Source organism: Paenibacillus sp. J23TS9 (assembly GCF_018403225.1).
GTDB lineage: Bacteria > Bacillota > Bacilli > Paenibacillales > Paenibacillaceae > Paenibacillus_AQ.
The window spans coordinates 402000-459670 of record NZ_BOSG01000002.1 but is presented as its reverse complement, the minus strand read 5'-3'; the positions used below and the strand labels follow the sequence as shown (position 1 = coordinate 459670).

Genomic DNA, 57671 nt, shown 5'->3' with positions numbered 1-57671 from the left:
CTGGGCAGGGCGGTTTCATTCAGGAAATCATATATAATTCCGTCATTTATGCATTAGCTGTCGTTTCTTTAAAGAACTGCGGCAAATATTCCTTGTTCGCTTCCAGCATTTCATCCAGCATCCGGATCGCCACTTCCACGGACGGAACCAGTGGATGATGGGCCAATGCCTGGATTGCCAGACCGCGATCACCGGTTACAGCGGCATCAATGGCGAGACGCTCATAGGTTTTAACCGCATGGATCAGACCTACAGCCATCGGAGGGACCTTGGTCAATGGAAGCGGCAGCGGGCCGGTTTTGGTGACTACACAGTTGACTTCAATGCTCGCATCATCCGGCAGGAAGTCAATAATGCCTTGGTTGGCGACGTTCAGGGTTTGGATGTCATTCGAACCATTGTACAGTGAGCGCATCAGATTCACGGCTGCTTCAGAATAGAAGGCTCCGCCGCGTTGTTCCAGCTGCTTTGGCTTATCCTTCAGTTCCGGATCGTTATACAGCTCGAACAGCTCTTCCTCAACACGCTTCACCACTTCCGCGCGATTGCCGCCTTTTTGGAAGGATTCCAGCTGCTCTTCGAGCATGGCATCGGTCATATAGAAGTATTTCAGGTAGTAGGAGGGAAGAGCGTGCAGGGACTGAAGGAATTCCGGATTCCATTCCCGTGCAGGCACGTTCTTCGCGCTGTAGCCAGCGGTATCAGCGAGCATTTCATCCAGCTTGTCTTCACCATTCACATCAATGCGTGTAATCCAGTGCAGATGGTTCAGGCCAACGAATTCAGCATAAATGCGGTCCGCTTCTACATCGTATTTGGCTGATGTTTGTTTAATCAAGCCGATGGGCGCATTGCAAAGGCCGATGCTTTTTACATTGGAATATTTCAGGATGGCTTCCGTAACCATGCCCGCAGGATTCGTGAAGTTCAGCAGCCAGGCGTTTGGGGCAAGCTCTTCAATATCGCGGCAGATGTCGAGCAGGACCGGGATCGTCCGAAGTGCTTTCATCATGCCCCCGGGACCGGTGGTTTCCTGGCCGATCACACCATATTTCAGAGGAATGGATTCGTCGCGGCCGCGCGCATCCAGCATACCTACCCGCATTTGGGTGCTGACAAAGTCTGCATCTTTAATCGCCTCGCGGCGATCCAAGGTCAGATGGACTTCAATGGGAAGACCGGATTTCTCGACCATACGCTTGGCCAAGTTGCCGACAATATTCAATTTGCGCTGCCCTGGCTCAATATCCACCAGCCACAGCTCACGTACCGGGAGCTCGGCATAGTGAAGGATGAATCCCTCAACGAGTTCCGGAGTATAGGAAGATCCGCCGCCGATTACTGCTATTTTGAGTCCTTGTTCATTTGTCATTTCTGCACGCTCCAGTCTTGAAAGAATTGAATTTATATATATGGGATTATCTTGTTGTTTGTTTAATATGTTCAAAGTCACGGAAGGTCCGCATTTTGTCATACACTTCCCGGCTTATTGAATGTCCGTCTGCTTCCATGGCTGACCATACGGCGCCGACAACCGGCTCTGTAGACAGCGTGACGACGGCTGCATTCGGAGCGGCTGCAGCAACTGCCTGTTCAACCTTGCTTCGGATCCAGCCGCGGTCTCCCCGTGTTAGCAGACTTCCTGCCAGCACGACGTCGAACGTATCCTTCTCCATGCCAAGCCTATGGATAACTGCCACCGCTGATTTGCCGAGCTCTACACCTTGACGGGTCAGAATCTCAAGGGCTACGGTATCATTTTCCGCCGCCGCTTCAAACAGCAGCTTCGCCGCATGTACGGGCACATGCTTCCCGTGATCCTGAAAGTCTTCAAACATATCGCTGACGTTGTCATATCCGAGGAAGGTAAGCAGAAGCGGCGTCAGTAGCGTCGTTTGCTCACGGCCATCCCATGAGCGGATGACGGAGCGGAACACCTCAATATTGAGGGAACCGCCTCCGCCAAAATCACCGTACATGTAATCAAATCCGCCTACCTGGACATGCTCCCCCGCAGGATTTCGTCCAGCGGAGTTGGTTCCTGTTCCGCAGATCAGAGCGACACCATAAGGGTGGTTGGTGCCTGCACGCAGGCCAATCATCGTATCGCAATTGATCGAATAATTCTGGGTGAAACCGATTCTCTGGACCAAAGGATGCAGGATACGGTAATCTGCTTCCCGATCTGCGCCAGCCAGCCCGAAATAGGTATGCGAGATGTCATGAACCCGCAGGCCTGCTTCGTTCAGCGCGCCTTCCGCAGCTTCCCGGATGCTTTGCTCAGCCATGGAACGGTCAATCTGGTGATTGCCGTTGCCACTTACGCCTTTGCCAAGCACGTTGCCTCGGTCGTCGGTCAGCAGGGCGTATGTTTTTGTTCCTCCCCCATCGATTCCCAAGTAGTAAGTCAATGGTCGTCACTCCTATATATACGGATATATTTTTTAAGTTATCCTTCTGTTTTCGGTACAGTAGACTCTCTTACGATGAGTTCAGGGTCAATCCGCACATTTGCCCCGCGTTTCATCGTACCGTCCATCCGTTTGAGCAGCATATCCGCAGCGGCAAGGCCAATCCGGTCAGCAGGCTGACGGACCGTTGTCAGATGCGGGCGCAGCTTCGAGGAGATGTGCTGATCGTCATAGCCCACGATGGCTACCTGATCAGGCACGCGGATTCCAGCTTCCATCAGAGCGTTCGCAACACCAAGCGCAATATTGTCATCGCCTGCAAATACAGCGGAAGGAAGACGGCCTTCACGCAGCCATTTCCGGCAGATATCATATCCAAAATCGATTTCAAATTCGCCTGTCACCATCTCAAACGGAGCGAGGTTCTTTTCCTCCAGTGCCTGAAGGAAGCCGCTGCGGCGTTCCCGTGTACTGCGGAACATGTTATGCCCGCTCAGATGAGCAATGGAGGTATGGCCTTGATCCAGCAAATGCTTTGTTGCGGCATAGCCGCCTTTATAGTTGTCAATGGTTACAGAGAAAGCGTCATTTTCCGGTTTCTGGTTATCGATCAGGACATAAGGGATATTACGCCGCTTCAATTCCACGATGTAGTTGTCCTCTTCCATCGGTGAGAGCAGGATGAGGCCATCCACACGGTCCTCCTGGATCAGATAATGGGCTTCATCGGATCCAATACCGGTAGAGACCGATACAGCGAGAAAATAGCCATGGAGTGCAAGCACCTCATTCAGCTCCTTGACGACAGCGTCAAAAAAGGAGTCCTGCAGGGTGGTTACAATCAAACCGACGATCCCGGTTTTGCCGCGAGCCAAACTGCGGGCAGCCGCGTTGGGACGGTAATCGAGCTCCTTGATGGCATCCAGCACCTTTTGTCTGTTTTTCTCGCGCACCGATTCGGCGCCGTTTAATACCCGTGATACTGTCACGACGGACAGTCCTGATTTTTTTGCTACATCAAATATACTAACCTTCATCGTTTATTCTCCTTGCGGCAGATTTTCCGTACGTTTACATCAACTTAACACTAGTATACATGTACGGAGGGCTGGCCGCGAAGCTAATTTAAGACATGCACCGCCCCTTTCGGGACGGTACATGATCAGCATTAACGTTTGATAATTTCCATGACCTTCTTCTGAATGGTCGGCATGACTTCTTCGACGGTTTTATGTCCGGTATCTATCGGCTGCATTTCGTTAATAAACATGTCATTGATTTGCGAATAGTTGGTAATCAGATGGTTATAGGATTCAAAGCCGTATTTCACAGCGCCTTCGTAAACCTTTTTCACATCATCAGGATCAATGCCTTCAAAATGCTTGTAGTAAGCCTCGGCTGCCTTCGTGTTGACTGGAGGGTTACCGCCGCTCAGATCAATCGATTTTTCCTGTACTTCGTCACTGACGAGGTATTTAATCCATTCAAAAGCTTCCTTCGGATGCTTGGAGCCTTTCAGGATCAGCAGCGGATCGACGAACAGCACGCTGCGGACCTTATCATTGCCGCCGGCTGGAACTGCAGCTACACCGACTTTGAACGGGAAGTCATTGGAGCCCGCGAGGCTCCAGGAACCGCTGACCGTCATGCCGAGCTTGCCGGTTACGAAGGCATCGCCGTTTTGTCCGGCTACGCTCTTGCTCCATTCCGTTGTCGGGGAAACCTTATCTTTTAAGATCAGATTGAACAGCTTGTTATACGTTGCCATCACGTCCGGAGAATCGAAGTGGGTCTCGGACGGTACGCCGCCGTTGGTCCAGGTATCCTGTGAGTACGGCTCAACACCGAAATAAAGTGGGCGCATATCGCGCTCGGACCATGTGAAGTCAACGCCATACTGCGTTTTGGCAATATCTTCGGATACATGCGTCATTTTTTTCGCGTCTTCAACCATTTTGTCAAACGTCCAGCTCTTGTCCTCGTAATCACTTGGAGGATAAGGGACATTGGCAGCATCGAACATGTCTTTGTTGTAGAGCATCAGCGTGACATACATATTGACCGGAACGCCGTACACATGATCTTTTACCGTGTAAATTTTCATCAGATCATCCGGAATGCTGTAGTCGGATGCTTTGAATCCGTCTTCCTTAATAATGTCGTTCATGTCGAGCAGCATATCTTTGTTGTAATATTCCGCAAAACCGCCATAACCGTAGTGGCTTGTTACGTCAGGTGATTTGCCGCCGGCAATCAGCGTTTGCAGCTTGCTGTCGAACTGCTCGTAAGGCGCCTTTTCCACTTTGACCTTAATGTTCGGATGCTTGGCTTCAAAATCCGGAATCAGCTTTTCGATAAAGGTACGGTCTTCGGAATCGATGGTGTAGTGCGTAATGGTTACTTGCTCGCCGGATTTACCGGATTTGCCGGTATCGCTATCGCCTGCAGGAGCCACGTCACCTGCTGATTTGCCGCCGCTGCAGCCGGATAATGCCAGGACAACCAGCATGCTGGTCGCAAGCAGAAGTGCAAAAGTCTTTTTCATCCTTTTCCTTTTCATGAACGATATCCCCCATATATTCAAGTTTTTTTGCCGCCGCTGCGGCGGGGCCTTTACTTGATGCCTGTAAGTACAATTCCTTCCACAAACCGCTTTTGGGCTATCGCAAACAGGGTGACGATCGGCAGCATGGCCAGCACGGAGGCGACCATGAGCAAATGCCAAGGCGGAATGCGGAACCGCGACGAAGTAAAGGAAGACATGCCGACCGGAAGCGTGAACTTATCCGATGAGCTTAAGTAGAGCACAGGTGTTAAAAGGTCGTTCCAGCTGTAGATGAAGGCAAAGATGGCAACCGTCGCAAGCGCCGGTCCTGAAAGCGGAAGGGCGATCTGCCGCCACATCCGGAATTCACTGCAGCCGTCGATGCGTCCGGCGTCAAACAGCTCATCCGGCAGCGTGGAAAAGAACTGGCGGAGCAAAAAGATATTGTACGCTGAGCCGAAAAATGCAGGCACGATCAGCGGCAGGAACGTATCGATCCAGTTCAGCTTGGAAAAGAGAATGAACTGCGGAATCATGATCGCCGGATACGGAAGCATCATGGTACTGAGCATCAGCATAAACCACAGATTGCTGCCTTTGCCCCGGTATCTTGCGAAACCGTAGGCCGCCAGGGCTGACGAGAGCAGGGTGCCGACAACCGTCAAAATACCGATAATTAAACTGTTGGCGTACATCTGACCGAAATTTAGCGTTTCAAAAATATCCTTATAGTTGCTCCACTGCCATGTCTCCGGCAAAAAGGTCGGAGGGAACTTGAGCAGTTCCTTTTTTGATTTCAATGAAGTTGAGACCATGAAGAACAGAGGCAGCAGCATGAGAAAGGTGGTAACCACCAGAGCGATGAAGCTGGCGATGCTTACGGCATCGATTTTGCGCCGGGGCTTGGTCAGGGAAGACGAAGCGTTCGGACCGGCAGCCGGAATCGTACTCATTTGCGTCCGCCTCCTTCATAGTGGACATAACGGTTCGAGAATTTCATGATGAGCCCCGTGAAGAGCATAACCACGATCAGCAGTACCCATGCCAGTGCGGAAGAGTAACCTGCGCGGTATTCCTTGAATGCGCTCGTATACAGGTTGTAAACGTAGAACCAGGTCGAGTAGTTCGGACCGCCTTGGGTCATAACATACGCTTGGGTAAATACCTGGAACGAGTCGATGACACCCATAATCAGCTGGAACAGCAGCACGGGTGAAATCATAGGAAGCGTCACATTCAGGAAGATCCGGAAACGTCCTGCGCCATCGAGCTTGGCAGCTTCAACAAGGCTTGAAGGAACACCCTGCAGTCCGGCAAGGAATAGAATCATACCTGAGCCCGCTGTCCAGAAGGACATAATCATAAGGGCGTAGAGCGCATAGTCCGGACTCATCAGCCAAGATGGACCACTGATGCCGAACCAGGATAGTACGTAGTTGAACAGTCCGATGGATGGATTGAATATCCAGTACCACAGCAGTGACATGGCAACGCCGGATACCATGCTCGGAAAATACATGGCGGTTCGGAAAAAGCCGCGGAACGGTATTTTCTGATTGAGCAGGAGCGCAAACCCGAGTGCCAGCAGCAGCTGGATCGGCACACTGATAAACGTGTACCGCAGTGTCACTACGACGGATTTCCAGAACAAATCGTTATGAAACATTTCCTGGTAATTCGCGAGTCCGACATATTTGGGCGGGTGAATAATGTCATAATCCGTGAAGCTGTAATAGAGCGATGACAGAATAGGATATAGGGCAAATACCAGGAAGCCGATTAGCCATGGAGCGATGAAAAGATACATATATAGTGTCTGCCGCCGGCTTTCGCGATGGGTCACGGAAACACCAACCTTTCTATTAGTTTAAAAATTATAACGCTTTAACTTTTAGAGTATGTATTCCCCTTGTATAAAGGTTTCATAGGATGTTAGTTGTTATAAAGTTAAAGTGCTTTAATTTTCATATCCGGCCTGATGACAATATCATAGAGGATGATTTCTCAATTATCAACTCTTTTTTTATAAAGATGTAAGCGCTGCCTCGATGAGCTGATTTGAGTCGTGCATAGGATCCGTGCCAAACGCTTCTGCAGAACGGTTAAAGGCGCAAGGACAAGCTGTAATATTTTTCATGAATTTCTATGGAGGAATTTTCGCGAAAAGACTGTAATTTCAAGCAAAGTGTGCTAACATACCTTTGTTTTAAAGTTAATTTTTAATGGAAGTAAGGTGATTTCTGACTCATGACCGCACTTGTTAATGATTCGTCCGAACGGTCAGAAGCGGGACGTCTCAGCCTGGTGAGTTTGACTTGGCCGATCTTTCTTGAACTGTTCCTTTTTATGCTGATGGGCAGCGTGGATACGTTCATGATCAGCTCGGTGTCAGATGACGCTGTGTCCGGGGTAGGCGCAGCCAACCAGATTATATCGATAGCGATTCTATTGCTTGAAGTCATTGGAAGCGGGGCTGCTATCGTTGTTGCCCAGTATCTGGGCTCGAAGAAAAGGCTGGAGGCCGCCAAAGTGACAGGCAACGCATTGACGCTGAATTTGGCTGTCGGCTTGATCCTGAGTATCATTTTTCTCGGACTAGGCGGATATATGCTGCGGCTGCTGAACGTGCATGGGGAAATTTTTGACTATGCACAGTCGTATATGCGGATTGTCGGAGGCGGCATTTTCCTGCAGGCTCTCATCAATGCACTGGCTGCAACTATACGTACTCACGGGTTCACCAAGGAAACTATGGTGGTATCCCTTTTTATGAATATACTGCATGTGGTCGGCAATTATTTGCTGATTTTCGGTCACCTGGGCTTTCCCGCCATGGGTGTGGAGGGCGCAGCCATTTCAACGGTGTTCAGCCGCCTGGTATGCCTGCTCGTTTTCTTCTGGCTGATGTACCGTGTTATGGAAGTGAGAGTGGAATGGAAATATTACATTCATCTGTCCAAAGAGTATGTCCGCAAAATACTCAGCATTGGCATTCCCTCGGCTTTTGAAAATATCGTCTATCAGATCTGCCAGCTGACCTTTACGCTGTATGTGACCTATCTCGGCTCAGAGGCGATGGCCACCCGGCAGTATGCCAGTAATATCTCGATGTATATTTACTTGTTCAGCATGGCGATCGGTATGAGCACCGCAATCATGGTCGGCCATTATGTCGGCTCGCGCCGCAACCAGGACGCTTACACCCGGGTATTTCAAAGTGTAAAATGGGCTCTGGCCGCTACCGTCGTCATCGATATCATCATTATTGCATTCCGTGTGCCTTTGATGAGCCTCTTCACCGATAATATGACGATTATCCGTATGGGTGCGCAGGTGATTCTGCTGAGCATTATCTTGGAAACGGGCCGAACGGTGAACATCGTCATCATCAACTCCCTCCGTGCTTCGGGCGATGCCCGGTTCCCGGTATATATGGGGCTGATTTCGATGGTTTGCATGTCGCTGCCGCTTGGATATTTTCTCATCTTCCATCTTCATCTGGGTCTGGTCGGAGTCTGGCTCGCCATAGCCGCTGATGAATGGACGCGTGCCGTAATCATGTATTTCCGCTGGAAAAGCCGGGCCTGGGAACGGCATGCGCTCGTTGAGCCTATGGAGCCGGAGCCGGTTCCTGCAGCAGCTCCGACCGTGGGCTAGTCGTTCCAGACCGAGCGGTATTTCCATTCAAGTTGCACAAAAGTAGTACTCATTATATAATGTATATAAAGAAGTTACAGTTAGTTGGCGGGTAATCCTGCCTTTCTTTTTAATCTATACTGTGTATAAAAAAGTATCAGTTAGCATAACATAACATTCCATACCTTTAGGAGGATTTTAAAAATGAAAATTGAAGTTTGGTCCGACTTTGCTTGTCCATTCTGCTACATCGGCAAGCGTCGCTTTGAAGCGGCACTGGAACGTTTTGAGCATAAAAATGAAGTTGAAGTGGTTTTCCGCAGCTTCGAGCTGGCTCCGGATGCGCCTCGCGATAATGAAGAAAGCATGCACAGCATTCTGGCTTCCAAGTACGGGATGACGATCGAAAAAGCCAAAGCGATGAATGCCAATATGACCGAGCAGGCCAAGGCAGTGGGGCTGACCTACCACTTTGATACCATGAAGCCCACGAATACATTTGATGCCCACCGCTTAACGCATTGGGCAGGTGAATCCGGCAAGCGTTATGACATGACCGAGCGTTTGTTCAAGGCCTATTTTACCGACTCGGAGCATTTGGGAAACCGCGATACATTGGCGCGTCTTGCCGGAGAGATTGGTCTTGATGCCAAGGCTGCCGCTGATATGCTCGCAAGTGATGCTTATACAGCGGATGTACGTGAGGATGAGAGCCAATCGTCCAAGCTCGGCATTTCGGGTGTGCCATTTTTCGTTGTGAACCAGAAATATGGTATTTCCGGCGCTCAGCCGGAGGATGTGTTTGTGGATGCGCTCGAGAACATCTGGAAGGAAGATCATCCGCTGACCATGGTCGGCGGCTCGGATGACTTGGCTTGCCAGGACGGTTCCTGCGCTTTGCCAACGGATAAGGCGTAAATATATCATTTGGACGAAAAAAAGAGACTGTCCCCGAAAGGTTCTATATTGAACCTGACGGAGTTCAGTCTCTTTTTTTATTCAACGGAATATGCAATTTACCCGGAACCAGCTTACTTATTCAATGGCTGGATCGGATCGTTAAAAAAAGGCTTGGCTTCTACTAATGGAATATGCACCTGCGTATATCCTGGTGCAGCGTCATCCTTCAAGAAGTAAAAGACAATATCCGCATCTGTAAAGAAAACACCCATGTCATTCCCGAATGCTTTCGCGTCTTTGCCGGCATAGGAGGAGAACAGCTTGCTGAAAGCCGCCAGGGATTCCTTGTCATGCTTCAAAAGATTTTCAGAGACGACTCTGGAATTCGTTCTGGCATCATAGTTCAGTGTATCCAGCACAGGAAAGGATTCGCCTGTTACGCCGTTTGGCATGCCTTGGGTCAAGGTGCCATGGAAGACAAACGAATAGAAGTCTCCGCTGCTGCTGGCTACCTCATAACTCAGGTTCAGTTTGTCGCTTGTCGTCATGTCCTCGCTATATTTACGGATGATATTTTCCAGATCCTGATTGATATTTTCCTCGGCGAGTACGCCTGTCAGACCTTTAATCTGCGGGTAATCAGCGGTGAAGTGGGCTCTGTGTACCGTTAGATTTGTCACTTCAAAGTCTGCCTTGGAGGTTTTCCGGGAAGTGCCTGATTCTCCATCCGGGCCGGAGTGCTGAAGAACTTGTCCGGCAGGAGCGGTGAGGGGCGGAGGCTGCTGCATTTTGGCACACACAGCGCCTGCACCACCCAGCAATAAAATGCTGAATATTCCAAAAGCGATCCATTTTTGCATGATGGCCCTCCTTATATCCAGAGATTCAATTCCCTTTCAATAACCATACATGCAATATAGAGATGGAAAAACCGCATTTCGGTAACAGAAAAATGAAAGTTTACTCATTAATCGATCGTTTTGGTCATGGATCTGAGCAGCTCAAGCCCAATTTCATCGACATGTCTTTTCTGGGCACGGAGCCTGGAAAAGGGCCTGAGCGCAAAGCTGCCGTTGTTGGAGAGAACAATGACCGCCATATTCTTCTCCCTGTGAAAACCGATAAAGCTGCTTGAGCCGTAGGTGCCGCCGTTATGCCAGTGCATCCGGTCGTGATAGACACCGGTCCGGATCATCCATCCCATTCCAACTTCGTCATACCGGCGGATACGATGCCTCGGCAGTTGGGTCGCTTTCATGGCCGACGTCACGGATGCAGCCCCCATGCCCGCGTTCGCCTTGGCGAACTGCAGCAGGTCCCTGGCAGTGGTGCGCAGGCCCCCGGCCCCTGCCAGAACGCCAAAATCCCAGTAAGGCATCTCTTTACCATTCGCAGTATACACGGGAAGCTGTCTTTGCTGCTGAGATGGGCTCAATCCGAACACCGTATCCTCCATAAAGAGTGGTCCGCATACCATTTCCCGCACCAGCTCCTCCAGATTATGGCCGGTGCAGCGTGTCAGGATATAGCCGAGCAGGCCTGCACCAAGATTGGAGTATTCGAAGTTTCCAGGTGCAGCTGGCCGGCATTTAAGCAGATCCTTGAGCAGATGCTCCTCTGTGTAATGCTGGTAGGGATTAAGCTTGTCCGTCATGACGGATTTCAGTCCGGCAGGAAGACGGGGTAGCCCGGATGTATGCTCTCCGAGCTGTTCGAGGGTTATCGAGCTGATTTTACGATTGGAAGCACATTCAGGTATGTATTTGCCGATGGTGTCAGTCAGCTTCAGATTGCCCTGCTGTTCGAGAATGTAAAGCAGTGTTGTCATGAAAACCTTAGTAATCGAGGCCGCTTCATAAATGGCTGATGAATAATCGAAGCCCTGCGGCTGACCATGGCCCCAGTAATACTGGTTCCCATTTTCCAGAATGCCGATCGTGAGAGTTAACGGGAATTTGCTGCCAAAATGCTCCCGTATCAGTGCGTCGGCTCTGCCCGTTATCGGGTGGTCTGTTGTGATCATGGGTAGGCACCTCCATATATATAATAGACGTGCAATCGGAAGGATAGTTGTTCTAAGGTGGAACTTACCAACCACTGTATTACCCTGTAAACGGATGTTTGACGCAATCGACAAAATAACTCAATTTCGTGAAAAAAACCCGAAAAACATGCAAAAAAGCTAATAATCATCGCCCGTTTGACCGATATGTGAGGTATGATGTGTTTATCAAAATAGGAATTGGAGGGAATTTACATTGCATAAGAAGCTTCAAAAGATGCTTGTCATGTCGCTGGTTATGGTGCTGTGCATGGCATATTCCGGAGTCACTTGGGCGGCTACAACGGCCGATTTGTCCAAGCTGGTTCTCTCAAAATCCCGGGTTACACTGGAGATTGGCGATACGGCATCTGTGACGGCGACGGGCGTTTATAAAGATAACTCAACTGAAAATGTGACGATAAAAGCAAGCTGGAGCAGCAAAAACGAAGCTGTGGCCACCGTATATAACGGTACCATTACCGCAGTAGGGGAAGGCAGCTCGACCATTTCGGTCGTTTATGGCAGTGAAACCGAATCGGTTCAAGTCAACGTAACGAAGAAGGTCAAGGCACTTACAGTAGCGGACCCTCAGAAGAAGCTTGAACTGAAGCTGAGCGACAACCCGACCATTCATCTGACTGCAACCTATACGGATAACTCTACAGATACGGATGCTTCGAACAAGGCTGAATGGACTGTGGACGACAGCAGCGTGGTCTCGGTTGTGAATGGCGAGGTAAAACCGATTGGTTCCGGTACGGCAACCATCACGGCTACCTATGGCAAGCAAACGGTATCCATTCCGGTGAGCGTGGAACTGGTGAAACGCCTGGATCCAAGCGAGACGAAAGTGTCTATGCTGGTCAGTGAAAAGAAAACCGTACAAATTACCCTGAAGGCAACCTATCCTGACGGGGAGGTAAAGGATGATGTAGCCGCACAAGCCGAATGGTCTACGAGCAATGCGGAAGTAGCGGATGTGATTAAAGGTGAAATTACGGCTTATGGACCGGGATCGGCAACGATTACGGCCAAATACGGCACTCAAACAGCAACTGTACAGGTGGATGTTGATAAGACCATCCGTTTGCAGGCAAGCGAACAAAATATTTTCCTGCATACCAATGAAACGCTTAAAAATCCGATCAAGCTGGAAGCTGTTTATCCCGATAAAGATCCGGTAGATATTACAAAAGACGCAGTGTGGACGTCCAACAACGAGAAAGTGGCCTTCGTTAAGCAGGGCGCAGTTACTGCAAACGCTCCTGGCGCTGCAGTCATTACAGCCAAATACGGGGATAAGAGCGTAACGATCAACGTGGATGTTGACGTTCCGCGCCATCTCGATATGTTAGAGGAAGTAGCACTCAGTCTTACAGGCACGAAAACCCAGCAGCTTGAATTGACTGCTACCTATGCGAACGGCCAAACCGAGAAAGTACAGAATAAAGCGGAATGGAAATCCAGCAAGGATGATATTGTCTATGTTTCGAATGGACTGTTGACCGCCTACAAAAAAGGCCAAGCGGACATTACTGCCACTTACGGTGGTGTAACCGTGACAACACATGTAGCGGTGGACATCCCGCTGAAGGTCGAGCTTTCTTCGAAAAAGGTTTCTTTGAAAGTGAACGGAACATACGCAGCAAGCCTTGTGCTCGATTACGGAGCGGACAAGCCTTCGGAGCAGCTGACAGATAAAGTCGACTGGAGCTCCAATAAGGAAGAAATCGCGAAAGTGGACGACAAGGGCATCGTCACAGGTGTTAGCTCAGGAACCGCCACGATTACAGCCAAGTATGAGAGCAAGACGTATACGATGACGGTTGAAGTGGGCTTGGTCAGTGAGCTGACTTCCCCGCAAAGTCTGATCATTATGTCCACCGGGGATAAAAAGACCATTGATTTATCGGCTGTGAACGATCCCGAGTCGGCGGAAGGCCTTAACAAAAGAGCAACCTGGAAGTCCAGCAGCCCTGCAGTGGCGAGTGTGGACGGCGAGGGTGTAGTTACGGGTATGAAGAGCGGTAAGGCAACCATTACGGCGGAATACGGCGGCAAGAAGGTCACGGTTACTGTCGAGGTTGATGTGATTTCAAAGATTGATGCAGATGTAGATTTCGTTGCGCTAAAAACGGCTGGCAAAGCCAAAGAAAAAACAGCGAATGTTACCGTAACCGTAACCTTCAGTGACGGTTCTACCAAGGACGTCAGCGACAAAGCGGAATGGAGCACTTCGAATTACAAGATCGCTTCCGTACTAAAAGGTAAAATTACGGCTATCTCCAGCGGGAAAACGTCGATCAGTGCCAAGTATGGTAACAAAACCGTACGGATTCCGGTGGAAGTGGATATTCTGAAATATCTGCAAACGAATGAAGTCAGCTTAAATATGAGCGTTGGTCAAACGGTCAACCTGGTAGCAACCGCCACGTATAATGACGGAAGCGAATCAGATGTCTCCACACCTGCGCTGTGGAAATCCTCGCGCATCCTGTCCGCAACCGTGAAAGACGGTGTGGTCAAAGCGACAGGCAAAGGTAAAGCAACGATTACAGTCAGCTTCGGTGGCAAATCCACGCGCGTGATCGTAACGGTGAAATAAAGGTTCTTTAACAGTATGCTATCAATAGAAAAAACGGGCAGCCCGAGAATGATATTCTTGAGCTGCCCGTTTGTTTTTATGTCAGACAAGTGGCAAATGGAGCGGAGGGGGCGGAATCGTACTGAAGAAGCGTAGCGGTCGCCTTTGTCTCCGGATTTTCACCATTATAAAAGGAGAAAATCAAGAAATTTGGAGACAACAGCGATCGGAAGAACGATCCGTCACCGCAGCCGTCCCCTTTGTCCCCGAATTCCCACCGCTATTTTCAAGTTCAAGAAATTCGGGAACAACAGCGATGGGAGGAATGATTCGTTCGCGAAGCGTCTCTTTAATCGAACAAGAGTAATCAAACCACGGCTCACGACCCCTTACTCCATATTCTCCACATCAACCACAGGCACGCTGATCAGCTCGCCCAGCTGGTCACCGCCTGGGTATACATCCTCAAACTGGCTGAACAGGCCGGTCACGGTCACATTCATGCCATCATAGAAGCTATAGTTCCCGTGCAGCTTCACGTATGAGTCACCCATTTGCGCAAGCGCGTCGCCTTCGCCACCGTAAACGATATAGCAGGTAAAACGGATCTTTTCGTTAGAATGACTGAGCAAATCATTAACATTGATATCCGTGTAATCCTTTTGATAGCCCATGAATTGATAGCTGTCTCCCTGACGCATGTAGATAGCATTCTGGGAAGTGCCGCCATCGCCCTCTACACCATTCGGATGGGCAACGAGCAGCGATCTGTCTGCTTGCACTTCATAACTATCTGCATCAAAAAGGAAAAGCTGGGTCATGCCGCCATCATGTACCTCATAAGCTGCATAGAGCGCATTTCGGGAATTGGAATCACCTTCGACGAGAATCACCGGCGCAGCCTTCGTGCTGAGCGACTTCTCTACAGAAATCTGCCGGATATTTATGTTAGAAGGAAAATCATGCGTGCTCAGGATTTGCACGGATTCATCATCATTCATTTTTGCGAAGTAAACCGTGTTGCTGTCATCTGAACCAATTGCATAGGCGCTGCCGCCGAACCGGTTGCCTCCGCCGCTGACATGGCTGTAATTCTTCGTCTGGTCGGTTTGCTGCAGGAGGCGCAGCGGATCATGCACGGTCCAGGCCAGCTTGGCTTTTTTGATTTCATTTGTCGTGTCCTGATAGGACGACAACGCCTCATAGATGGCGATGGCTCCTTCAAAATCGTTGTTTTTCACTTTCCGCTGCGCAGCCGTGATCCATTTCCGGATCTGCCGGTCAATCTCGCTCAGCAAGCTTGATTTGATCCCTGCACTCTTGGCATATGCTTCATAGGCTTTGGCATGGAGAGCATAGTTCGCAGGCTGATTTCCTTCGACATCCTTTTTCAGAATGATCCGTGCAAGCTCTTCCGCTTTGGTTTTGACCCATGGTGCCGTCAGCTTTCGTCCTTGATACTGGCTCATCATCGACTGCGATACATCCAGAAGCTCAGGGAATTTGCCCTCTCCGGCCAGCTTGGACATCAGCTTTTCATCAAAGTCCTTGAACTTGGCGGTAAGCTGCTTGGTTTTCTCGTTTGCTCCGCCGTAAAATACATCGGGGATGGCCTGCAGATTCCACTTAGGAGTCGCTTCATCCGTTTGCCCCTGGCTCAACCGGTCATCCAGCTGGCTATAAAACAAAGCCTTGAACTGCTGGAAGTATCGCGTAATATCATCCGATATGCCAAAGCCTGCAGAAATCTTCGGATAGTAAGCCGCGAACCGATCCCCTGTATTCATGTATTTGCTCTGCGCGCTTTGGAGCTCGTTGTACACTTGAAGGAAGCCGGTAAAATCCTGTCCGGAGCCTGTGCGCTCCGCACGCTGGTCAAGCTGGGAGAGCGTCTGTTTCATCAGGGTAATCGGCTGAAGCTCAAGCAGACGCTTCGCGATCAGATCCTCTTTATAATGAATGGAGTTATTATTGGATGCTTTTTGATACCATTCTTCAGCGGCGATAAGGTCCTTTTGATCATAATATCGACCGGCCTCATCGACCCAAGCCATTTTGCGGTTGATATCGATTCCCTTCAGTCCGATCAGGACCAGCATGGCGATACAGAACAAAATGAGAAGATTACGCAGGGTTAGCGTATGTTTTATCGTCATATATTTATGGCCTCTTTAATAGAATTTGGACACATGGCTTATTCCCATTTTTGAAACTCGGGATCCCAGCGGTATTTTTCGTTATAAATGGCTGAGACTTCATCGCGCAGGCCGTTCCAGGATTGGTTTGGATTGCGCCGCACCAGCTGGTATAACCGGAGAAATCTTTCCTGGGGAAGCTGGCGGGCATATCGGAGAATGAAATCCGGGTACGAGTCCACATATTTTTTCATTCGCACGGCAGCGCCCGCCACCGTCGTCATGATTCCGGCGCCATTCTTCATGCGCAGTATTTCCCGTTCATGCAAAAGTACGTAGCGGATGGCTCTGTTTTTAACAAGCTCGCGTTTGATTTTGGCAAGCTCGCCGATATATTCCGCAAGGGCAGGTTCGAAGCCGTCCAGCATCAGCGGATCAAGCTCCAGCTCCATATCTTTGCGCAGCACGAACGTCTGAAGCAGCATGATTTGCTGCAGACGGATTCGGTCATTATGCACAATCGTGGCGATTTCCCGCAAAATTTCGTAACCGAGCTGTTCGTCGTCTTTGATGGCCGCAGAAGCGGTCGTGAGGTTCAAATATATTCCTTCGATAATGCGCCGCTCGCTGCTGCGAAGCAGCTTATCAAGCTGCCTTTTTGTTTCGGTCTCAAGCATTTTACGCTGAAACCACCAGAGCAGTGCTGTCAACGCGATTCCGCCTAAGAGACAGAGTATGATCTGCAGGAAGGTTTGGCTGAACAGAACGGCTGCAAGCGTGATGAGGAGGGCGATGAGCCGCTCGCTTTGCATGGAACGTTTGGCGTTGATCCTGGCCTGCTCCATGACGGGAATCAGCATATGTTTGCCGCAGCTCGCGCATTTATCTTCCCAAAGCACGGTAAATGAACGGCAATGTTTGCAAACTCTTAACTTTTCATAGGTATATCTTGTCTTATAATAGGGGCGCAGGCGCACCGGCTTTTTCTTATTCATGATGGTTGATCACCCCGCGGGTTGGAAATAGTCAGGAGTGTTTCATCGAGATCCTCAGGCGTGGGTGCTTTCTTCTGTCTACTAAAGTAAACGGCAATTTTAATTACAATAAAAAGAAACAAAATACCGAGGCATCCGTAAGCAATCATATTCCTCAAATTCCTTTCTGGGGGGTAAAAATGGTTGTTAAACATGATTTAGGCCTTATTTCCTATAAGGAGCACGGAGGCTGCGATCATTGAACTTTGCCGGCTTTAATTATATCATAATATAAAAGTATTGGGAGTTTTTAGTCGGCTGCATGTAACCTCTGCTCATCAAATGGAAAATGTTAAAAATGCTTCTTAGATGTAATTTTATCGTTTCTTAAGAAATTCTTAAGACTTTTTTCCTAGAGTATAATGAAAGCTTATGAAAAATCAGTTCAATTTAATAGAGAAGGAGTATCGAAATTCTATGCTTCATAAAAATAAAATAGCACTATGTCTTCTGCTGGTTGTCCTGTTGATCCTGCCGCTAAGCGGCAAAGGGGTCTCCGCTGCGGCTGCGCAGCAGTCCTCTCATATCGACGCCGTGCTGGTTATGGATGCAAGTAACTCCATGAAAGCCAGTGACCCGAACCAGATCAGCGGCGAAGCGATGAAAATGTTCATCGACATGCTCTCGACGCAGGGAGACAAGGTAGGAATCGTCTCCTATACCGATAAAATCCAGCGGGAGAAAGCGCTGCTGGAAATTCAGTCCGAAGCGGACAAAACCGATCTCAAGCAGTTCATTGACCAGCTTGACCGCGGGGCATACACGGATATTTCCGTAGGTGTCAAGGAAGCGGTTAAGGTGTTGAAGCAGGGGGCGGAAAAGGGCCACGAGCCGATGATCGTCGTCCTGGCGGATGGCAATAATGCACTCGATCCGAAATCGGGCAGAACAGAGTCGCAGTCCGATCAGGAGCTCAGTCAATCTGTGCAGGAGGCGAAAGCCGAAGGGATTCCGATTTATACCATCGGCCTGAATGCGGACGGCAAGCTGAACAAGAATGCGCTGGCGAAGCTCTCGGATCAGACCGGGGGCAAATCCTTCTCGACCAGTTCAGCGGATGATCTGCCGCAAATTTTGAGTGAGATCTTCGCGAGTCACCAGAAGCTCAAGATTGTGCCTGTGACCGCAATTACTGCCAATGGCAGCTATCAGGAAGTAACGATAAACGTACCCAATGCGAACGTGCTGGAAGCGAATATTTCCATGATTTCCTCCAGTCCCGTTGATGTGAAGCTGACCGATCCGTCGGGGAAGGAACAGCAGATTCCATCAGCGAATGTGCTCCGTTCCAAATCGAAGACCTATTCCCTGCTCAAGCTTTTGAAGCCCGAGCAGGGCGATTGGAAGCTGCAGGTCAAGGGTGTTCCAAAGGATAAAATCGACATTAATCTGATCTTTAACTATGATCTTGAGCTGGACATGGATCCGCTGCCCTCCACTACGGTGAAGAAAGGCGATTCCATCGACATCAATGCCTATCTTGTCAGCAATGGTCAAAAGCTGCAGAATAACGGGCTTTACAATAACATGAGCGCGAAGCTGATCGTCAAGGATCTCGATTCCGGGGATACGAAAGAAGTGAAGCTCACGAATAAAGGAGATCATTTTGTAGGCTCCTACACCGTGGAAGAGAAACATCAGTACGAGCTGAGAGCCCGTGCCGAGGATAAAAGCTTTTACCGCGAAACCAAGCCGGTGACGATCAATGCGAAAGCTGCTGGTGCAGGAAGCGCGCAGACACCTGCACCAAGCAAGGAAGATAAGAAACCATTTCCTGTATGGCCCGTAGTGATTGGAGTAATTGCTTTCGCGGTATTGGCAGCTGCAGCCTACTTTATTCTTGGGGCGGTCCGAAAGGCGAATAAAGGCTTTGTCGGCCAAATGGTGGTGGAAATCCGCGACGAAAACACCGGGGAGAAAACATATCCGCAGTACAAAAAGTTGACTGCCTTCAAAGGCAAGTTTAATCTGCATCAGCTGCTCCAGCTGGCACCGGAATTGAAAGAAACAGATAAGGTCATCTTTACGCCAGGAAAAAATGATCGTTTGATGATAAAGAACGGCTCAGCCTGCATGGTTGAGAAATCGGGCCGAGCGGTGGATGCTTCCCGCGGAGCCGAGCTGAAAAGCGGTGACCGTCTCAGCGTGTCGCTGCCGCAGGTGGATAAGACAATATTAATCGAATACTTGGTTTAAGCGCTGCACTAAATATTCGGATATAAGAACCTAGGGATCTACTCAGGAGGGGAAATTATGAAACCGGTAGTAAGAGAACATATACAGCAGCTTGATGTATCACTCGGCGGAGGAATTGTCAGCGAGAAGATTCGGGTCGATACGATCGACAACCCGATTCTCATCATTGGCCTTGGAGGTACGGGTATCGATGCGCTGCTTCGTCTGAAATACCAGATCAACCGTCGCTTCAAGCTGCCTGAGGATCCGCTCTCCAAAAAGAAAATGGAGAAGCCGTCCAACGTGGAGTTCCTGGCTTTTGAAACGAACGAGCAGGACCGGAACAAGCGTTATAAAGGCGTTGGGCTGGATTCTATCAATGAATTCGTTCTTCTCTCCAATGCGGAAATCGGCGGCCTGCTGCAGAACCGCAGCATTTTGGAGCCGTATGTTACAGACTGGCTGTCTCCGGAGCTCAGCATTACCGACGGCATGAACGGCGCGGCCGGCGTGCGTCAGGCGGGACGGTTGCTCTTGTTCACCAAGATCAATCAGGTGGTGCAGGCCATTGATAAAAAAATTAAAACCTTGTCCGTAGGCACCAACAAAAAGCTGATGGTGTTTCTGCTGACCGGTCTGTCCGGTGGTACGGGCAGCGGCTGCTTCCTCGACATCGCCTATATCGTACGCGGCATTATCGAGCGCGACCACGGCTCGGCAGGGATTGACCGCGTCAATACGCTCGGCTATTTGTTTACGCCGGATGTGAACCTGTCGAACAAGAGTCTGAGCGAACATACGCGAGAATACATTAAGAAAAACGGCTATGCCGCGCTGAAAGAGCTTGACTACTGGATGAACGTGGATGCCCGCAGCGAGCGCTTCAAGCAGCAGTACGGCAATATTTTGAACGTGAACTCTCCGCTGCCGCCATTTAATCTGTGTCATTTGATCTCGGCAACGAACACCGAAGGCAAGCTGCTGGAGAACGCGTATGACTACTGCATGAACGTAACCGCAGAGAATATCACGAACTTTATGGCCAGCGAGGAAAAGCAGTCGGGCGAGGAATTCGCGATCCATGATTATATCAGCAACATTCGTACGAATATTGCACAGATGAACAAGGCGTATCCGGCGAACTATGATTACAACATTATCGGGGCATCCTCCGCGGTGCTGCCGATTGAAGAAATGACGACTTATCTGGCATTCCGTCTGTTCGGCAAAATGGAAACGATGTTCGAGAAGGCACCAAGCCAGGAGGATGTGGAGAAATTTGCCCGCAAGCTGGGCATTGATCTCGACACGATGATGAAGACCTTCGAATCGCGCGTGCCTGAGCCGCTGCCGGGTTATCAGAACAGTGAACGTCTGAGCTACACCAACGTGGTGAAAAATCAGGTCATCAACATGGACACAGAGCTGGAACAAAATTTCTTGGCTCGTGCCCGTGAAGAATACATCAAGGCGAAGAAGCAGCTGCCGGGCGAGGTCGTGGAGCAGTTCAGCGACCAGATCCGCCGCATTTTCCTGCATCCGGAACAAGGGCCGTTCTATGTATCGCGTCTGTTGTATACGGAAAAAGGCTTCTGTCTCCTGAAAATGCTGCTGTCCTACATCGAAGCGCTGCGTGAGAATCTGACCCGCATTCCGCGTGATATTGAAGCGGCAAGAGAGCAGGCGAACGACCGGCTAGGTGATGCGAAAAGCGCTTTTGTATCCAAGGATAAAAAGAAGAATGTCTACATTGAGGCCAAAATCAATGAATATTGGCTGATGGCGGATGTGGAACGCACAGAGCAGATGATCGAGTTCTACGAAGATCTGTATGATCTTTTGAACCAGGAAAACAATCGCATTTATAATGTATATACCGAAATTCTGAACGCTCTGAACGCGATTTTCGCCAAAAACGGAGATATTCTCTTGAGCGGCGAAGAACAGCAGGATCATAAAGGCAACAAAACCTACTACTGGAACATTGTCAGCGTGCCGGATATTTCCAAGGTCATCAACAAGATGATGGAGCAGAAGGACGTGGAGGATTTGATCCGCGACTTTTCCCAGGAGCTGCTGCAGCACTCCAATCAGTGGATCAAAGAACAGGAAATCGACATCATCAGCTCGATCTCGGATTTCCTGACAGAGAAATTCGGAGATCTGATAACGAAATCCATGGAGGATTTCCTGATCATGAAGTTTGGCCAGGAGGAGTCCATCGAGAAGTTCGTGGAACGCAATATTGCCAGCAAGCTGGATGAGGAGGCCGTACCGGTATTCCATCTCAGCAACAGCGCGGGTAACCTGTACTTCCCTTCATGGGGCTTTGTGTCTGTACCGGTTCAAGCTCCGAGCATTCTGAAGGGGATCCGGAACTACCAGAACAATTCCGTCGGCAAATCGCATTTTACCGTGAAGGAAAGCGAAGTGAAGAACCGGATTTTCTGGCTGAATACGAAAAACGGGGTACCGCTCTTCGTCTACACGCCGCTGAAGGTGTTCGAAGAAAGCTACGAGCGCACCATTCTCGACAAGGAAGGCATTGGACGTCACCTGGTGCAAACCGACCGTGCGAACTGGACGTATCTGCCTTCACCAATTCCGGAAAAATCCTGGGGCGAGACCTACGTCAATCCGCGGGTTCAAGGTTACAATGCCCGTGTCCGTTCGGAATTCGAACAGGCATTTACCTACAAGATTATTGTGCAAAAGGATATCGACCAGAATACGAGCAACCGCTATGCAGTGATTCATACCAAGCCGTTTGATCTGAATGAAGTTCTGCGAGCTTATGATATGCAGCTGAACACGGCCAAGCCGAATCTGGGCGAGGTGAAGCGTGCAGCAACCGAGTTGAAGCGACTGCTTGAAGGCGGACTGGAAAGAGAGAGCACGAAGGATATCTTCGGCAGCATCAACGAAGACTTGGCGAAGGAGAATCTGATCCGTTCACCGGAACAGATTACGCGTGTTCGCGCCGAGCTGGCCAAGTATCAGGCGATTGCAGCCAAGCTGCAGGAGCTGGATATGGTCATCAGCCAGAACCAGGACGAAGAGAAGTGGCTGGATCATTTCATTGAAGCGATGTACACCGGTACGATTACCAAAAAAGGCGCGCTGTACGTATACGACCGGGATCCTGAAGAAGAGTCCTGGGAGCCCTTTGCGAACCTTATGAAGAGCGTCAATTACGTGGAGTACGAGGTCTACAAGCATTTCCGCGGACTGGACGAGAAGAGCCGGAGCACTCTGCTGCGCAAAGCTGCTCGCCGTGATAATGATATGACGGCTTCCGAGGACATTTCGGCGCTGCTTTCCAAGCTGGAAGAACTGGCTGAAACGTTCCTTGATGCGCGTGACCGCCTGGAATACGAGAAGGTTGAGCTGGCGGACGGGGAAGAACGTCATCAGTTCTACAAGCAGGTGTCTTCCAAATTAAATGACATTCGCAGAAGGTTGAAATAACGATGGACCAATTATTGGAACGGTTTGCCGCAGGCTATGCCGCCGATCAGGATAAGCTGTCAGGCAAGGGGGATGATCAGAGCAGTATCCATTACCCGGCCGTGTTTCTCTTCATCGGCGATAAGGCGGCGGATGCGATCGAACCCATGATGAGCATTAATCAGAAAAAGTGGGATAATAGCGCCGGCGTGATGTACTTTCATGTCGGAACCGGGGCGGCCGATCGGAAAGTTCCCGCCTATGGCGATTCCAGGCAGCCTCACACTCCCGCAGGAGCAGACAGCTCCAGATTGTATAACAGGGAAGGTTCTGCAGAGTCGGCACAGCGGCTGAACCGCTTCGTCCTTACCTCCGCCCCGGCTGATGGGGATGCGAAATCACTGCGGAAGGAACTGTATCAGTCCTTTTACCGCGATGAGCAGCAGCTCTATGGGCTTAACCGCGCACTGCGGCAGCTCAGCTACGATATAGCGGACTACGGCCGGCTGTATTCGTCGTTTGACCGTATACATCTCTCTGTCATTACGCGGGTCGACGACCCGCTTAATGTGTTCATAACGGAAATTTCGCTGCTTGCCGAGTCTATTTTCAGCCAGTCTTTCAAATCGGTCCAGATGGATTTGTATGTGCTGATCAGCGAACGGGAGCAAATGGAGGCTTTCGGATACGGCAGCTCGGCAGGGGTTGCTTTTTTGAGAGAACTCGAACTGATGCAAAGTCCTGATTTTAACTTCTCAGCCCGTCTGCATGTCACGGAGGATGGCCTGTCCATACCAGTGACGCATCAGCCAGCCCCTTTGTTTGACCTGGTATATGTGCTTTCCGACAAAAACGAGCGTGGTATTTCGGCAGCTGGCGGCCTGCGTGACAGCTATGAAATTATTTGCCATCTGAGCCTGTTGAAGAACCGCAAGCAGAAGGAAAGTCATTACGACATGAACAGCGGAGGATATAACAACACCTCCTTCAAAAATAATATCATGACCGAATCCGGACGGCAGGGTTATATCTCTGCCGGATTCTCCCGGGTCAAGCGTCCGAATGAATCCATTGCCCACGCGGTGCTGTATCATTTTTACAGCGGTCTGCTGCAGCGGATGAAGAATCTGCCGGAGTGGGGAATGAAGGAGAAAATGTCGTTCTTCGGCCTGGATCAGGCTGCCGTATCGGAGAGGGCAGGGAGACTTGTGCCCGACAGCACTAAAATCACGGAAATGACCGGTATGATGACTCATCCGGTAAGCTACGCTTCTTTGAAGCGGATGACCCTGCGCGAGGCGGAAGCAGCACTCTTCGGCGGCGGCTCTGAGGCTTACTTCCAAGGCAACTATGTGCAGGAATCCGCACATAAGCTTCAGCAGATGGAAGCCGGAGAGGAACTGCGGGCATTGATCCGCCGCCGTCTGCGCGAGCCTTCCGGTATCGGTGTTTTCGGAATTGCCGATTGGACCGATGAGAAGAATGGCGCGGGGAGTGTACTCGAAGCGGTACAGAGCCGCATTCGTGATCTGTCGGCTCACTTGGATTCCGAGCGATCACAGCTGGCGAATTACTATGAGGAACGAGTCGAGGAGCAGCCATTTCCGAAGCGGCCGCTGATGGAGAAGCACAATGTCCGCAGCTTTATCCGTTTCTTTTTTGAAACGGTGTACCAGCGGAAGCTGGAACTCCTCCTGCTTGAAACCGAACTCAAGCTGTATCGCCGTTACGAGTCGGAGCTTGTAAGGATTCATGTGGAGTATAAACATAAGGCGCTGGAGCTTACGGAACTGCAGGGTACGCTCCTGAATGCAGCCCGGGCGAGCATCCGGACGGCCGACGATTACATCGGGCAGAATATTATGGAATATTACGGCGTGGTCACGGAAGAACTGATGCGTGATCTGGAATCCCGGCGTGGTGCCGATATCTTTTTCGAGGAACGGTTTATGGGAAGCTTCACTGAGCTTCTGGATGAAGGCAGGGAGCGGATACTGGCACGGCTGATCGAAGTATGCCGGAGGGAACTGCTTGATGCGGAAGCTTTTGACCAGACCTTTGAAGAAGAGCTGCTGAACCGTGCAAATGTCACCACGGAATACAGCAACAGACAGGTTCTGTCGAAGGAAGAGCTGTTCAAAAAGCTATACCGGACCCTGGAAGAGAATGCGGTCATCAATGCGCGTCTACTTGAATATACGCAAGAGCACCGTTATGAAGAGAAATATTTCTTCGGCGATGCGGAAAGCGAATTTATAAGGTATGCGTCAACGGCAGACGAGACCTCCCGCATATACAAGCTGGGTGTTGTTCATGAGAAGCGAAGCAGCGGCGTGGAGAAGCTGAACATCATGGGCGGGTTTCATTTGGAGGATCTGATGTATTACCGCAATGGTAGGGTCTACTATGAAACGTATGTCCAGAACGGCTATGAATTTCACGGTATTGAGGCTGAACGGCTGCCGGAGCTACGGTGAGTGAAGCCAGCTCCTATCCCATTTTGGAAAGGAAATATGTCATATGCAGCGAAAATTGAATTTGCTCCTGCTGCTCTTCAGTCTGATCGGGGGCGCCGTCGGCTTTGGAGTCTCGGAAGTCATTCTGGACAAGTGGGGCGGAGAATGGCCTTGGATCGTGGTGATCGGCCTTTATTTTGGCCTGGTAGCCTTGTTTATCGGATTATCCTGTCTGGTTGCCGAGATGATCTCGCCGCGGCTGAATGGCCCCTCATGGAGACAGCGCTACACGGGAACCTCGTGGAAGCTGCTTGTGCCGGCTACACTGGTGATGCTGTTCGTGGTTGGCCTGGGTCTGGAATTCGTGTACGAAATAAATGCCGGCGGGGCGAAGCCGGTCAAGGATATCGCGCTTGTCATTGATAACTCAGGCAGCATGCAGGAGACGGATCCGGACAATGGGCGCTATACAGCAGCCAAGAGCATGATCAGCCGGATGGACAGCGACAACCGGGTCGCCGTTATGGTCTTCAACGATCAGACAAATCTGCTGCAGCCTTTTATGCAGGTGAAAAACCAGGCGGCAAAGGATAAGATCCTGGGGGAAATTGACGCGCTGGAAGCAACGGATGGCGGGACCGATATCAGCCGGGCTTTATCGGAAACGATGCAGCATATTCAGGACAAAGGGGACGCGGGACGCGGGACGATGGTTGTTCTGCTCTCCGACGGCTTTAGTGATGTTGATCTGAATTCGGCACTTGCGCTGTATAAGCAAAAGAAGGTGCAGGTGAATACAATTGGCCTGAGCCTTGTACAGTCGGAGGGTTCCAGCTTGTTGAAATCCATCGCGCAGGAAACCGGCGGACAATATTACGATGTGCAGAATGCGGGCGATTTGTCGGTGGTCTTTCAGAAGATCTATCAGGATACGGGTGAGCGCACGCTCATTACCGAGCGTACAGGACCTACGCAAAACAGCCCGGTTTACATGATTCTCCGGATTGCGGCGCTGGCACTGATTGGCGCAGGTATTGGCCTCGCGTTGGGACTTATCTTTGACAACCGGTATTTGGCTCGCAGCTTTGGAGTCGGCGGCGTGGTTTCAGGACTTCTTGCAGGCTTGCTGCTGGAGTTCGGATTATCCGGTGAGGGCTGGAGCGATGCGGTCATCCGCCTCTTAGCCTGCCTGGTGCTCGCGGGTGTGCTTGCTCTCTTCACGGCAATCATTCCGGTGAAGGAGAACGGCAAGCTGGCGAGCGGCCTGCAGCGTCCCGGCTCGGCCGGACGCTCGCATGACGGATTTTCAGGGCGATCTAAGGATAACAGCAGTAGAGGATTTTAACACGGGAGGCGAATGAAGGATGCGGTTTATTGATGCGGATATAAGCTCACTGCTCATTCGCGGTGTCACCCATCAGCTGGATGGAGACCGCTGTACACTCCGCTGGCGCTGGCCGGAGGATATTTCGGCGGTCTACATCGAGCGGAATATTGCGGGAGAAGAGCCGATGTCTGACATTCAGAGACCGGATATGAGCAAGCTGAAGCTGTATACCCGGAACGAGTATAAAGCCAGCAATGGATATCATGACCGGATCGATGGAGTCGGCAAGGTTGTTTATACGATATACGGGTCAACCGATACGGAGGACGGTCCGGTGCTGATCCGTCAGCATGACGGGCAGAACCGGAAAGAGTTCAGCACCGGCAAAGCTAAGGTGTGTTTCTCCATCCGTCAGAAGAGCGGCTGGCTGCAGAAATACAAGTCGGTGCAGATCAAGGTAACGACGGAGATTCCCATTCCGAAGGAAGCTCTCTGCTACGTCAAGAAGGAAGGCGGATATCCGGCGAATAAAGATGACGGCACCATGTACCCGTTTGTCACTGATTTCGAGGCCGGACGCAATGTACTGCCCATCATCGAGGTGGGGAAAAACGACTATGTGCGGCTGTTCTTCACTGACGGGAAAAGGTATGGGCAGTTGTATGAGCTGGTGCCGGAGTGAGCGGTGCTTCTGTTGAAATCACGTTATTTGATTTTGGTGCATCGCTCCGGATGCGGATCATTCTTTCGCTCGCTGTTGCCCCTGGATTTATTTGAATTTATTGTACGGTATAAATCCAGGGACAAAGGCGAACACTCCGTTTCTCCAGAATGATTCCGCCTCCTCCGCTGAAGCCAATTATCGGTAATAACGCGATTTCAAAGGAAGCACGCTACCCCTAAGGGATTTGATATTTAGGATTTGCTGATCTTAAAATTGAATCAGCGATGATCTGATAGAGGGTGAACGGCCGATGTAGCAGGCGGAATCGGGAGCTCTGGTTACTTAAGCGACTCTAATTGCTTTCGCTTCGAGAGAATTAGAGTTGAGTTTTAGCGAGAGATTTGTTCTTTTCGTAAGTATAAATAGATAGTAATGAAGATGACTTACTAGAACGTGATTTATGAGTCATGGGTGATCCAGAGCAAACCCATTCTGATGCTTGATTATTTTTAAGAAGTTCATCCATGCAAGTTAAAGTAATTATTTCATAACGAGTTGGTTCTGAAACTCGTTTCAAAGATACCACAACCAAATGCATAGCGAAGCGGAGGGGACGGAATCGTTCTGAAGAAACGTAGTGGTCGCCTAAAAGCTTTCCGGAGGAAAGCTCACTTCGGAAGCATAGGCTTTGTCATCGGATTTTTACCTTGTAAAAATTAATCAAAAAAATCTGATGACAACAGCGATCGGAAGAATGATCCGTCACCGAAGCACAGCGGACGAAGAGCGAACGATCCGTCACCGTAACGCAGCGGACGTTTCCGTCTCTGAAGCGCCCACTATGCATAACCCACTTCTAAGGGGGAAGAAAGAAATCATGGGCATTTTTGATATGTTCAAAAAGAAACAGATAGCTGAGCCAAGGCCGGATTTCTACGATATTGTATGTCCGTACTGCTTCAGCAAATTTGCTCCGGATGAGGTTGTTTTCCGCGCGGCGCACAGCCGGGAAGACGATGAAGATTACGCGCTCCAGGAAGACGAGCCGCTTAATCGCTACCGCGAACGCTTTGGCCTCGACTCGGTGTACGACATGGAAGCCATTTTGCGTCCAGGAGACATCCCAGAGGAGCATCATGTTTACTCCGACCATGTGCTGGTCGGCTTGAATGACCGCTACGGTGTCGTTACGCGCCATCGTTTGTGCCCAAGATGCCATAACGAGCTTCCGGTCACGTCCGGCAAGGTACCGAGCAACATCATCTCGATCATCGGCGCGTCCCAGGTGGGCAAATCGGTGTATATGACGTCATTGATTCATACGCTTCAGCATTCGACAGCGGACCATTTCAATGCGGCCTGTATGCCGCTGAATGCTGAGATTAGCCGGAAATTCCGCACAATGTACGAGGAGCCGCTGTTTGAGCGGGGAGACCTGCTCGCTTCGACGCAAAAGGAAAGAATGCAGGAGCCTTTTATTTTCCAGTTCGTGTTCAAGGATGAGACGAAGCCGCCGCTGACGCTGGTCTTTTTCGATGTCGCCGGCGAAGGCATGGTTGATGAGGATTACCTTGGCCTGCATGGCCAGCATATCAAGAATTCTGCGGGTATTCTGTTTATGGTCGACCCGCTGCAAATCCGCTCTATCCGTGATAAAATCCGCATCCAAATGGGAGATGAACCCGGTGAATGGGTGTCGCAGTATGACGAACCGCGTGATGTGGTGCTGACGATGTTTGGCGATTTTATCGCTTATGAGGATAAGGGGAAAACCGACATTCCCACCGCTGTGGTGCTGACCAAAAGCGATATGCTCCATTCCCTGAAGGATGAGGAAGGCGAGTATATCAAGTCGAACAGTAACGTGTTCAACAACATGGTGCATCGCAGAGCTCTGAATTTGACTGAATTTGAAAATATCGACGGTGAAATCCGCCGCTTCATTGAAAAGGTAGACCGACCGTTCAAAGGCACGATGGATGTCTATTTTTCCGATACGGCATATTTCGCGGTGTCTGCGCTCGGCAGCAATCCTACCAATCAGAAAATGCAATCCGTGGTCAGCCCAATCCGCGTGGATGAACCGTTCATTTGGCTGATGTATAAGCTGAAGTACATTGAGGGGAGAGACGAAGTGTGATGTTAACCCCGAATAAGATCCAGCAGCAGATGTATACACGTGAGCGGCGGGGCATTTTCCGTTCGACGGAAGGCTTCGACACAATTGCCCGCTCGCCGGGACTGGATCACGCTTATATCAAAAAAGTACTGCATCCATTCTGCCAGTATGATGCTCCGGCGGAGCTTACGGCGCGTACAGAGAAAGAGGGGCAGGAGTACCCGGATGCTCTGCATGTGGTTCACACGGAGGCCGGCGAGACGATTGTCGGCCGGAGTGTGTATCAGCCGGCGGACTTTACCGGGCTGCGCAGCGCCTTTTTTACACATAACTATGTCATTCCTGCCGATTTCAAGGATTCACCGGAGACGGATTACCGCTCCTGGCTGAATGCGACCTTCGCTGAACGGTATGATATTGAGCAGGGAATGGAGCTTCCGGAGCTGCCTGCGATCCCATCCAAGGAACGTGGCGGGAATCTCACCAGGGATGAGGCACTGGGACTGCTGCAGGAGCTTAAGATGGACGAGCAGGTGTTCAAACAGCTTTTGTTCGCGGCGATGGCTTCGGTGTCCGGCAAGAAAAAAGTATATATCGTATTGGATGTGGACATTGAGCAGTTGTCTGAAAAAGCCAAGCAGCTGTTGACACTGCTTTTTGCCAGCCTACCATACGGTGTCCGCCGTCAGCTTGGGTTCCTGACCTATGCGAAAGAGCCGCAGAGCAAAAAGGGCATTCAGATCATGTTCGTAGAGAAAGGAAGCCTGCGCCTGAATGACCGCAGCATCGAGAAGGATTTTCTGTTCGAGCTGGCGGCAGGACGGGTATTCAATGCGGATCTGGACTGGGGCGATCAGCCGTATCTGGATTTTGCATGGGACAACCTTGGCAATCCGGAACGTGCGGAGCGCTTTTACGAGTTCGCAGTCCGAATGCTCAAAGACATGGAGCCGATCCGTCAAATTTCGATTGCCAGCTATCATGAGCTCGCGGTGCTTTTCCAGATTGAGGAGGGCAATGTAAAGCTGTATGAACCGAATAAGCTGGCTGTACTCCGCGGATTGCTGGATTATTTGTCGCCTGCGGGAGCTCTTCCCTCCAAAATGCGCCTGAATGATCTATTTTTGGCGAGCTTCGATCTGGAATTTGACGATGTCAAACAAGGGGAGATTCCAGAGCTTGAGGTCATGGAATGCATCAAGGACTTTTACCGGATCGATAAAAAACATAGCGAACGAAAAATTGTGGAATATTTTATCCGGATCTTGAATAATGCCATTTCCAAAAACCGCAAGGATCTGCTGTCGGCGATCTACGCTATAATCGAGAGTGATGCGGAGCTGAGTCAGGCCTTTTTTAGCAGAGTGCTGGCAAGCCCCGGTCTCCCGAAGCTGCTGTTTGATCCTTATATCGAGAACCGCCTGAAAAAAGCGCCAAAGGCCCGGGATGTTGTGGAACTGCTGAACCGCTGGGTAGTTAACCATCCGGTTGTTCTTGACAGCGACTTTTTCACCAAGCTTGCGGAAACGCAGATGGCCGATAAGCTCCGTAAAGAAGCCGAACCTGTCAAAGCGGTTAATCAGCTGCTGGATCAGCTGGACAAGCTGGATCAGGATCCGCAGCGCGGCTTTTCGTTAGTCGAAGGCGGGTCGCTGTTTGTGGATAGGCTGATGTATGCCGCTAACCTGTTCCTGCTAAAGGATATTCAGGTGGATAAGCTTACAAAAGAGCAGCTGCTGCAAATCGGTTTTCTGAACAATCCGAAGGAGTTTCGTACCTGGGTGTCCCGTTTTGACTCCCGTACCCGATCCAAGGGAGAGGTAATGCTGGCGGCGTACCAGTGGTTTTCGAATCCGCATCCTGAGCTTTCCGTGCTAAAGGGACTGGCACCAGCGGAGCGGGACGAGGTGCAGCAGCTTGGGCAAAGCTGGCTTCGTAAGGAAGTGGGAGCTTCCCGGTTTGAAAGCATCACCATGGCCTTTTACTATGATGTGGATACCGAGGCTGTAGATTACAGCGGGCTGATGGAGTTCATGCACAAGCATGCTCCCAATCCGGAAACGGTGTACGAGTTTATTCAGTGGTCGGCGACACAGCCGGCATTTGTTCGTCCGCGCGGTCTCGTCCCGGCCTATGCGACAGCCATCGTGAATTATTTTAAAAATTACGATAACCATGCATTTAAAAATAAAGAGAATGTCCGGAAATACTTCGATACCGCCGCTCCCGTCCTGAAGCCAGTCTATGCCAAAGTGAGAAACGAGCAGGCTTCACCGCTAGTTAAGTTTCTGCGGGGCAACCCGAAAGTGTTCAGGCTCAGCTCCGTGCTGATGTTGATTATTGTCGTGGTTGGAGGCATGCTGCTCGTCCTTAAGGCAAACGGCGGATTCATCAAGGAACCGGTAGAGAAGCCTGTGGATGCTGCGAAGCCGCCAGCTGCAGTTACGCCGCAGAAAGAGCCGGAGATTGTAAAAGAAGTGCCGGTATTAACATCCAAAACGCTTAAAAATGCTGATAAAACCAAGGTGACCCAGCTGACGTTCCATTTTAAGGAGCCGGCGTCCTGCCGTGATTTTACGGCCGGTGAAGTGACGATTATGGGAAAAGACGGTAGTGTCATATTGGAGATTCCTTCGCCTGCATTTGATCATAAATGTGCTGCGGATCCGGTTCAGGATCAGGGTACAGGCACAGATGCTGGAACAGATGCGACAACGGGGCAAAACGGCAGCAGTACGACCGATGGTGCGACAGAGGGTACGACAGGCAGTACCGGCACTGCGGATACCGCAGGCAAAAACGATACAACCGGAGCCGGTAAGTCAGATGACAGTAAGGATACAGGAACTGCTGGAGACGGGACTGCCGGTACTTCCGGAAGTGGTGGCTCTGCAGGTTCCGGAACCAGCAGCGCAGCTGACTACACCAGCTCGGTCAATCTTAAGCTCATCAAAAAGCTCGATCTGACCAAGGTAGATAAGGTGCTGGTGGATAATGTGCCTTATGTGATCATACCGGAGGACCAACTGGGTAAGACGACGCCTCCGGCGGATAGCACACAAGACACTACGCAGAATACCACAGAAGGTGACTCGCTGAACGGTACTCAGAATACACAAAGCAGCGATCAAAGCAGCACACAGGATACCGGTAAAAAATAATATTTTATAATTACTGAATCCATTTCATAACTCACTAAACGATAAAATTGAAACTGTATATAGACCCATAAAACCGCTTGGATCTATATATAGTCTTGACTGAAGCAGCGTAAGGTATTATGAAATTGATTCTACTGAAATACAAAAAGGAGTGTCCTTCATCCAGGTATGGGTGAGGACACTCCTTTTTTTTGTATTTTACGCCTTCATCTGCGGTGAATCGGGATGCAGCTCCATAAACTCAATCCGGTTTCCGTCAGGATCCCTCGCCCAGCACTGCCAGTTATGGTCCTTGCCCTGTAAGGGTTCCACATCGAGTGCCACGCCGCTGTTTTTCAAATGAGCAGCGATTTCATGGATGCTCTCAACCTCAAGGCACAGATGGGAGAAGCCGATCGGATGCCCTATTTCCTGCGGTTTATTGCGGCCGCCATAAAAGAGCTCGATAAACTGGCCATCGGTTACCTTAATATACTCAATCCAGGGATTGCCTTGATCATCTTCGATAGAGAATGCCTTTTTGAAGCCGAGGATGCCGCAGTAAAAATTTAAGGACTGCTCCATATCAGCCACGTCAAATGCCAGATGCCCAATTTGTTTGATCATTTGGATAACCTCCCGTTAATTTCCGCGAAATGAAAACGCAACGTTTATTGGTAACGCCTTCATCGTAATCAAGGTTGGGATATTTTTCAATACAATTCATAGGGTTTATGTAAGCCGACAGATAATCGAGTGGAAAAGGCGTTTCGGTTAATGTTCGGTTTCTGAACAAAATATTGTAATAAGAAAAATGATAAACGCATAAACATCTGCAAAATACGAATTATTTATAATATATTGATTGACACATTCGTATTTATTCGATAAACTTACCACTGTTGTAGATTATATAAAGATGATTGTTCGTATATCCTCATTGATATGGTGTGAGGGTTTCTACAAGAGACCGTAAATCTCTGGCTACGAATAGGCTGCTTTTGGCATACCTATTCACTTGCCAGGGATTTTTTTGTGCAAACTACTCATTATTTTTCGGGAGGGTCACGATGAACAAATATGATGTCATTGTCGTTGGAGCCGGTCCAGCCGGTATTTTCGCCTGTTATGAATTTGTGCTGAAGGCACCGCATCTGAAGGTGCTGCTCGTGGATAAAGGACATGATATTTATCGCCGCAGCTGTCCGATTCTAGAGGACAAAATCAAGCTTTGTCCGCCTGCAGGGGGCCGTAAAGAATTCGCAGGATGCATGCCTGCTTGCTCGATTACGGCCGGTTTTGGTGGAGCAGGGGCTTACAGTGACGGGAAATTCAACATTACGACCGAATTTGGCGGCTGGCTGACGGATTATTTATCGCCTTCCAAGGTCATAGACCTGATCCGTTATGTTGATGCCCTTAACCTGGAGCATGGCGCAACGACGAACATCACCGACCCGACAACGGATGTCATCCGCGGTATTGAGCAGCGCGGCTATGCTGCCGGACTTAAGCTGCTGCGGGCACAGGTGCGGCATCTGGGCACCGAGCAGAATCTGGAGATCCTGAAATCGATATATGAATATTTGAAAACCCGCATCGATATGATGTTCAAAGCCGAAGTCGAGGATATTGTGACGACTAAAGACGGCAGCACGCACACGGTACACGGCATCATGCTTAAAAATGGGGAGAGTTACGAAGCGGAACGGGTGATGATTGCGCCGGGCCGGGACGGCTCGGGCTGGCTTACCTCGATTCTTAAGAAACGCCGCCTGAAAATGTACAATAATCAGGTGGATGTGGGCGTTCGCGTGGAAACCTCGGATGTGGTCATGCAGGAGATCAACGAGCATCTGTATGAAGGAAAGTTCATCTTCAATACCTCGGTGGGAACAAGGGTCAGAACCTTTTGCAGCAATCCATCCGGTCATGTGGTGGTGGAAAATCATACGGGAGCCATGGCTGCCAACGGCCATTCCTTTAAGGACCCGGCGCTAGGATCATCTAATACGAACTTTGCCCTGCTGGTCTCGCATAAGTTCACGGAGCCTTTTGACAAGCCGAATGAATATGCACGTGAGATTTGCAAAAGAGCCAATGACCTTTCGAATGGCGGGATTATCGTTCAGAAATATGGGGATATCCTGCGCGGCAGACGTTCTACGGAAGCGAGGATCCGCGAAGGCTTTCTGGAGCCGACGCTGAAGGAGGCTGTGCCGGGGGATCTGGGGCTTGTCCTGCCTTACAATACGATGAAGAGCCTTGTGGAAATGATGCAGGCACTCGATCAAGTGACGCCGGGGATTGCCTCGGAGCATACGTTATTTTATGGTGTAGAGGCAAAGTTCTACTCGGCGCGTCCGAAGCTGTCGGAGACGCTGGAGACGGAAATCCGCGGACTGTATTGCGGCGGTGATGGCGCTGGGATTACACGTGGGCTGGCGCAGGCAGGTGCAGCCGGCGTTTGGATCGCGCGTGGGATGATAGACTCAATGTAATCTGTAAAAATATGATCAAGACCGGTAAACGGGAAGTCCGCATTATTCCATCACTGTTCCTGAATCCAACTCTTAATGTTTTGATTTTTACTTGCGTTAAAATATCGGTGCGATCCAGGAAGAGAATATCTCTTTCTGGATTTTTTTTATAATTATATCTTGATAATAAATAAACTATAAAATATAATGTCTAAGTATTAATCAAACAAATCAATTAATTGTCTATAAAAAACGAAAAAACAGTTATTCTGTCGCCTTCTTGGCCCAAGCTGCTGTAAATGAGGTGCTTTACCTTTACTTTCGTTCAATTTATAGGATAAAAGGAGATGGTGTAATGAATTCGTCACAGCAAGCCGCCGGACATGCGGCGGAGAACCGAAGGCCTGAGGGGGCGCCCCAGCTGGCTTCTCAAGTCCAGCCCGGCGTCTACCGGGCGATGATCGCTTTTTTGATTCCCCTGCTTCTTAGCAATGTTCTGCAGTCCATCGGCCAGCTGGCGGGCGCGATTGTTGTCGGACGCTGGATCGGAGTGGATGCACTCGCAGCATTATCTGCTTTTTTTCCTCTCTTTTTCCTGCTCGTATCGTTTGTGATCGGAATTGGTTCAGGCAGCGCAATCCTGATTGGGCAGGCGTACGGAGCCGGAAATATGGATAAGCTGAAAAGCATCGTGGGAACGACGCTGACCTTTACCTTCCTGCTCGGTATCGTGCTCGCGGTAGTGGGTGGTATTTTCACGGAGGATATTCTGCGCCTGGTCGGCACACCGGCTAACATTATGGAGGTCACGGTAAACTATGCGCGCATTATGTTTTGGAGCCTGCCGGTCATGTTTCTATATATGGTATATACCACCTTCATGCGGGGAACCGGCGATTCCAAGACACCATTTTATTCGCTGATCGTCAGCACGGTTTTGAATCTGGTTTTCCTGCCGGTTCTGATATTTGGATGGCTGGGTCTGCCAAAATGCGGGATTTACGGAGCAGCATACGCGAATTTGATTTCAACCGTCATTACGTTTGTTCTGTTGCTTCTGTATGCGCATTGGAAGAAAAGCCCGCTTCGATTGGATGCTTCAGTCCGCAAGCATTTGCGTATGAACAAGGAGATGCTGAAGCTGCTGCTCCGTCTGGGGATTCCATCCAGCGTCAGCATGATTCTCGTTTCATTGTCTGAGATTGCAGTGATCGTATTCGTGAACCGGTTTGGCTCGAATGCCACCGCCGCGTACGGATCGGTCAATCAGGTGGTGAGCTATGTGCAGATGCCGGCAATCAGCTTGGGCATGACGGTTTCCGTCCTTGCAGCACAGTCCATTGGTGCCAAACAGCAAGAACGTCTGAAAGAGGTTATCCGCGCCGGCATCGTTCTGAACTATATCATCGGTGTGGTGCTCATGATCCCGATTTATATTTTCTCGAAAAATATTTTGTCCTGGTTCATTACAAGTCCGGAGACGCTGGATATTGCCCATCAGCTGCTTATGATTACGTTATGGAGCTACCTGATTTTTGGTCATGTGCAGATTATTGCGGCAACAATGCGGGCGAGCGGGGTTGTGTTCTGGCCGATGATTTTCAGCGTGATTTCGATCTGGTGTGTTGAGGTACCGGTGGCTTACTTGCTCTCCTACCATACGAATCTCGGCATACGCGGCATTTGGCTGGGATATCCGGCAGCGTTTATCGTCAGCATGATATTGGTCTACTCGTATTACTGGCTGTCATGGAAAAAGAAACGGATTATCAGTTTGGTAGAGTAATGATATAACAAAGCTTAGCCGGGCCCAGCCCGGCTTTTTTGCATGAACGGAAGGCGCACTGCATTTGACACAGGATCGTTATACTTTTCAATTGCCGTTAGTAAAAATTTGAAATATACTCAAAATAGAACAATCGTTCAAATGAATTGAAAGATAGAAGGGCATTCAAGTGAATAAACGTCATTACAACAGCGAGGAAACAAGGCAGGTTATCGCCGAGAAGGCAACGCAGCTGTTCGCCCAGAAAGGCTTTGCAGGAACGTCGATCGCGGATATTTCGCGGGAATCAGGATTCAGCAAAGGGCATATCTATTACCACTTTGAAAATAAAGAGAAGCTCTTTGTGCACTTGTCCCTGGAAACGATGCGTCATTGGGGTGAGAAGTGGCAGGCGATTGCCGGCTCGTACAATACCTCGGTTGAGAAGCTGTACGGGATGGCCCATTTTGTCATGAACAATTACAAGTCGCCTTTGCTCCCAGTCGGGCAGGAGCTCGCTATGAATCCGAGCACCTCTCCCGACACGCTGCAGGCGCTGCAGGGGCTTGCGGTTACGCCGATGGCAGCCTACGCAGCGATTTTTCATGAAGGGGTAGCGCGCGGTGAGTTCGACATCGACAATGTGGAGGAGACGACCCTGCTGTTTGGGACCTGGATGGGAACGTTGTGCCAGTTTACGCTGACGATGGAAGGGGAACCGCTGCAGCGTCTATTTCAGCAGGCGGTGACTATTTTTGTGGGAGGCATCCGGAAAAGATAAAGCTTGATCCGGCTTGCTTTTCATTATTCACATTAGAACGATTGTTCTAAAAATTCTAATCTCGTGAAACGATCCAAAACAGAAGGGGAGAAAACGACGATGGAAAATCAGCGGGCAGCATCGGATTTTGCAGCGGAGACGACACTTCAAACAAACGATCGGAAAGTGGCAATCATTACGGGAGGCGCATCGGGCATCGGACGCGCGCTTTGCATGGAGGCTGCGGGCAAGGGAATGGTCGTGATCGTATCGGATATCAATCAGGAGGGCGGCGAAGCCACAGCCCGGCTGATCAATGAATCGGGGCAGGGAGCGGCTTGTTTTGAAAAGGTGGATGTAAGCAGTGCCGCGGCGGTTGAGGATCTCGTGAACCGGGTATTCAAGACATACGGCAGACTTGATTATATGTTCAACAACGCGGGTATTGCGATGTACGGCGAGCTGTGCGACATGACGCTGGATCTCTGGCAGAAAATCATTAACATCAACCTGTGGGGCGCAATCCATGGTACGCATGCCGCCTATCCGCTGATGAAGCAGCAAGGGTTCGGCTATATTGTGAATACTTCCTCCGCTACAGGTCTCGGACCGGCACCGATGACATCTGCTTATGCAACCACCAAGCATGCCGTTGTGGGCCTGACAACCTCGCTTCATTATGAAGCGGAGGCATACGGCATTCATGTCAGTACCCTGTGCCCCGCTTTCGTGGACACGCCGATTTACGCAACCGCTGATGCCGTTGGCATGGATAAGGAGAAAATCAACGAGCAGGTCAAAAAGCAAAAATCGATGACCCCGGAACAGTTCGCGAAAATCGCATTTGCGAAAATACACCGCCATGAGGCGATCATCTGTCCCATGCCGATGAGGCGTACCATGGATATCTTTTTTATTCTCTTCCCCGGACTGCATCGCAAGCTGATGCGGTTGGTCTGCCGAATTTCCAGAGAAGCCAGCTTGAGAGGCAAGGCGGCAAATCAGGGTTCAGAAACTGCGAATACGCCTATAATCTAATAAAAATCAGAATGAGCCTGCTTTTGAAAGAAGCTCATCCTGATATCACAATAAAAATGTCCGCTAAACGCAGACTGTCTTCGTGAACATGACATCCATGCAGTTATCGGAGCGGCAGGCGGATATGAAATTCGGTTCCTGAACCTTCCCTGCTCTCCACGGTTATGATACCGCCGTGCATGCTGATGATTTTATGGGTGATCGCCAGTCCCAGCCCGCTGCCCGTCTCGCCTTCGTGGCGGCTGCGGGCTTTATCGGCTTTGTAGAAGCGGTTGAAGATATGAGGCAGATTTTCTTCGGATATTCCGATGCCGGAATCTTTAAAATCCACGTAACAGTTCTGTTCATCCTGATGCAACCGGATCGAGATGGTGCCGCCTTCCGGCGTGAATTTGACGCTGTTCGTCATCAGATTCACCCATACCTGATGCAGCAGCTTCTGATCTGCGCTTATGCTCACCTCGGGAAGCTGCATATTCAAGGCGAGTTCCTTTTCCCGCCAGCTCCATTCGGTCGTCAGCAGCACCTCCTTGATCTGTTCGGCGACATTGAAGCTGGTCTTCTCCAGCACCTCTTCCTCTTTATCCAGCGAAGCCAGCATCAGCAGCTGCCGGCTCATTTGAGACATACGTCTGGCCTCGCTTTCAATGACGGAGAGGTAATGTTTTCGCTGTTCTTCACTTACTCCGCCGGATTGCAGCGTTTGGGAGAAGCCCTGAATGGAAGAGAGCGGCGACTGGATTTCATGCGATACGTTAGACACGAACTCCTGGCGCATCGCTTCGAGCTGCTCCAGTCCTTTCGCCATCTGGGAAAAATGGCTTGCGAGCCGGCCGATTTCATCCTTCCGGTTGACGTTCAGCTTCAAATGATACGTTCCCTGCGAAATCAGCCGCGTGGCTTCGGTCAGCTTCGTGATCGGCTTGACGATATACCGGGTGCTGATGACGACGAGCAGAATGCTCAGCAGGATAATGAGAACAACAATGACCGCCAGAAAAATATGCAGCTCTCCGAACAGCATATCCACATTGGGCCGGACGAATAGGGCGTAGGTGTCCGTACCATTTTGCAGTGGTATACCGATGGTATTGATCAGCGTGTTGTCAAAAAAACCAGTAATGAACGCTTTGGAAGGGAAGTGCTTGATGCCGTGATACACTTGCCCTTGCTGCACCTGCCGGATGATCGAAGGGGAGAGCTCTTGATTGCGGAATTCCCCGCCGTAAAAGATGCCGCTGCCCCGCGGGTCAACAACGTAGATTTGGTAGCCAAGCATGCCGATGTTTTGGAGATAAGGCTCCCGTTCCTCCACGGGGTTGGTCTCGTAGAAATGCTTGATATTTTCCGCTACATGCGTGACTTTGCTGTCGTTTGCAGGCTTTAGTTCATACTGGTAAAAGATGTTGGCCGCGACAAAGGCGAGCACGCTGCTCAGCATCATAACGGCAATTGTTGTGAGGACGATCCGCATGTACAGGGATTTCATGGTTTGGCCGCCTCCAATTTGTAGCCGATGCCGCGCACGGTGCGAATGCTGAAATCATCGGTCAGATCCGCAAAGCGTTCCCTCAGCCTTTTGATATGGACATCGACCGTACGGTCATCTCCTTCAAAGTCCGATCCCCAGATCAGCTGTATCAGTTCCTCTCTGGCAAACGTGCGATCAGGATAGCTGGCCAGCTGTGTCAGCAGCTCGAATTCCTTCATGGGCAGCATGAACATATGGTCGCCGCAGTGCACCATGTAATTTTTTGCGTCAATCACGGTATTGTTCAGTTTGATCACCTGTGAATTGACCATCTGATAGCGGCGCAGCAGCGCCTTAATCCGGAACACCAGCTCCTTCGGCTCAAAAGGCTTGGTCACATAATCGTCGGTGCCTGCCGTATAGCCCTTCTCTTTGTCAGGCAGCTGATCCTTCGCCGTCAGCAAAATCACGGGAAAATCATAGTCCTGCCGGATATCACTGCACAGCTGCAAGCCGTCCTTGCCCGGCATCATGACATCGATCACCGCGAGGTTAATCTTCTCTTTGGACAATACTTCTGAAGCTTCGATGCCGTCTGCCGCTTCAAACACGGCGTATCCTTCATGCTGCAGGACATGTCTCAGCAGTTCACGAATATGCACATCGTCATCCGCCACTAAAATATGAATCATGAGGTCAACTCCCCCGCCAATCGGTAGTCAGTATTGAGTATTTCTATTATACCTGCAAACAGGGCTTGTACACACGTGGGCGATACAGACCATCCATGACAATAATCCGAAAATATGCACACTTTTCCCGGCAATAAACGAAGCATGAGATCAAGAGCGTCCGTACCATTAAAGGTGTAACAAATATCACACGCCGCCGGGAGGATGGACGATATGAACCAAGCCAAGTTGACAGTGCAAGAGGTTAACGATTACCGTAAAGATGGATATGCATTATACAAAAAACAGCTGTTTAGTCCGGAAAAATTCAGTGAGCTGAAGCAGATTTTCGAGGAGCAGCTGGCTGAAAAGGGAAATAAGCTGTCTGATGAGCTTGATACACCGCATTTCCGCGATGAGCGCCTGCTTGATTTTCTGATGAGCGACGAGGTGCTGGATCTGGTGGAGACGGTTATCGGACCGAATATCGGCTTGTGGTCGAGCCATTTTATTTGTAAAGATCCTTACACGGGACGCGCTACGCCTTGGCATGAAGATTCCGCCTATTGGGAAGGCCGCCTTGACCGATTTGACAAGATTGTGACCGTCTGGCTCGCGATCGATCGGAGCTGGGAGGAAAACGGCTGTATGCGCGTCATTCCGGGCACGCATGATAACGGCTTTTCCGATTATGAGGATGTGGATGGTAAAATAAACACGTTCTCAACCCAAATTAAAGGCGTGGATGAATCCAAAGCCGTGTATTTTGAACTCGAGCCGGGCGAATGCTCCCTGCATGACTCACGTATTATTCATGGAGCCCAGCCAAACACGAGTCCATTCCGCCGCTGTGGGTACACGATGCGTTATTTTTCCACGGAAGCGAAGGTTCTGCCGGAAAAAAATGCAGGCTTCCGGATATGGCTGGCTCGGGGCAAGGATATCGCAGGCAACCCGTTTGTTAACGTGTAATATATATTGAATGAATAAGAAAGGGTGACGATATGGAAGACAATCAGCCAAAACGGCTGCTCAATGAGCATTATTTGTCCCAATCATCGCCCTTTCGCATCTTCAGGCATCGGATCGATGGGGCCGTCGAGGTGCACTGGCATGAATTTTTTGAAATGGCGTTGGTACTCGATGGCTCAGGCACGCATGTGCTGAACGGGAAAAGCATACCCCTTGAAGCAGGCAGCCTTTTTCTGGTCACGCCGGCTGATTTCCACGAAATCATTCCTGATCCGGGCCGTGTTCTCGTTTTATATGATGTGGTGTTTACCCAGCATATGCTTCGTCAGGAACTGTTCCAGTGGCTTTTTCAAAGCTCCGCCGAACGGGTTTATGACTTGAATGAGAAGGCAGGGGCAGCCTTTCGCACCGAGTTTGACCGAATGTGGGAAGAGAGCGAGCAGAGGCAGGCCGGCAGCGACTGGGTCGCCCAGGGTGCCCTGGAGCGGGTATTGATTGATTTGGCGCGGATGGGAACATCGGAAGGACAGGATTATCCGGCAAGTGGGCATCTGCACCCGTCCATCCGGACCGCGGTAACTTATATTCAGCATCATTTCCGGGAGCCGTTGACGCTTCATCATGTGGCCAGGCATGCCGGCCTGTCAGACAGTTATTTCAGCGAATGCTTTCGAAAGCAGCTTGGTTTGCCCTTTCAAGTCTTTGTGCAGGAACAGCGGCTTCAGTTCGCGAGTTCGCTGCTGCGGCTGACGGAGCTGCCCGTTACCGAGGTATGCTTTGCGTCAGGATTCCGGACATTGAACCATTTCGAACGTGCCTTCAAAAAGAAGTACAAGCGTACTCCCCGGGAGCTGCGAGGCAGAAAGCGGTTGCAATCCGTTGACTTGTCTCATGGCTAAGATGATATAATGCTTACATAAACATGCCAGAAAAATGAGAACGGTATGGAAGCGAAGGATAACACATCAATGGGGGATTAGCTAATGAGTCAGGAACGGGAACCGCTGTATATCCAGATTCAAAATCACTTCAAGCAATTGATTTCATCCAGACAATTGGTTGAGGATGACCGAATTCCAACCGAAAAAGAATTGATCGACCAGTTTCAGGTCAGCCGCATTACGGTGGCGAACGCACTGGCCGATCTTGCGAATGAAGGCTGGATATACCGAATACCGGGCCGGGGCAGCTATGTCAAAGGCATTCCGGAGAGCTACATGAGGAGCGCTCGGAGCAGCGCAGTCATTTCGGAGATCCATGCCAAGCATGCACCCAAAATCGGACTTATCTTCCCTTCGATTGAGGATTTTTTCGCCATCCAAATGGTAAGAGGAATCCGCAATGCGCTGAAGGACAGCAAGTATTCACTGATTGTGATGTTTACCTACAATTCCAAGGAGCTGGAAAAGGAAGCGATCCGCGAGCTGCGCGCAAGCGTGGATGGATTGATCATCTTTCCGGTTGATGCCGAAGTATATAACGAAGAAATCATTGCGCTGAAAATGCAGAATTATCCGTTCGTGCTGCTGGACCGCCATCTGCCGGGTGTTGAAACGAATGTCGTCTTGTCGGATCCGCTTCAAGGTTCTATTCTGGCCGTGGAGCATCTATGGAACCAGGGACACCGCAGCATTGCGATCTGTTCGGATACGCCGATGCCAACCGTGACGGTGGAGGAGCGGATTCAGGGATATAACGAGGCCTTGAAGCAGCAGGGAGCTCTGATCAATCCGGCGCTTATACTGACCGATTTCAGTATTCAGGATGCGCCTTATAAGGAAGATTACGCGCTGCACCGTTTTATTAAAAGCAAAATGGCGACCGCCTATATCGCTTTGAACTGCAGGCTTGGAGTGCATATTTGGTCCGTAGCCCGAAAGACGGGTCTTAGAGTACCGGAGGATGTGTCCATCATCACCTTTGATAATCCCAGCCCGATGATGGAGGAATTCAGCGTATTTACGTATATCGATCAGAATGAGGAGCAAATGGGCTTTGAGGCAGCGAGCAGGCTGCTGAGCATGCTTGAACATCCTGACAGCACGCCGAAATACAGCAAAATCATTTTACAGCCCGAATTGGTGATAAATCAAACGACGGGCCCTATACCTTCTTGAGCAGTAAAACAATGAATAATGAGAACCGGTTTTCCCGAGGGGGGAACCGGTCTTTACTTTTTTTATTGATGAGTAAAATCAATTATTTTATATTAGACATAAATGATATATTATATATATTAAAACAGAAGTACGGAGAAGGGAGCAGATGAACAGTTATGAGATTCGTTCTGCAGAAATTGGAAAACCGTATCCGGGAGCTGGCCGGACTCAGATATAGAGAAGGCCGGACTTTAGATGCCATTCATATGGTGCCCGATGTAAAAAGTCTAGAGGAAGCATGGCAGCAGGCTGCTTCAGGTCCTGTGGTCCGCGTTGGCGATCATTGGGGCGGAAGAGACAAGTACGCCTGGTTTATGACAAAAGTAGAATTCCCCCAAGGCTGGAAGGGCCTTGATGTGATTGGTTTGATTAAGCTTGGGGAAACGGGCGGGGGCAACTGCAGCGGCTACGAAGCCCAGGTCTACTTGAATGGGGAGCCACTACAAGCATTGGATCGGAATCATGCCGAGCTGTTTTTCCCGGCAGATGCGGTAGATGCAGGCCGCGCCGAGCTGGCTATTTACGCCTGGAGCGGATTGACAGCACCCGATGGACGCTCGCCGTTCGATCATCGTATCGACTCGCTGAGCATGGCGGTTCTGGATGCAGATGTGGATGACTTGTATTATACATCGCTGCATATGCTGCAAACCGTGAAGCAGCTGGATGAACGCCAACTGGAAAGACATGAGTTGACCTCAGCTTTGGAAGAAGCGTTCCGCTGCCTGGATTGGAGTCAGCCTGGCTCCGAGGCATTCTACGCATCCGCCGTGGTGGCCCGTCAGATGCTGCGGGAACGGCTTGAAGCGATTCCACGCGGACCCCGCCCGCAGGTTACAGCGGTAGGACACTGCCATATCGATGTGGCTTGGCTGTGGCGTTTGCAGCATACGCGCGAGAAATCAGGACGGTCATTTTCAACGGTTCTGCAGTTGATGGAGCGGTTCCCGGAATATGTATTCCTTCAATCGCAGCCGCAGCTCTATGCCTATCTGAAGAAGGACTTCCCAATGCTGTATGATAAAATCAAGGACCGTGTTCAGAGCGGTAACTGGGAGGCAACCGGGGCGATGTGGCTGGAGTCGGATTGCAACATTCCTTCCGGCGAATCGCTGGTCCGCCAGCTTCTGACAGGCAAACGCTTTTTCAAGGATGAATTCGGCGTGGATAACCGTGTGCTGTGGCTGCCTGACGTGTTCGGTTACAGCTGGGCGCTTCCGCAGATCCTGAAAAAGAGCGGTATCGATTATTTCATGACGACCAAGATCAGCTGGAGCCAATACAACCGCTTCCCTTATGATACCTTTACCTGGAGAGGGATTGACGGAACGGAAATTCTGACGCATTACATTACGACGCCGGATAATGACGGCAGCTGGTTCTATACGTACAACGGCAATGTCACCGGCGCTTCGGTTCAGGGCTTGTGGAACAATTACCGTCAAAAGGATATCAATGACAACCTGCTGTTGGCCTACGGCTGGGGTGACGGGGGCGGCGGACCGACCCGCGATATGCTTGAGGCTGTACGGCGTTATGAGGATATGCCAGGGGCACCTCAGGTTAAGGCGGGTGGAGCGGAGGATTTCTTCGTCCAACTGGAAGAACAGGTCAAGGATCAGCCGTTGCTCCATTTATGGGACGGCGAGCTCTACCTTGAATACCATCGCGGGACCTATACTTCCCAGGCTTACAACAAGCGGATGAACCGGCGGATGGAGCTTTTGCTGCATAATGCGGAATATTTGAATACCTTCGCGCTCGCTTTAAATCCGGAGCATGCCTATCCGTCCGCACAGCTGGCGGAGAGCTGGGAGATCGTTTTGCGTAACCAGTTCCATGATATTATTCCGGGCTCTTCCATCCATGAAGTATATGAGGACAGCAAGATCGAATATGAGGAATCGGAAAAGCTCGCGCTTGCGGCAATTGAGAATGGGCTTGCCGGTCTGAATGGGCATAAGGACGATAAAGCTGAAGATGGAGCGGAAAAAGGACTGCCTGTGCGCATATTTAATTCGCTTGGCTGGACGCGTTCCTTCCTGGCTGAAGTTAAGCTGGATGATGCAGCAGCATTCAGCTGGTATACCGCAGACGGCGTGAAGCTGAATATTCAGCCTGCAGCGGAGAAATCCGCACTACAAGCGGGCAAAGTACTGGTAGCAGTTCAGGATGTCCCTGCCTATGGATATATTACGATTTACGGGCGTAGCGAAAAGGATGGCAGCTCAGTGGATGCACCTGCTAGTGGAGGCCATGCTTCGGAATCATGGAGCATCAAGACGGATCATCTGGAGACGCCGTATTACAGCATCCGTCTGAATGCATCCGGTCAGATCGTCTCACTTTTTGACAAGCAGGCCGGACGTGAAGTACTGAAGCCGGATCAGCCGGCAAACATGCTTCAGGTATTTGAGGATAAGCCTATGGCTCATGATGCCTGGGATATCGATATTTACTACCAGGATAAAATGACGGTCGTGGACAATCTGCAGGAGCTGACAGTACTTGAAGCCGGTCCGCTGCGGGGCGTGCTGAAGCTGGTCTACAGCTACCAGAACTCTACCATCGAGCAGCATTTGACCGTTTACCGTGATCATCCGCGCATTGATTTCAAAACGAGCGTGGACTGGAACGAGCATCAGCAGCTGCTGAAAACGGCATTCCCTGTGGAGATTCGTTCGACGAAAGCGACCTATGAGATTCAGTTCGGCAATGTGGAGCGACCGACGCACTGGAATACGAGCTGGGATTATGCCCGGTTTGAATCCGTGGCCCAGCGCTGGGTCGACCTGTCCGAAGGCGGATACGGTGTCAGCCTGCTGAACGACTGCAAATACGGACATGACATCCGCAACCATGTCATCCGATTGAGCTTAATCAAATCAGCCGTGTACCCTGACGGAAATGCGGATCAAGGGCTGCATGAATTCACGTATTCACTGTATCCGCACAGCGGGGGATGGTATGAAGCTGGAACGCATCAGACTGCTTGTGAGCTGAATGCGCCTCTGATGTCTGCTGCCGTTTCAGGCAGCGCCGGACTCCCTGATGTGCTTGGCATGCTCAAGGTCGATGCCCGCAACATCATGATCGATACGGTCAAAAAAGCTGAAGACGGCCAAACGCTGATCGTACGCCTCTATGAATTCGGAGGCATCCGGACGAAAGCGGCGGTGTCGGTTGATCCGTACCTTGGAACGATTCGCACAGCGGAGGAAACCGACCTGATGGAGGAGCATCCATCAGTGCTGCCGTTTGCCGGACAGGACATCGAGGTCGCCTTGGCGCCATATGAGATCAAAACATTGAATATTGCGATTTCCTGAGTTGGAATCTAAACGGGATGGAAGTGAAAAGAGGGCGCCTGCGGCGTCCTCTTTTTTTTGTTGCGGAATAAGTTGTCGCTAGCTTCATTATCGAGACGAAGTGCTATTTCTTGAAATTCGATTTCCCCTCTCTAAAAAAGTCTAAATTTGTAGAACTATGTAAAAAAATGTTCAGAATCGGTTCAGTGGCATCTGTTATATTCCAACAATGGATAGGTATTATGTCGCAGAACAATTTTTTTATATTGAAAGGGGATCGAAACATGTTTAAGAAAAAACTGACTTCCTGCTTGTTGGTCATTACTCTTCTATGCCTGCAGGCAAGTCATTTGTTCGTTTCTGTCGGTTATGCGCAAACGGACCAACAGAATTTTTTGACGTTTAAATACGATCAATTCAACCAGGACGGAAGATTGAAGCTGAACGGCAACTCTGGGATCGTGAACAAGGTGCTGAGACTGACGCCGAGCGCGCAAAATCAATGGGGAACCGTGTTTAACAATAACCGGATTTCCTTATCCAATAATAAATCCTTCAGCACGTATTTCGAATTCAATATGAACACGGGGGGTGGCCTCTTCGTGAACGGCAAGCAGTGGACTTGGGCGGATGGCCTGGTCTTTACCGTTCAGACCACCTCGAATGGTGCAGGAGGATTGGGCTCGGGCCTTGGATATGCCGGAATCGGCAAGAGCGTCGGGGTCGAGTTCGACACGTTCCGCAACGGTCCGGACATCGGAAATCTCGGGGATCCCCTAGGTCTCGGAGAGAATGCTAAGGACAGCATTTATACCAATCACACGGCGGTCGACATCAACGGAGCCGTGAACCATACAGTCCAAAAAGAAGCGACTGCCACGAACTCTTTCGTCGGGGATTACCGCAATCTGGACAGTACGCCTGACATCCGGATGCGTCAAAATACGGCTACTCAGCATGCATGGATCGACTACAACGGAGAGGACAAGACCATCGAAGTGCGGATGAGCACGACCGATAACCGGCCTCAAGGATATGTGCTGCGCAAAACCGGCATGGATTTGACGAACATTTTGCAGTCGGATGATGTGTATGTCGGGTTTACGGCTTCGACCGGTTCGGCATGGCAGGAGCACAACATTACTAAGTGGTACTTTGCCAACACCTATAGCCCAATCGATATTCATTCACAGACGTATCTGGAAGCGCCGAAAAGCGTATCGTTTACGCCTGTGATTGAAACCGATCGTCGCGTAAAGCTTGACATCTCCACGCTGGCCGTCAACGACACACCGGCAGGTAACATTCCGCTGACCATTAAGGTCGATAATCCCGACGTACGCATCGTGGAGGATCACATCACGACCGGAAATGACGGAAAAGCTTTTACTTATTTAGTATCGGATAAGCAAATCACGACCAAGGTGCGGATCGAAGCTCCGGGCGGTGTCTTTACCGAGAAAATGGTGACGATTCCGGCCTATGTTAACCCGAAGCTAAGTATGAATACAGATGTCTTGGAAGAGTCGCCTGAAAATAATGGTTCTATTGCCGGACAAAAAACGATTACGATTTCTGGCGGAACGTTTATCGGCGATATCTCAGCCGATGACCTGAAAATAAATAATCTGCCGAGCGGTTTAGTGCCTATGATTGACCGCAGCGCCGACGGTAAGAGCATTACGTTATCTTTTAGTGGAAATGCGGTTAACCACAGCGAGAAATCATCAACGAACAACGTTTCCGTAATCATTCATAAAAATGCCATTAATGGCGCTACGATAGATTTATCCACGCCATCCTTTGCCATTCAGTTTAAGGACCCGACCCGTATTCGCGTTGAGGAAACCGAAGTAAATGAAACGGATGAAGATAATTTCCAAACGGGAAGAATCGATGAAGTGCTGCATGTTGCCCTTGAAAATGGCAGCTTTACTCCAGAAATTGTAAACGGGGGCGTTCAAGTCGAACCGCTTCCTGGTGGTTTGGTACCAAAGGTAACCTATGTGGATGATCAGCATATTACGGTCAGCTTTGAAGGAAAAGCCGATCCCAACGATAATGCTGACGATGTTATGTCATCGCTCAAGATCAATGCTGCTATGTTCATAGGCAGGAGCGGTGACCCACTTGTCAGCAACACGTTCAAAATCAACTTTAATGATCCTGATCCTTATTTCGTGATGCAGGACATTAAAGAAGCAATTACCAATGATGGCAGTATTACCGATGAAATACAGACTACATTGAAATATGGGACATTTGATGGTGAAGTGAGCGACAGTGATGTAGAAGTCCATGGTCTTCCATCCGGGCTCAGTGTAAGCGGAGTTAGTGTATCCGGAGATACGCTAAGCTTTCATCTCGCAGGTAATGCTACGAGCCATACGAATGGCGATAGCATCTATGATGCTTACCTTTCAATTCCGTCCAGTAAAGTCACGTCTCCAAAAGAGCATTCGGAAGATCCAATTGGGTATACCGCTGATTCGGTCGGCCCGACAACGGTGGTCTCGAACAGCTTTGCCATCGTTTTCCGGGATGCCCCTCCGTCAATTAGCGTCAGTCCAGGACTGATATCGGATGATCCAAGTTCATCCACACTGACGGTTATACTGGAGAACGGGGAATTCACTCCTGATGCATGGGAGCATATCGTCGTGAACAATCTTCCGCACGATATCGTTGCTCATGGCAAATATATCAACGAGCATACGCTTGAAATTACTTTTACCGGAACGTTGGATGCGAAGCTCCCCGCCTTGGAGAATGCGTCGGTAACGATATCGGCGGATAAAGTCCTCACATCGGAGGGCCCTGAGATTAACGACTTGACATCCAATACTTTCAAGCTGGATATACCAAGCGACAAGACCATCGTACAGCTTGACAAAGACTTGGTTGATGTCGGCTACCAGGAGGGTGATTGGAGCGAGAGCGTTACCCAGGATGTTATTCTGCCAATCGGTGGTTTACACGGTTCCGACATCACTTGGAAATCCAGTAATCCTGACGTGATCGATCCATCCGGTAACGTGAACAGACCGAACGAAGATGAAGGGGATCAAACGGTCACGCTGACCGCCGTGATTAAAAGCGGAAATGAAACGGATACCAAAACCTTCACAGTGGTCGTCAAAGCTCAGCCGATGACGGATGAGAAAGCCGTGAACCTGGACAAGACTGTTCTGGAAGTCGGCTATCATGAAGGCGAGGACGAAAGTAACGTAGCAAACGACGTCGAGCTTCCGAAGCACGGTGAGCATGGGACCGATATCGTTTGGGCCAGCGAACCGGAAGGCTACGTCGATCCGGCTACGGGAAAGGTTACCCGCCCGACTAGCGGTCAAGGGGATCAGACCATTACCTTGAAGGCGACCGTTACAAAGGGAGACGTCACGGAAACGAAAGAATTTACGCTGATTATTAAAGCGAAGCCGATGACGGATGAGGAAGCCGTGAAACGGGACAAAGCCGATCTGAACATCGTCTATCGTGAAGGCGAAAGCAAAAATAATGTAACAAACAATATTGAACTTCCGAAGCACGGAGAGCATGGAACCGAGATCATTTGGACCAGCGAACCGGAAGGCTACGTCGATCCGGCTACCGGGAAAGTTACCCGTCCGACCAGCGGTCAAGGGGATCAGACGATCACCTTGAAGGCGACCGTTACAAAGGGAGACATCACGGAAACGAAAGAATTTACGCTAATCGTCAAGGCCGAAGCGCCTGCACCGGGTAACGGGCAAGGAAGTGGCAACGGCGGAGGATCGGGAGGATCAAACCCATCTCCAGCGCCGGCTCCACAGCCTGAGACCGAGACGATTACGCTTAATGTCCAGGTAGGCAAAGGATCGCAGTTTGAAAACGCAGCCAAGACGACCATTACCCGGACTACGCTGCCGGACAAAACGAAAAAAGACACTGTCAATTACACGCAGAGCCAGGCCGAGGAAACGGTGAAAATGGCTCAAGCGAACGGCTCGACGACGGCTCGCTTGTACATTCCGGATGCGAAGGACGAAGTATCATCCATCGATGTCAACATTTCCAAAGATGCCATTGAAAAATTGGTGAGCGCAGGCCTGGATTTGGATATCTATACGGAAAACGCCCAAATCCATTTATCTGCTGAATCTTTAAAGGGGTTAACTAAGGACCTGTATTTCCGTGTCGTTCCGATTAAAAAAGAAGATGAACGCAAGCAGGTAGAAACGCGAGCCAAGCAGGAGAAAGTGGTTCGGGAAGTGCTCGGCAACGGCAGCATCTATGTTGTTGGACGTCCAATGACGATCGAAACCAACATGAGCAGCCGCGCCGTGACGATCATGCTGCCGCTGGATCTGTCCTCCATCCCATCTGGAACCGCGGAACGGGAAAGATTCATGTCCAATCTGGCCGTATTCATCGAGCATAGCGATGGCGAGCGGGTTCTCGTGAAGCCTGAGATCGGCACATATGATGAAGACAGAATGGGGCTTTCTTTTAACATTACGAAGTTCAGCACGTTTACTATCGTAAACATTGATAATCTTGCCCAGTATTTGAAGGATCACGGTCAAATCCTGGGGCAGGCAGGAAATATAGGCTCCGGCACTTCGGCAACGGATTCCGAGGGGAATCATCGAGCCTATATCAAAGGATACCCTGACGGCACATTTAAGCCGGAAAAAAGCCTCACCCGAGCCGAAATGGCAACCATGCTGACACGGGTAGGTACCGGAAAAGCCAGCATCCTGGAACCGGTGAATTATCCGGATATGACAGCCACGCATTGGGCCAAGGATGCCGTTCTGGAAATGACCAAGACGGGATTGATGAAGGGCTTCCCGGATGGACGATTCGGTCCGGAACGATCGATTACCCGAGCGGAGATGGCTGCCATTGTCACCCGCTGGCTAGGTCTGGAAGAAGGAGCCGAAACTTCCACTGCAAGTGACATGAAGGATATCCAGGGGCATTGGGCCGAGAAGGATCTGAAGCTGGTGATCCAGACGGGCATCATGAAGGGCATGCCGGACAGCATGTTCCGTCCCGACAAACCGCTGACGCGCGCCGAAGCCGTAACCGTACTGAACCGCATTCTGAAACGCGGTCCACTGGAAGGCGTGGTCGTACCGACATGGAAGGATGCTCCGTCCAAGCACTGGGCTTACCGGGATATTGAAGAGGCTTCTCAGGATCATTATTTTACGCGGACAAGTATGGGTAATGAACAAATTAAGCTAGCACCTTCCGCAGTGGTAAAATAAAATTTACGAAGGTTTCAAGGTTTTTGATTTTTAACCGGAATACGTTAGAGCCTGCCGATTAAACGGCAGGCTCTTTTAATGTTGAATTGATTTGTACAGAAGCAATCAAGCACAAGATTCAGGTTTTATACCGAGTGCCATAAGAAAGAACTTACAATGTCTGTGGAGCACGCCTATTTCCCAGTGAAAAGCTCAGTACAGCTGTTCCCAATCCCAGAGCAACCACGATACCGGCGAGCCATGGATTGTAGAGTACCGTGGATGTGCGGCTAATCAGCATTCCGCCTGAACCGGCACCCGCCGCAAGTCCCAAGTGGATCATCGATGTGTTCAGGCTGAGAACGAGGCTTGAGGACCCGGGGGCCTGTTGAATGAAGTGCGTCTGAAGGGCTGGTCCGCCCATGAACATCGAGAACATGACGATGGCGATCAGCAGGCATTCGGTGATGATGGAGCCAGAGAACAAAGGCAGCAGAATTAATGCAGCTGCATGGATGATTAAGCTTAAGACGATGATACGCTTGGTTCCCCAGCGATCCGCTCCTGAGCCACCCAGCCTCGCTGCAAGCGCGCCAAGTATTCCGTAACCAAGCATGAGGAGGCTGATTGCGGCGGCATGCAGGTGGAGTATGTCATTAATAAACGTCGTCAAATACGTTAAAAGAACGGAATTACCGGACTCGCGAAAAAAGGTGAGCACGAGTAGACTGACGATCACGGTAGAGCCAAGGACTTTGAACTGCTGTCGGAATGAGGCGGGCATATCGCCAGACATGCGTGGAAGGAAGCGGCAGATAATGAAAGCCATACCTAAACTGAGCAGCCCCAGAATGATGAATATAGCCTGCCAGCCTAACCATCCCGTAATGGCAATTCCAATCGGAACGCCTAAAATCATGGCGGAACTGAATCCGAGCACAATGGTACCGATGGCCCCGCCTATTTTTTCGGGAGGTACGATTTTGGCGGCGGTCCCGAAGGCCGTGACCAGATATACGCCTGCGCTGACACCCAGCAGTACCCGGGATACCAGAATAACGCTAATGTGAGGATAGACAAAGGAAGCGACACATCCGAGCATAAATAGGGCTAGGGAAAGGAGCAGCACCATTTTGCGTTCCCAGCGTGATGTGAAGAATACTAGGATTGGCGTTCCGATAGCAAAGGCAAGCGAGTAGGCCGTAATCAACTGTCCAGCGAGTGCAATAGAAATATGGAGATCCGAGGCAATAACGTATAAAATACCAGATACCACCAATTCGGAGGTTGCTGTGAGAAAAACACCTAAAGTCAGAATATATATAAACAGGCGATTCATGTAATTCATTCCTTTCGAAGGGTTTTAGAGAGCTCTTGATTGCATTATAATGACGTTACATTCCTTTGGTAAGAAGGCAAAGTATTTGGAAATAATCCAACTAAATGGATTAACTTACGAATAGTAAGGAGTCGAAAGAGGATGGAACAAGATCTGAAGGTAGAACAGGACTTCTCGAATATTTGCTCGGTGCTGCAAATTCTGGGGGCGAAATGGGCATTTTTAATCATTGCGGAGTTGTCGAAAGGACCCAAGAGGTTTAATCAGCTGAATCGGGATTTGGCAATCGTAAAAACTCAGTCCCTGTCCAACGCACTGCGTCATCTGGAGGATAACGGAATCGTTCTCCGCCAAGTGTTTCCGACGGTGCCGGTCACAGTGGAATATTCGCTGACGGAGAAAGGCATGGACTTTAAGACGGCGCTTCAGGAGATGGAACGTTGGGCGGCCAGATGGAATGGACAGGAGCTGCCGCAAGAGGATGATAGAAAAAAAGCTTGAACAAATGGAATGAAGAGGATGCTTCGTGCATCTTCTTTTTGTATACATCTTTTCAGATTCATCTCCCATTCTGCGGATACCGTCTAAGATGTGAGCAAAGCGTAACAACGGAGGATTGGCGGCGGAGAATCAGCCTTCTAGAATGGAGGATGTAAACCATGGTGCACTCACCGATAGGAGGAGGTTGCAATGATGAAAAAAATGCGATTTGCCATTGTCGGCGCGGGCGTCATATCCCCGCTCCATGCACGTGCGATCGTAAGCCATCCGGAGGCGGAGCTTACAGCTATCGTTGATGAGGTGCAGGAAAAGGCTGAGGTCTTGGCCAAGGAGTTTGGGTCGCCGCCCATATATGCCACGCTGGAGCAGATGCTGAAAGAAGGAGAAGTGGATGCGGTCTGCATATGCGTTCCAAGCGGTCTGCACCGGGAAGTGACCGTGGCAGCGGCGCGGGCCGGGAAGCATGTGCTTTGCGAAAAGCCTCTTGGTATTACTGCGAAGGATATGGATGAGATGATCGAGGCTTGCCGCAGCAATGGCGTCAAGCTCGCTACCGTATTCCAGAAACGGACGACGGAAGCGGCGCTGCTTACCAAAAAGGCAGTGGATGAAGGTAAACTGGGCCGGCTGGTGCTGGGTGATGCTTATTTGAAATACTACCGCAGCCGTGAATATTACAAAAGCGCCGGGTGGCGCGGTACATGGTTGCTGGATGGGGGCGGTGCGCTGATGAATCAAGGGGTTCATGGCGTAGACATAATCCGCTGGCTGATGGGCGATGTGGAGAGCGTATTTGCATACGCAGCCCCGCTCATTCACGACATTGAGGTGGAGGATACGGCCGTTGCGGTCGTGAAGTATACTAGCGGTGCTTTTGGCGTCATTCAAGGGACAACAACGGTGAATCCGGGGCAGGAAGCCCGTTTTGAGATTCACGGTGAGCATGGGTCCATCATTTACGGGGACAGCGGATTCAAAGTATGGAAAACCATTGATGGAGACGAGGCTCCGGGCAGTTCATTAAAGGGGGCCGCCGACGGTACCGATGATCCGCAGGCCATCTCGTCTGATGGACATTATATCTTGGTCGATGACTTGATCAAGGCAGTGCGGGAGAACCGTGAACCGCTGATATCCGGAGAAGAGGCACGCAAATCGGTCGATTTGATTCTGGCCATTTATGAATCCGCCCGGACGGGCCGGGAAGTGCGGCTAAAGCCGGGAGGTGCAGCGTTATGAAAACGGGGCTGCTTAACATTGGCATGATCGGTCTGGATACATCCCATGCTCCCCTGTTCGCTGAGATGCTCAATCATTCCGGACATCCTCATCATGTCCCAGGTGGAAGAGTGACAGTGGCCTTTCCGGGAGGTTCACCTGATTTCCCGCTCAGTATCAGCAGAGTTCCAGGCTACACCGCGCAAATCCGCGATGATTTTGGTATCCGGATGGTTGAAACTGTGGAAGCGGTTGCCGAGGAGACAGATGCGCTGATGCTTCTGACCGTGGACGGAAGGCTGCATGTGGAGCAGTTCGCGGCGGTGGCTCCTTACGGTAAACCGGTATTTATCGATAAGCCGTTCGCTCTTAGCAGCGGGGATGCCCAAGCGATCTCGCGTCTTGCCAGCAAATACAATGTACCATTGATGAGCTGCTCATCTGTCCGCTTCGCGGAGAATCTGGCCGCCGCCGCAGGTGAGACGGATAAAGGCGAACTCTTTGGTGTAGATTGCTACGGTCCGATGGAGCTGCAGCCGACCCAGCCGGGATTCTTCTGGTACGGAATCCATATGGCCGAAATGCTTTACCGCTGCATGGGCACAGGCTGCACCGAAGTGAGGGTGACAACGGGAGAAGAGCATGATCTGGCCATTGGCATCTGGGCCGATGGCCGGATCGGTACGCTTCGCGGGAACCGGAAAGGCAACAAACGCTTCGGGGCTCTGCTGCACCGTGAAAAGGAAACGGATCATGTGGATATCTATGCCCAGGAAAAGCCTTATTACGCCAGTATGCTGGAAGCGGTCATCCGAATGTTCCAAACCGAAACGCCGCCAATTCCTATTACCGAAACGCTTGAGGTTATAGCTTTTCTTGAGGCAGCGAATGAAAGCAGAATGACGGGGAAACCGGTCCTATTGAACATCCATGAAACCGGCGCAATCCTATAAAGTCAATCCATAAGCAGTAATAAATATCGTGAATCGTTAGTAGAGAAAAGGGGGACGATGCCATGGCAGGCTTTCGTTTGGGGGTCATCACGGATGAAATTTCGCAAAAAGTGGAGGATGCGATCCGGATCGCCAAGCAGTATGGTCTTGACGGCTTGGAGCTGCGGTCTGTGGATGGTAAACAGCTGCATCGCCTCAGCGAGCAAAGGCTGGAGGAGATCGCCGCTATGATTCATGACGCAGGCTTAAGCGTCTGTGGGTTGTCCACTCCGGTTTTTAAGTGCAATCTGAAAAACAAAGAGGAGGTAGCTGCGCATCACCGCTTGCTTCGCCGGTATGCGCAGCTGGCGCGGCGGCTGGATACCCGGATCATTCGGGGTTTCAGCTTCTGGGCGGACCGGGATTTCAGTGCAGCATATCCGGATATTGTGCGGGAGTTACAGCGCACCGTGTCTGTACTGGAGGAATATGGGGTGCAATTTGCCTTGGAAGCCGATCCTTCCGTTTTCGCGACTAACGGGTCGAAGGTGGCCGCACTCGTGCAGGAAGTGTCTTCTCCACGGATTCGGGCTTTGTATGATCCCGGCAACAACATGTGGGATCCAGATGGCGAGTTGCCTTATCCGGATGCTTATGATGCGCTGCGCGGAGATATTTGCCATATTCACGTCAAGGACGCCGTGCGGGAACAAGGCCGGACGGAGGCAGTTGCGATTGGCAGGGGTCAGGTTGGTTATGAAGATCTGCTGGCCAGGCTGGCAGAGGACGGCTATGATGGCTGGCTTGTCGTGGAGACCCATTATCGGCTCACTTCCACGTTGAGCGAAGAACAGCTGAAGCGTCCGGCGGGATATGGATTTTCTGCCGGCGGGGAAGAAGCGACGGTTGAATGCCTGGAAAGCTTTCTTAATCTGTTGGGACAGCATGGACAGAAGATCAGCTGACAATGCCTTTCAGGGTTGTGGATTTTAAACTACCTTCAGAAGGAGGAATCATATATGATGAGAGCCCCTTCAGCCGAAAGGGCATGGACCATTGACCGTATGCAGATCCGGCAGTACTCAAGCCGTGACGAGATGGGAAGGGCTGCCGCTGATGATGTGGCCGAGGCGATGAGAGAAAAACTGAAGTCGCAAGGAACCCTCCGCATGATATTTGCCGCAGCACCTTCCCAAAACGAGTTTC

General features: G+C 50.4%; 38 protein-coding genes and 1 riboswitch (1 of these 39 only partly in view). Of the genes, 24 read left to right on the top strand and 14 right to left on the bottom strand.

Translation table 11 applies throughout. The features are described from left to right. Nucleotides 1-46: 46 nt before the first annotated feature. From KJS65_RS17625 to KJS65_RS17600, 6 genes are all read right to left on the bottom strand, one after another. Nucleotides 47-1372: a 6-phospho-beta-glucosidase gene (locus tag KJS65_RS17625; protein ID WP_213651181.1), complete on the bottom strand. Its 1326-nt coding sequence runs from the start codon at nucleotides 1370-1372 to the stop codon at nucleotides 47-49. 46 nt (nucleotides 1373-1418) lie between these two features. After that, complete coding sequence (locus tag KJS65_RS17620) at nucleotides 1419-2411, bottom strand: N-acetylglucosamine kinase (RefSeq protein WP_213651180.1); 993 nt, start codon at nucleotides 2409-2411, stop codon at nucleotides 1419-1421. A gap of 38 nt (nucleotides 2412-2449) precedes the next feature. Further along, nucleotides 2450-3448 carry a LacI family DNA-binding transcriptional regulator gene (locus KJS65_RS17615; protein ID WP_213651179.1) on the bottom strand — a complete coding sequence of 333 codons (999 nt, stop codon included), beginning with the start codon at nucleotides 3446-3448 and terminating at the stop codon, nucleotides 2450-2452. Nucleotides 3449-3579: 131 nt separating this feature from the next. Then, on the bottom strand, nucleotides 3580-4971 hold the full coding sequence (locus tag KJS65_RS17610) for an ABC transporter substrate-binding protein (protein WP_213651178.1): 1392 nt from the start codon (nucleotides 4969-4971) through the stop codon (nucleotides 3580-3582). A gap of 53 nt (nucleotides 4972-5024) precedes the next feature. Then, nucleotides 5025-5909, bottom strand: a complete 885-nt coding sequence (locus KJS65_RS17605; RefSeq protein ID WP_136607841.1) for a carbohydrate ABC transporter permease — start codon at nucleotides 5907-5909, stop codon at nucleotides 5025-5027. Next, nucleotides 5906-6763, bottom strand: coding sequence for a carbohydrate ABC transporter permease (locus tag KJS65_RS17600; protein WP_211147081.1), 858 nt, complete (start codon nucleotides 6761-6763; stop codon nucleotides 5906-5908). Before KJS65_RS17600 ends, KJS65_RS17605 begins: the two co-directional genes overlap by 4 nt. Nucleotides 6764-7203: 440 nt before the next feature. On the opposite strand from KJS65_RS17600, the gene KJS65_RS17595 reads away from it, so the two are divergent. Both KJS65_RS17595 and KJS65_RS17590 read left to right on the top strand, forming a co-directional pair. Then, the gene (locus KJS65_RS17595; protein WP_136607843.1) at nucleotides 7204-8613 is read left to right on the top strand and encodes an MATE family efflux transporter; all 1410 of its coding nucleotides are present in this window, start codon (nucleotides 7204-7206) and stop codon (nucleotides 8611-8613) included. A 183-nt stretch (nucleotides 8614-8796) separates the two neighbouring features. Next, nucleotides 8797-9510: a DsbA family oxidoreductase gene (locus KJS65_RS17590; protein ID WP_213651177.1), complete on the top strand. Its 714-nt coding sequence runs from the start codon at nucleotides 8797-8799 to the stop codon at nucleotides 9508-9510. 113 nt (nucleotides 9511-9623) lie between these two features. On the opposite strand, the gene KJS65_RS17585 is transcribed toward KJS65_RS17590, so the two are convergent. Next, a complete protein-coding gene (locus KJS65_RS17585) occupies nucleotides 9624-10352 on the bottom strand; it encodes a polysaccharide deacetylase family protein (protein WP_213651176.1) in 729 nt (242 codons plus the stop codon). A 107-nt stretch (nucleotides 10353-10459) separates the two neighbouring features. Further along, nucleotides 10460-11515, bottom strand: coding sequence for a serine hydrolase domain-containing protein (locus KJS65_RS17580; protein ID WP_136607846.1), 1056 nt, complete (start codon nucleotides 11513-11515; stop codon nucleotides 10460-10462). Between the two features lie 235 nt (nucleotides 11516-11750). On the opposite strand from KJS65_RS17580, the gene KJS65_RS17575 reads away from it, so the two are divergent. After that, nucleotides 11751-14141 carry an Ig-like domain-containing protein gene (locus KJS65_RS17575; protein WP_244864611.1) on the top strand — a complete coding sequence of 797 codons (2391 nt, stop codon included), beginning with the start codon at nucleotides 11751-11753 and terminating at the stop codon, nucleotides 14139-14141. 368 nt (nucleotides 14142-14509) lie between these two features. On the opposite strand, the gene KJS65_RS17570 is transcribed toward KJS65_RS17575, so the two are convergent. After that, a complete protein-coding gene (locus tag KJS65_RS17570) occupies nucleotides 14510-16276 on the bottom strand; it encodes a hypothetical protein (protein WP_213651175.1) in 1767 nt (588 codons plus the stop codon). Nucleotides 16277-16314: 38 nt separating this feature from the next. Next, nucleotides 16315-17250 carry a hypothetical protein gene (locus KJS65_RS17565; RefSeq protein WP_213651174.1) on the bottom strand — a complete coding sequence of 312 codons (936 nt, stop codon included), beginning with the start codon at nucleotides 17248-17250 and terminating at the stop codon, nucleotides 16315-16317. 456 nt (nucleotides 17251-17706) lie between these two features. Between KJS65_RS17565 and KJS65_RS17560 the strand changes: the two genes are divergently transcribed. From KJS65_RS17560 to KJS65_RS17530, 7 genes are all read left to right on the top strand, one after another. After that, the gene (locus tag KJS65_RS17560) at nucleotides 17707-19485 is read left to right on the top strand and encodes a vWA domain-containing protein (protein ID WP_213651173.1); all 1779 of its coding nucleotides are present in this window, start codon (nucleotides 17707-17709) and stop codon (nucleotides 19483-19485) included. A gap of 57 nt (nucleotides 19486-19542) precedes the next feature. Further along, nucleotides 19543-22932, top strand: a complete 3390-nt coding sequence (locus tag KJS65_RS17555) for a tubulin-like doman-containing protein (RefSeq protein ID WP_213651172.1) — start codon at nucleotides 19543-19545, stop codon at nucleotides 22930-22932. Nucleotides 22933-22934: 2 nt separating this feature from the next. Beyond that, complete coding sequence (locus KJS65_RS17550) at nucleotides 22935-25388, top strand: transcription initiation factor TFIID (RefSeq protein ID WP_213651171.1); 2454 nt, start codon at nucleotides 22935-22937, stop codon at nucleotides 25386-25388. 43 nt (nucleotides 25389-25431) lie between these two features. Continuing rightward, nucleotides 25432-26712: a vWA domain-containing protein gene (locus tag KJS65_RS17545; protein WP_213651170.1), complete on the top strand. Its 1281-nt coding sequence runs from the start codon at nucleotides 25432-25434 to the stop codon at nucleotides 26710-26712. 19 nt (nucleotides 26713-26731) lie between these two features. Beyond that, nucleotides 26732-27376 (top strand): beta-mannanase, encoded by a 645-nt coding sequence (locus KJS65_RS17540; protein WP_213651169.1) that lies wholly within the window; start codon nucleotides 26732-26734, stop codon nucleotides 27374-27376. Nucleotides 27377-28235: 859 nt separating this feature from the next. Continuing rightward, on the top strand, nucleotides 28236-29498 hold the full coding sequence (locus KJS65_RS17535; protein ID WP_213651377.1) for a hypothetical protein: 1263 nt from the start codon (nucleotides 28236-28238) through the stop codon (nucleotides 29496-29498). After that, nucleotides 29498-32638 carry a GAP1-N2 domain-containing protein gene (locus KJS65_RS17530; RefSeq protein ID WP_244864635.1) on the top strand — a complete coding sequence of 1047 codons (3141 nt, stop codon included), beginning with the start codon at nucleotides 29498-29500 and terminating at the stop codon, nucleotides 32636-32638. The genes KJS65_RS17535 and KJS65_RS17530 overlap by 1 nt, the downstream gene beginning before the upstream one ends. 198 nt (nucleotides 32639-32836) lie before the next feature. Here KJS65_RS17530 and KJS65_RS17525 read toward each other — a convergent pair whose 3' ends face one another. Further along, entirely contained in the window at nucleotides 32837-33244 is a 408-nt protein-coding gene (locus tag KJS65_RS17525) for a VOC family protein (RefSeq protein WP_213651167.1), read from the bottom strand. A 280-nt stretch (nucleotides 33245-33524) separates the two neighbouring features. Continuing rightward, nucleotides 33525-33624, top strand: a riboswitch (purine riboswitch). Between the two features lie 63 nt (nucleotides 33625-33687). Between KJS65_RS17525 and KJS65_RS17520 the strand changes: the two genes are divergently transcribed. The 4 genes from KJS65_RS17520 (at nucleotide 33688) to KJS65_RS17505 (ending at nucleotide 38660) form a co-directional block, all read left to right on the top strand. Beyond that, entirely contained in the window at nucleotides 33688-35118 is a 1431-nt protein-coding gene (locus KJS65_RS17520; RefSeq protein ID WP_213651166.1) for an NAD(P)/FAD-dependent oxidoreductase, read from the top strand. 436 nt (nucleotides 35119-35554) lie between these two features. Continuing rightward, nucleotides 35555-36883 (top strand): MATE family efflux transporter, encoded by a 1329-nt coding sequence (locus KJS65_RS17515; RefSeq protein WP_244864634.1) that lies wholly within the window; start codon nucleotides 35555-35557, stop codon nucleotides 36881-36883. Nucleotides 36884-37052: 169 nt separating this feature from the next. Then, nucleotides 37053-37643 (top strand): TetR/AcrR family transcriptional regulator, encoded by a 591-nt coding sequence (locus KJS65_RS17510; RefSeq protein ID WP_213651164.1) that lies wholly within the window; start codon nucleotides 37053-37055, stop codon nucleotides 37641-37643. A 99-nt stretch (nucleotides 37644-37742) separates the two neighbouring features. Continuing rightward, nucleotides 37743-38660 carry an SDR family NAD(P)-dependent oxidoreductase gene (locus tag KJS65_RS17505; RefSeq protein ID WP_213651163.1) on the top strand — a complete coding sequence of 306 codons (918 nt, stop codon included), beginning with the start codon at nucleotides 37743-37745 and terminating at the stop codon, nucleotides 38658-38660. Between the two features lie 103 nt (nucleotides 38661-38763). Here the strand turns inward: KJS65_RS17505 and KJS65_RS17500 are convergent, their stop codons facing one another. Together KJS65_RS17500 and KJS65_RS17495 are read right to left on the bottom strand one after the other, a co-directional pair. Further along, a complete protein-coding gene (locus tag KJS65_RS17500) occupies nucleotides 38764-40149 on the bottom strand; it encodes a sensor histidine kinase (RefSeq protein ID WP_213651162.1) in 1386 nt (461 codons plus the stop codon). After that, entirely contained in the window at nucleotides 40146-40823 is a 678-nt protein-coding gene (locus tag KJS65_RS17495; RefSeq protein WP_213651161.1) for a response regulator transcription factor, read from the bottom strand. Before KJS65_RS17495 ends, KJS65_RS17500 begins: the two co-directional genes overlap by 4 nt. 213 nt (nucleotides 40824-41036) lie before the next feature. Between KJS65_RS17495 and KJS65_RS17490 the strand changes: the two genes are divergently transcribed. From KJS65_RS17490 to KJS65_RS17470, 5 genes are all read left to right on the top strand, one after another. Further along, nucleotides 41037-41774, top strand: coding sequence for a phytanoyl-CoA dioxygenase family protein (locus KJS65_RS17490; protein ID WP_213651160.1), 738 nt, complete (start codon nucleotides 41037-41039; stop codon nucleotides 41772-41774). Nucleotides 41775-41806: 32 nt separating this feature from the next. Beyond that, nucleotides 41807-42673, top strand: a complete 867-nt coding sequence (locus tag KJS65_RS17485; protein ID WP_213651159.1) for a helix-turn-helix domain-containing protein — start codon at nucleotides 41807-41809, stop codon at nucleotides 42671-42673. 84 nt (nucleotides 42674-42757) lie between these two features. Beyond that, entirely contained in the window at nucleotides 42758-43891 is a 1134-nt protein-coding gene (locus KJS65_RS17480) for a GntR family transcriptional regulator (protein WP_213651158.1), read from the top strand. A 158-nt stretch (nucleotides 43892-44049) separates the two neighbouring features. Further along, on the top strand, nucleotides 44050-47262 hold the full coding sequence (locus KJS65_RS17475) for an alpha-mannosidase (protein ID WP_213651157.1): 3213 nt from the start codon (nucleotides 44050-44052) through the stop codon (nucleotides 47260-47262). A gap of 263 nt (nucleotides 47263-47525) precedes the next feature. Then, a complete protein-coding gene (locus KJS65_RS17470) occupies nucleotides 47526-52496 on the top strand; it encodes an immunoglobulin-like domain-containing protein (RefSeq protein WP_213651156.1) in 4971 nt (1656 codons plus the stop codon). 151 nt (nucleotides 52497-52647) lie between these two features. Here KJS65_RS17470 and KJS65_RS17465 read toward each other — a convergent pair whose 3' ends face one another. Continuing rightward, complete coding sequence (locus KJS65_RS17465; protein ID WP_213651155.1) at nucleotides 52648-53814, bottom strand: MFS transporter; 1167 nt, start codon at nucleotides 53812-53814, stop codon at nucleotides 52648-52650. A gap of 141 nt (nucleotides 53815-53955) precedes the next feature. On the opposite strand from KJS65_RS17465, the gene KJS65_RS17460 reads away from it, so the two are divergent. From KJS65_RS17460 to KJS65_RS17440, 5 genes are all read left to right on the top strand, one after another. Continuing rightward, entirely contained in the window at nucleotides 53956-54315 is a 360-nt protein-coding gene (locus tag KJS65_RS17460) for a winged helix-turn-helix transcriptional regulator (RefSeq protein ID WP_213651154.1), read from the top strand. 189 nt (nucleotides 54316-54504) lie between these two features. After that, nucleotides 54505-55554, top strand: a complete 1050-nt coding sequence (locus KJS65_RS17455) for a Gfo/Idh/MocA family protein (RefSeq protein WP_213651153.1) — start codon at nucleotides 54505-54507, stop codon at nucleotides 55552-55554. Continuing rightward, a complete protein-coding gene (locus KJS65_RS17450) occupies nucleotides 55551-56486 on the top strand; it encodes a Gfo/Idh/MocA family protein (RefSeq protein ID WP_213651152.1) in 936 nt (311 codons plus the stop codon). The genes KJS65_RS17455 and KJS65_RS17450 overlap by 4 nt, the downstream gene beginning before the upstream one ends. A gap of 62 nt (nucleotides 56487-56548) precedes the next feature. Continuing rightward, the gene (locus KJS65_RS17445) at nucleotides 56549-57430 is read left to right on the top strand and encodes a sugar phosphate isomerase/epimerase family protein (protein WP_213651151.1); all 882 of its coding nucleotides are present in this window, start codon (nucleotides 56549-56551) and stop codon (nucleotides 57428-57430) included. A 54-nt stretch (nucleotides 57431-57484) separates the two neighbouring features. Continuing rightward, on the top strand, nucleotides 57485-57671 hold the start of the coding sequence (locus KJS65_RS17440) for a glucosamine-6-phosphate deaminase (RefSeq protein ID WP_244864610.1). It continues 590 nt past the right edge of the window; only the first 187 of its 777 coding nucleotides appear in the window; it begins with the start codon at nucleotides 57485-57487; the stop codon falls past the right edge of the window.

Coding starts and splice junctions, on each gene's coding strand:
- KJS65_RS17515 (WP_244864634.1), top strand. CDS start 35,555: ATGATCGCTTTTTTGATTCCCCTGCTTCTTAGCAATGTTCTGCAGTCC.
- KJS65_RS17565 (WP_213651174.1), bottom strand. CDS start 17,250: ATGAATAAGAAAAAGCCGGTGCGCCTGCGCCCCTATTATAAGACAAGA.
- KJS65_RS17625 (WP_213651181.1), bottom strand. CDS start 1,372: ATGACAAATGAACAAGGACTCAAAATAGCAGTAATCGGCGGCGGATCT.
- KJS65_RS17460 (WP_213651154.1), top strand. CDS start 53,956: ATGGAACAAGATCTGAAGGTAGAACAGGACTTCTCGAATATTTGCTCG.
- KJS65_RS17590 (WP_213651177.1), top strand. CDS start 8,797: ATGAAAATTGAAGTTTGGTCCGACTTTGCTTGTCCATTCTGCTACATC.
- KJS65_RS17600 (WP_211147081.1), bottom strand. CDS start 6,763: ATGTATCTTTTCATCGCTCCATGGCTAATCGGCTTCCTGGTATTTGCC.
- KJS65_RS17545 (WP_213651170.1), top strand. CDS start 25,432: ATGCAGCGAAAATTGAATTTGCTCCTGCTGCTCTTCAGTCTGATCGGG.
- KJS65_RS17500 (WP_213651162.1), bottom strand. CDS start 40,149: ATGAAATCCCTGTACATGCGGATCGTCCTCACAACAATTGCCGTTATG.
- KJS65_RS17505 (WP_213651163.1), top strand. CDS start 37,743: ATGGAAAATCAGCGGGCAGCATCGGATTTTGCAGCGGAGACGACACTT.
- KJS65_RS17465 (WP_213651155.1), bottom strand. CDS start 53,814: ATGAATCGCCTGTTTATATATATTCTGACTTTAGGTGTTTTTCTCACA.
- KJS65_RS17560 (WP_213651173.1), top strand. CDS start 17,707: ATGCTTCATAAAAATAAAATAGCACTATGTCTTCTGCTGGTTGTCCTG.
- KJS65_RS17535 (WP_213651377.1), top strand. CDS start 28,236: ATGGGCATTTTTGATATGTTCAAAAAGAAACAGATAGCTGAGCCAAGG.
- KJS65_RS17610 (WP_213651178.1), bottom strand. CDS start 4,971: ATGAAAAGGAAAAGGATGAAAAAGACTTTTGCACTTCTGCTTGCGACC.
- KJS65_RS17445 (WP_213651151.1), top strand. CDS start 56,549: ATGGCAGGCTTTCGTTTGGGGGTCATCACGGATGAAATTTCGCAAAAA.
- KJS65_RS17580 (WP_136607846.1), bottom strand. CDS start 11,515: ATGATCACAACAGACCACCCGATAACGGGCAGAGCCGACGCACTGATA.
- KJS65_RS17570 (WP_213651175.1), bottom strand. CDS start 16,276: ATGACGATAAAACATACGCTAACCCTGCGTAATCTTCTCATTTTGTTC.
- KJS65_RS17520 (WP_213651166.1), top strand. CDS start 33,688: ATGAACAAATATGATGTCATTGTCGTTGGAGCCGGTCCAGCCGGTATT.
- KJS65_RS17485 (WP_213651159.1), top strand. CDS start 41,807: ATGGAAGACAATCAGCCAAAACGGCTGCTCAATGAGCATTATTTGTCC.
- KJS65_RS17530 (WP_244864635.1), top strand. CDS start 29,498: ATGTTAACCCCGAATAAGATCCAGCAGCAGATGTATACACGTGAGCGG.
- KJS65_RS17490 (WP_213651160.1), top strand. CDS start 41,037: ATGAACCAAGCCAAGTTGACAGTGCAAGAGGTTAACGATTACCGTAAA.
- KJS65_RS17555 (WP_213651172.1), top strand. CDS start 19,543: ATGAAACCGGTAGTAAGAGAACATATACAGCAGCTTGATGTATCACTC.
- KJS65_RS17455 (WP_213651153.1), top strand. CDS start 54,505: ATGATGAAAAAAATGCGATTTGCCATTGTCGGCGCGGGCGTCATATCC.
- KJS65_RS17615 (WP_213651179.1), bottom strand. CDS start 3,448: ATGAAGGTTAGTATATTTGATGTAGCAAAAAAATCAGGACTGTCCGTC.
- KJS65_RS17525 (WP_213651167.1), bottom strand. CDS start 33,244: ATGATCAAACAAATTGGGCATCTGGCATTTGACGTGGCTGATATGGAG.
- KJS65_RS17450 (WP_213651152.1), top strand. CDS start 55,551: ATGAAAACGGGGCTGCTTAACATTGGCATGATCGGTCTGGATACATCC.
- KJS65_RS17605 (WP_136607841.1), bottom strand. CDS start 5,909: ATGAGTACGATTCCGGCTGCCGGTCCGAACGCTTCGTCTTCCCTGACC.
- KJS65_RS17480 (WP_213651158.1), top strand. CDS start 42,758: ATGAGTCAGGAACGGGAACCGCTGTATATCCAGATTCAAAATCACTTC.
- KJS65_RS17470 (WP_213651156.1), top strand. CDS start 47,526: ATGTTTAAGAAAAAACTGACTTCCTGCTTGTTGGTCATTACTCTTCTA.
- KJS65_RS17495 (WP_213651161.1), bottom strand. CDS start 40,823: ATGATTCATATTTTAGTGGCGGATGACGATGTGCATATTCGTGAACTG.
- KJS65_RS17540 (WP_213651169.1), top strand. CDS start 26,732: ATGCGGTTTATTGATGCGGATATAAGCTCACTGCTCATTCGCGGTGTC.
- KJS65_RS17585 (WP_213651176.1), bottom strand. CDS start 10,352: ATGCAAAAATGGATCGCTTTTGGAATATTCAGCATTTTATTGCTGGGT.
- KJS65_RS17595 (WP_136607843.1), top strand. CDS start 7,204: ATGACCGCACTTGTTAATGATTCGTCCGAACGGTCAGAAGCGGGACGT.
- KJS65_RS17475 (WP_213651157.1), top strand. CDS start 44,050: ATGAGATTCGTTCTGCAGAAATTGGAAAACCGTATCCGGGAGCTGGCC.
- KJS65_RS17550 (WP_213651171.1), top strand. CDS start 22,935: ATGGACCAATTATTGGAACGGTTTGCCGCAGGCTATGCCGCCGATCAG.